The following is a 57,671-nucleotide window of genomic DNA, read 5'->3' as shown; positions in this document are numbered from 1 at the left end:
GGAAGATCTGGCCATTATCGGCGCTGCGCTGTTAGCGGCCAGCGGTAAGATGGCACCGGAAATGGCGTTTGTCGCTACCTGTGCCGGTATGTTTATCGGCGACAGCGCCTTGTATCTGTTTGGCCGGGCGGCCCATATTTCTCCCTGGCTGGCAAAACGCTTTGAACACGATCTGATTCAGCGTCAGGTCAGGCCGTTGCAACAGGCGCCCTGGCACCAGCTGGCGCTGATTCGTTGTATGCCGGGATTGCGTACCTTTGGTTATATCGCCTGTGGGCTGGCAAAAGTTCCGGGCTGGACCTTTACCGTGGCGAATGTGGTATCGATCTGGCTGTGGGCGGCGGCTATTTTTGGCGTGGCGTATGTGTTTGGCAAACAATACGCCGATTCTATGGCCGAATGGTTGTGGTGGTTGTTGCCGCTGGCGCTGATTATTTTTGTGCTGGGGCAGCGGCGCCTGCGTCAGAATATCGAACAGGAAGAACTGCAGGACTCCGGCCAGGTCAGCTGACCGGTGGCAGCAGCATACTTCAGAGACTGGCGATAGCGCCTTTGTTAACGCCTTCAAACGCCTGAACACTGACGTCGCTGTTAGGGTGGGAGGCTTTGATCTTCTGCGCCAGATGGCTGGCGATAAATTCGACTGTGGTGTCGCTGTTCATCAGGTAACAGTGGCTGGTGGGCAGCCATAATTCAAATTCCCCCTGTTGTGCCTGATAGCGATAATGAATCTGCTGCTCATCGCGGCCGATGATGTCTTCTTCACTGCCGAGGTAGATGTCCTGCCAGTCGGCGGCAATGTCCTGTTCCAGAGTGTTGTCGCGGTTGCCGTCGATAAAAATACGAATGCGCGAACGATGGCCATGGGCAATACGCTGGCAGTTGCCGGCGTGTTTTTTCAGGCCGTGGCTGTAATGATAAAACGCCCCTTTAATATTCTCGGCTTCGAAGCTCAGGCTGAGCTGCTCAACATTCACCGGGAAAAACGGCCGTAACTGTTCGATGCACCAGGCGGCGATGGAGTCGTTGTTAATGGTTTCAGCATCCACCAGAGCAACGGCCTGGCGGGGTGCTTTCATACGCAGACTCTGACCCTGGCCATAGTTCCAGAGAATGTCGACCTGATCGTCGCTGGTGCTGATCGTCAGGTTCGGGCTGTTCAGTGGCACCAGCAGGCGGTGGTCAACGTCGTCATCAAGCCAGTTGCGCAGCGTTTTTTTGACAATACCAAAGTCACAAATCATGCCCTGTTCGTCGAGGGCACCATCCAGCAGGGCAGAAGCCCACCAGGTTTCTCCCACCATGCCGCGCTCGGCATCGAGGTAACTGAAATCGACATTGGTTAACTGATCTACAAATAGCTGCATAAGGCCTCCGGAAAGCGGCGGGCATTCTAGCGAAAAAGCACCGCCAGCGCACCCGTAAACAACGCATTTTGGCGGGCTGGCAGGATTTACTTATCCTTACCAAACACCGGCCGGAAAACCCTGTTATGATAGCGCGCCACAGGCACCGTTGCGGCTTTTGGCAAGCAGAGTGTGTGCAGTTTACAGGGTACAGAGGTTTAGGTTCTGAGGTTTATGAACAAATTTGGTTTGGCTCCATTAGCCGCTGTTATCAGCGTGGCGCTGGTGGGCTGCAGTGATAACTCCGGCAGCTCATCGTCTTCTTCCAATATCAGCGTTTCCGTCAGTATCAATCAGCAGGATGTCAGCGCTGGTCTGGTACGCTCGCAGCTGATCGGTGAATCCGGCCTGCCAAGTACCAATTACGAACTGGAGCCCAATGTGGCGACCGTGCTGACCGGCGATGATGGGCTGGCGGATATGTCGATTCCACGTCAGGATGCTTACCTGTTTGAAAGCACCGGCCGGCAAGCTGATAGCGGTCGCGGAGTGGAACAAACACAACGTCGTTGCCAGTGGTTTGCCGGCTGTGGCGATAGCGCATTTGGCAGCAGCTATGCGACCAGTGCCGATTTGCAATGGCGCAGTGTGGTGTACAGCCCGGGCAATAACGATCGTTTTGTGGTAACGCCATTCACTGAGCTGGCGGCTGAGCTGGCGCTGCAGAAAATCTACCTTGAAACCTTTCAGCCATCCGATGGACAGGCGGCGCAGTCTGGTGTCTGGGATGACAGTGGTTATTACTCCAGTTATTCCATTCTGCAGTCGCTGTCTCAGGTGGGCCAGTTGTTCGGGTTGGAAAATATCCAGAGCTGTTTGCCGGCGGATCTGACCCGGTTAAACAGCCACACAGCACCGAGTAGCTGCAGTGCGCAGCAGTCGCTTCGTTACGGCGCTTTGCTGGCGGCCTGGCAACAGGCGAACCTGGACTATCTGGCCGCTGCCGATGCGGCAGAAATCAATCTGGCGCGTCAGGTAGGTAAAGAGCTGGTGACTAATGATGGCCAGTTATTACAGGCCGGTACCCTGGCCAATCACAGCGTTAACCTGCAGAGTCTGCTGGTCGCTGCGGCCGATAATCTGGAACAACTGAGCAATGCCGGTCATGTCACGAATGCTGACGTGAAGGCTCAGGTCAGTGCGGTGATCACCACATTGCGCAGTGATGCCGATCTGCTGGCGGCCAATCCGGATCAGCTTACCACAATCAGCCCGGCCAGTGTGGAAACCTTATTAGGCAAAGATGATAACAACGATGTATTGCTGGGCATTAAGCGCAGCAAAGCCTTTATTACCTTACTAAAAGATTATCAGAACACCTTTTTTGAAGAAGGTTATAAAGCCCGGCTGGAGAACTACGTTGAGCGCCTGAACGTCACCGGCAAAGTGCAGCAGCCCCACTTTAATCAGATCATTGATGCTTTTGTAAAAACCAAACAGCTGTATCTCGAATGCCTGATGGCGGATGGGAATTGTCCGGATCACCAGGGTGAAGCCGGCTGGCAGTGGCTGACTGATGTCAGTTTCAGTCAGCAGGTGATGACGCTGAACGGTGGTGCGATCCGTGTGTCGCAACGGGTGGCGGATATTAATCCTGCTGATGGCAATGACGATCCGGCCAGCTCCCAGGCAATCGATTTGCTGATTAAAGGCACCTACATCGCTGGAAGCGGTGATGATCAGCTGAAATTTGAGCTGAACCACCGCTATCGTACGGATGATGACAGCAGTGATGACAATATCAGCTCAGCTGCCGGTGTGCGGATTTATTACCCGCAGTCGGTGAGCCAGATCCAGACCAATGCCGATGAACTGGCTTATGAGATCCGCTGGCCGGATTTCCGGCTGTCGGCTTACGAGGGTGTTGCAGAAGCCGATGATGCTGTCAGCGCGGAACCTCTGCCGTCTGAAATTGAAGCCGAAGGGGATTTCCGCCAGTTTTATCTGGGCGTTAAAGACCCGGATAACGACGCGGCTGAGCGTCGTTATAACATCGAAAGTGTATCGCTGACCGGGCGTATCTCCGATGTCATTGGCGATGATGATGACGCCGATAAAAAAATCTCCGAAGTGATGGTCGCCGCGCGTTCAGATAATGCCGACAGTTTTTATCCGGAGCAGAAGTTCGCTTCGTTTAATGGCTTTTTATCGCAACGCAGCAATCCGCAGTATCCGCTTGGCCATGTACAGGACGGGTTGCTGCAATACCATTTTGGCGAAGAGCCGGTGGCCGGGCGCCAGGTGCAATTTATCGATCTGATTATCCCGCTCGGGGAGTCACAGCGTTACCGTTTTTATCCGGAACGGCTGGTCGAGGACCGCAGCGACCTGGATAACGACGGCGACTTTGATGAGCAGATTCTGAGTCACGATTTCGAACGCTGTGAGCTGGAGCAGGTGGCCGGCAGCACGGTGTGGACGGTAGCGCGCTGTGGTGGTAAAGAACGCTTGTTAGGTGAGCGTGATATTCAGAAATCGATCAATCAGTTATGGGAAATTGGCTATCTGTCGCGGATTACAGTGGATAATCGCGGTACCTATTTTATCGATTGGGATGATGTGGCCGGCAGTGAATTTTCACAGTGCCGTGAGTTAAATACCTTAAATCCGGCCGGTGCCAGCCTCAGTGGTACCTTATATGAACCTGCGGTTCTGGGGCTGAACAGCCTGCGCTTTAAGGCCGAGGTGGCACTCAATGATGGTGATCTGGCGACCAAGGACCCGGATACCCTGCTGGACGTGTCGCTGGTTATGAACTCCGCAGACAACTATCAGTTAAATGCGGCGTTATCCCACGATTATTCGTCGATCAGTAACAGTACCCTGAGTTATGGTGCCGGTGCCGATCTGGATCGTATCTTACTGAGTTACGATACCCGTGGTAGTGTGGCGACGTCGGGCAATCTGACGGTTTATAAAGACGGTGTTGTGCTGGGCATGAAAGAAAACAGCGACGGTGTTGAAGAGGACGATGTTGTCGACAGTGAGTTGATTGTGGCGATGCGCCAGATCAGTTCTGCTGAACCGTTGCCGTATACCTTTATCAGTAATAACGAGGGTAAATACCAGCGTTGTGTGTTGCGTGATGAGGCCGTCAGTGACGATGACAGTAGTCTGGCAGGCGCCATTATTCCGATTAATTTCCGTGGTGCTGTGTACGGCCAGATTCGCCAGGAAAACGGCGTCTGGGTGGCGCGCTTTATCAACGGTGAGTTTATGCCGCTGTTGTAACCGTGTGTGATGACTGACGCACGCTAAAGAAGCCCGGTACGCCGGGCTTCAGCTTGATGAAAACCCCTATTATTTAAATCCTGCTAATTCCCCCACCCGAAGGGTGGGAGAATAGCTCATAAACTTACATCTCCACCCCTCAGGGGTGGAGATACCAAAGTAAAGCTCTGCTTATTTTGAGTTATTAGTGGGGATTTTATCTGCAATGAAAGGGGCTGCTGGCCTTTGTAAGCAGTCCCAAGCCCGGTACGCCGGGCTTCTTTATGTCTGCTGTTTATTAAATTTCGCTTCAGGAGAACATCAGCCAGTGCATCAGAATACGGAAGCTGATGCCAATCAGGGCACCATAAATGGCCGGCCGAACCACGGCGGCTACCCGCTTACCGGCGGCAATCAGAATCGCCACGCCCGCAACATCCAGTGGAAATAACAACAGGCCCGCCAGCAGATTGATTTCCTGGCTGCTCAGCTGACCGGCATTAAATGCTTCTACTGCCAGTCCCATCATGGCGGTGCCACCGGCAACGTATTTGGTGATACCCAGCAACAGGGTTTCGCCGGGGTAGCCGAGGCCGGCTAACACGGGTGTTGTCAGTTGCTCGAGCCATTGAATGGCACCGCTGAGGGTGAATAATTTCACCGCCACCAATGCCACTACCAATAGCGGCAGTGCCCCCATGGCGATATCCCAGGCATCCTGGCCGGCTTTGCGGATCACCGCCAGCAGGTCGCCGCCGCGGTTCTGGTCGTCGGTGAGACTTTCACCAAGCTGTTCTTCGTTGTTCAGTTGCCGGCCAAAGCCGTAATAACAAGCGGCGGCGGCCAATAAACCTCCGCCCAGAGCAATCAGCATGGTGGCGGGAATATTCAGACCAACCGCCGCCATCGGAAACACCACGTTAGCCTGAGCCAGGGCCAATACCATGGCAAAGGTGGCGGCGATATGGCGGTCGGAGGCACCGCCACGGGCCATCATCGCCAGCGTGGCAATGGGTGCGGCAAAGCTCACCATCAATACCTGAATCATGGCGAAGACGCCCATGCCGGTCAGGCCAAAGGGGCGCAGTACCGGGGTCAGCAAGGTTACTATGCGTTGCAGCCAGCCCCGGGCCTCCAGCCAGCGCATCAGACTGAGCATGATGATCATGATGGGTAACAAAATAAACAGCGCCAGTTCAACGGCCGAGCGGCCGGACTGCAACACCAGAGTGGCGATCTGATCCATAAGCGGGTTCTTATTGAGTGGCCGATCACCATAGCGCCGGAAACACCGTGCTGCAATCCGACCTGAGTCGTTGTGAGCGGCTGGGTGAATATTGTTCGTATTTATGCGCCTTATCCCCGACATTAACAGCGCTTATAGGAGAAGGGCGCGGCTATAGGTATACTTCGGCAACTTTATATTGGGTAAGCAGCTGGTTTCGGCCGCCTGCGGACTCTGAGAACTCGAGTTGTTGTTCACACACTCACTAGCAAATTGAGGCTTAATCATGACTGCATACGTTCAGAAGGGTGGCATTCAGGTCGCTCAGGAACTGTACGATTTCATCACCGAAAAAGCGATTCCGGGTACCGGCGTAGACGCGGAAAAATTCTGGGCTGACTTCGATAAAATCGCGAACGAACTGGCTCCTAAGAATAAAGCGCTGCTGGCTAAGCGTGATGACCTGCAGGCTAAAATTGACGCTTATCACACTGAGCGTCAGGGCCAGCCTCTGAACTTTGCAGAATACAAAGCATTCCTGCAGGAAATTGGTTACCTGCTGCCGGAAGGTGAAGACTTCCAGGCGACCACCGCAAATGTTGAGCCGGAAATTGCTCAAATGGCGGGTCCTCAGCTGGTTGTACCGGTAATGAACGCTCGTTTTGCCCTGAACGCGGCGAACGCTCGCTGGGGTTCTCTGTACGATGCGCTGTACGGTACTAAAGCGATCTCTGAAGAAGGTGGCGCTGAGAAAGGTCCGGGTTACAACCAGGTACGTGGCGACAAAGTGATTGCCTACGCTCGTGGCTTCCTGAATGAAGCCGCTCCGCTGGCGGCTGGTGACCACGTTGACAGCACTCGATACGCGATCGAAGGCGGCAAACTGGTTGTGACGCTGAAAGACGGTTCTGTAACCGGTCTGAAAGACGAAGCTCAGCTGCAGGGTTTCACCGGTGATGCCGCTGCACCAACCGGCATTCTGCTGAAAAACAACGGCCTGCGTTTTGAACTTCAGATCGATGCTTCCAGCCCGATCGGTTCCACCGATGCCGCTGGCGTAAAAGACATCCTGATGGAATCCGCTCTGACCACCATTATGGACTGTGAAGACTCTGTTGCTGCGGTTGATGCGGCAGACAAAGTCGTTACTTATGGTAACTGGTTAGGCCTGATGAAAGGTGATCTGGCGGAAGAAGTCTCTAAAGGTGGCAAGACCTTCACCCGTACTATGAACGCTGATCGTGAATACACAGGTCTGAACGGTGAAACCTTCTCTGTGAAGGGCCGTTCTATGCTGTTCGTACGTAATGTTGGTCACCTGATGACTAACCCGGCAATCCTGCTGGCTGATGGTTCTGAAGTACCGGAAGGCATAATGGATGGCATGATGACCACTCTGATTGCGATGCATGACCTGAAGGGCAATGCGCCATTCCAGAACTCAACCACTGGCTCAGTCAACATCGTTAAACCTAAGATGCACGGTCCGGAAGAAGTGGCATTTGCTAACGAGCTGTTCGGTCGTATCGAAGACGCGCTGGAATTACCCCGTTTCACCATGAAAATGGGCATCATGGACGAAGAGCGTCGTACCACGGTTAACCTGAAAGAGTGTATCCGTGCGGCCAAAGATCGTGTTGTCTTCATCAATACCGGTTTCTTAGACCGTACCGGTGATGAGTTGCACACCTCTATGCTGGCGGGTCCGTTTGTTGCGAAAACCCTGATGAAGCAACAAACCTGGATCAATGCTTACGAAGATTGGAACGTCGACACCGGTCTGGAAACAGGCCTGTCAGGTCGTGCTCAGATCGGTAAAGGCATGTGGCCTATCCCGGACGAAATGGGCATGATGATGGAGCAGAAAATCGGCCATCCGAAAGCCGGTGCCAACACTGCCTGGGTTCCATCGCCAACCGCCGCGACGCTGCACGCTATGCACTACCACAAGGTAGACGTCTTCGCAGTACAGGAAGAACTGAAACAGCGTCAGCACGCCAACGTAGACGATATCCTGACTGTGCCGCTGATGAGCAAAGAAGAAGCGGATGCGTTAGCGCCTGAGTTTATCCAGAACGAAATCGACAACAACTGTCAGGGCATCCTGGGTTACGTTGTGCGCTGGGTTGATCAGGGTGTTGGTTGTTCCAAAGTACCGGACATCAATAACGTTGGTCTGATGGAAGACCGTGCAACACTGCGTATTTCTTCTCAGCACGTAGCGAACTGGTTAGAGCATGGTATTTGTACCAAAGAACAGGTTGAAGACAGCCTGAAGCGTATGGCAGCGATTGTTGATGGCCAGAACGCCAACGATCCGGCTTACATTCCGATGGCGCCAAACTTCGATGGTATCGCCTTCCAGGCCGCTTCTGACCTGATCTTCAAAGGTAAAGAGCAGCCAAGTGGTTACACTGAGCCACTGCTGCACGCTTACCGCCTGAAGTTTAAGGCAGCAAACTAATCTGAAGTAATTCAATTGGTTATGCTTCTCCGTTAAGAAGATAAAAAACCCGGTCATGTTTTTATGGCCGGGTTTTTTTTATTGATAACGCGTGTAAAGTGGCGGTAAAACGACAGGGAAGCGCTAGGCAGATAGATGGCTTCCCGTACAATCACCATCGTAGTCAGAATCAGAAGAATAATTATGTTTAAGTCTTGCCAGAGTATCCTTGCGCTCGCAATGGTTGCTTCCTTAACCGCCTGCAGCGGTAACTCCAGCAGTACCATCAATAATGCGCGTGCCGATAAAGTTCGTGGTTATTTGGGCGCCGCCAATATTGCTGCTGCCAACGTTCAGGCGGTGGCGGTATCGAATCAGGGGCAGCCGGAAACCACCGTTAACAACAATAATGAGCTGGTGCTGGCGGGTGCCAAAACGGTTTCGGCACCAACCGGTTTTTATCAGGTGAATATTGATAATGACCGTATTGGTTACCCGACGGTTGTGATCGTAACCTCTCCTGAAGAACAGGCGCGCATGCGTTGTGAGGTCACCAGCGGCTGTGGCGATGTGGCGTATCTGGGGGATATTAAACTTGGCAGCGACTTTGAATATCGTGCGCTGGTTACGGATGCCGCCGCCGATATGGCTATTAATGTGAACTGGCTGACGCATGTGGCCAACGCCTTTGCCTATACCATTTATATTGACGACAGCGATGATGATGTGAATAACCCGGATAAACCTCAGCCGGGGATTTACAGTCGGTATCGCATCGATCTGGCGAATAAAACCTTGTCGGCCATTTTTAAGGTGCCGGATATTTTGTCGGTACAGCCGATTGCGCCGTCTCAGATCGCTCAACAAACCAGCATGAAACTGGCACTGCAGGAGCAGGGTATTTACCTGGGGGCCGTGCTGGCATCCATTCAGCTGCTAAAACCGGATGACCTCAGTTACACCGCGTTTCTTAATCGGCTGATTACCGACTTTAATCTGCATCAGGGCGCCTGGCTACAGAACGACAACGATGTGAACAGCGTGTCACTGTTTGATATTTATCAGGCGGCTGAAGAGATTTTGCGCGGCAATATCGCGCATCTGCGCAATCAGGGTGTGGTGGTGCCGTCGATTGCCACGGTGGTCGCCGATCAGTTACAGGCGCAACAAACGGCTCTGGCCGGAAAAGAAGGGTATTACACCGTCGCTCCGGATATCAGTCTGTCGGCTTCGGCTCAGCGTGAATTCGATAAAATCGAAGACGCCAAAACCTTTATCGCCGACTTAAATACCCGCTTTTTAAATTTCACCGGATCGGATGCCAACAGCTGTACCGGTGCTGATGATGATCCGCAGGATTGTGTCCCCAGTTTTGTTGATCCTCAGTATATCAGCGATGTGAAAACCTATGTTCAGGATGGCCGGGTGGCGTTAAAAGCGACGGCGCCGGATTTGATGCTGGCGTTTTCTACGTTGCGGGATGGTCTGCAAAGCTATCTTGCGGTATTAAATGGTGATACTGCGCCTCTCCCTGCCGGTATGAGTGTTGAAACCCTGAAGTTGGCGGATAACGATGGTCTGGAAGATGAGACCGGTGAATCCGAAAAACTGGTGATTACCAGTGGCGCCAACGGCGAATACAAGTTGTATCTGAGTTTACTGGGAGATGAAAACACACCACGTAAGCCGGGTGTGGTGACGGATGAAGGTCCGGATAAAGGCAAGCAAAAATATTATCTGTTCCGCATCTTTATCGAAGGCGAGCTGGAGACCGGTGGCGGCGCCGAAAAAACCGTTTTCCATTTTGACGTTGGCAGCAACTCGGCTGGCGTAAAAAGCAAAGCGTATGTTGAAGTGGAATACGAAGACGACACGTTGGTGCCGCCGTTAATGGCAACGGCAGAACCGTTGACCTATCAGCTCAGCTGGCCACAAATCCGTAGCGAAAAAATGGGTGGCACCACCCAGCAGGACTTCACTCAGTTGTTTGAAGCCGATCTGGCCGGTATAGCTGATCCATTATTACCGGACAGCGAATATCGCTATAACCTGAAAGCATTACGTTATCGGTTGTTGGCGGAAGGTCCGTTACTGGAAACGCCGGAGGACGACGATGATGAAGGTAAGCGTGACCGAATGGAGGGTGTGATTAGTCTGAGTTCATCGGCCTGGAGCCTGTATTACCCGCAACATAAATGGCCCGATATGACGGACTTTCTGACCTTCCGGCCGGGGTTTGATGTGAATGCATCGGAGGATGATGTATTCCGTTATTTTGTCGCCACTGAAGATATCGATGGTGACAACGTTCAGTATCTGGACCTGCAGCTGTTGGATGATCAGCAGAGCGTACAGCAGGGCTGGCGTTACCGCTTTTTCCCGGATGCCGACGATACGCAATATTTCGCCATGCAAAGCTGCGAGCTGGATAACAGCGTGGCGGATGCGCCGGTTGTGGTTGCGTCTAGCTGTGGCGACAAGGTGAAACGTAAAGCGCCGGAAGCGCTGGCAGATTTAGAACACTTGGCAGAGAAACTGTTGCTGGAGATTTACCCGGATACGGTGACTGCCAATCGTGGGCCTTTCCGGCCGATGTTTCCGGTATCGGCCAGCAAGGCCGCTGCGGACTTAACCAGCGGCGCCTGGACCCTGTTGAAAGGCCGGGTTGTACGGCGTACCGATGGCCTGTTCGAATACCGGGTGGGCGAAGAAACGATCAAAACCGACGGTGTTGATGAGCTGGTGACCTATCTGGAAGTGGATGTGCGTGCAGAAGCGGAGGAGGGGAGTAACCTCAGAAAGCCAGCGATTATCCAGCGTTACCGCCTGTTCCCGTTAAGCGGCGAAACGGAAAAATTCAATCTGCAGCGTTGTTCGGTCGGCTTTGACGCTGAGAATAAACGTGAAGCGAAAAGCTGTGACGCTAAAACAGAAATTGCCGGTGAACCCAAAGTTGAGACCTTGTTGGCCGGCCTGAACGGCTTATCATTCCTGGTGCCGGGCCATGGCAGTTACCAGATGCAATTACCCACGGAAGTGATTATTGATGATGACGGCAACGAAGTAACGCGACCGGTGTTTGCCGCCGATCTGGGGGTTGGCGACAGTGATGTGGTGGCGGGTGTGCTGGTGGCGCCATTAAGTCTGGCGTATGACCTGATCACGTTACGTATCGGCGGTGAGCTGTACGATCGTAACCCGGCGGATGATGCCGATGGGCCGGTCGGTATTGGCCCGCTGATTATTGATGCCAAACTCAAAGTGCTGGCTAAAGATGTGTTCGATATCTCTCTGACGGTGGGTTACGACTACCGCTATCTGGTGGATGTGGTGCCTACCGGTGAGAACGCACAGAGTTTCTATCTGGCGTATCAGGCCGGTTTTGGCAACCTGAGCGCACCGGAAGAAATCGGCTCCTTCCTGGTATTCCGTGGCGGTGTTTCCATCGCGGGTGGTGACCCGGAAAGTATCGGCATCTTTGCCACCAGTGTGGCGGAATACGAGCTGACGGAAGCGCAAACCGGCACCTCGGCCTGTGGTGTGGTTAACCGCGACTACGATGTGGTGGGCAGTTGCAGTAACCTGGCGTATCTGGGTTACAAAGGCTCGTTGCTGGCCGTGGTGCGGGAAGAGCGTGACGGCGTGTATATTGCCCGCTTTGTAAATGGTGATTTTATACTGTTGGGGATGTGAACATAAGCATGTCTTTTCTTGGTGGGCGGTCCATTGTTCTGCTGTTGCTATTGACGATCATTTTACCGGTTTCAGCGCAACAGAATTCGATATTTTCTGGCCTTACGCTTCAGGCCAGTTCCGCACCGGTTCCGGTATCTGACATGATCAACGGCTGGGATGGGCCATTCCAGCCGGGTGACTATGCTTATGCAGATGGGAGGATTTCCTTTGGGTTCGGCTACCATGGCTGGACCCTCAAGCGTGAGCAGCGCTGGTATTATTATCTGGAGTTTTCAGAACAAACATCGCGTACATTTAGTGCCCTTGAGCGTGGTGATGATATCGATTCGGGCGTTATCGATTTAAAGGTGTGGGCGTTTGAGTCTTATGGCTTGTCAATATTGCGGAAGTTCTCGCTTACGGATGATCTGGCTATTGAGCCTGAAATTTCATTTTATCGTATTGGGCACCATCAATATGGCAAGCTAACCGCAGTCGTTGATAGTGGCTTGAGTCAAGGGGAAATAGAAGGTGCTGTTGGACTCGACTATACGTTCGACGAATATAAAATAGGCTGGCCCGATCATTTGAAATTTCTTGAAGCAAATGAGTTTAATACGTTGAGTTTTGACGATAGAGATAAAGGTGAAGGCCTCTCTTTCAATCTATCTATCCTTTACCAATATAGCAAGAACTGGAACTTGAACATCACCTTGTTGGATGCTTGGAATCGTCAGCGATTTTCTAGCACTGTTAATCAGAAGGTGTGTTCCCAGTCTGGCCAACCTTCCAATCCATTGTGCGGCAGTAATGGTCTATCTGGGGGAAATCAGGTCTACTCTTTTTCATCTACGATTCCAGTGACTCTGGATTCAGTCCTCAGTTATCAGCCTTGGGATGCTAAGGTGTCCTATTTCCAGCATGGCCGTTATCGCCGTCTGGGTATCTCCAAATTCTGGAAGTTTGGCGGTCATCGACTATCAGTTTCTGGGTATTCCGATAGGCAATTGGGTGTTGGGTGGCAAGGTCGCTGGCATTTACTCCAGCTCTCGGCCGATGAGTCGGAGGCGGCTCGTATACGTGACCTGGAGCTGACACTAACGTTTCAATTCCACTGGTGAGCGCTGAACTGCGGCGTAAAATCCGCTATTATGCCGCGACTTATTGAAGCCAGCAGACATCATGTATCTCGACCACTTTGGCCTGACCCGTTTCCCGTTCAGTATTGCTCCGGACCCTGACTTCCTGTACCCGACATCCGGCCATCAGGAGGCACTGGCGCATCTGCATTATGCCTTTACCGGTATGAGTGGCCTGGTGTGCCTGACCGGTGAGGTGGGAACCGGAAAGACCACGGTCTGCCGCGCGTTTATGGCAGCCGCGCCGGAGCATGTGCGGCTTGCATACCTGTTTAACCCTCAGTTGTCACCACTGGAGCTGCTGCAATCGGTGTGTGATGAACTGGCGGTTGATTATCCGGCGGATGCATCACTGAAAACTCTCTACCAGTGTCTGAATGAAGCCTTGCTGCAGATGTACAGTCAGGGCCAGAAGGTGATTTGTGTTATTGACGAAGCGCAGGCGATGCCAGCGCCGCTGTTAGAGCAGATCCGGCTGTTAACCAATCTGGAAACCAGCAAAGAAAAGCTGCTGACGGTGATCCTGGTCGGCCAGCCTGAGCTGAATGAACTGTTAGCCAGGCACGATTTACGTCAGCTGAGTCAGCGTATTACGGCACGTTTTCACTTGCGCCACCTTTCCGCTGCGGAAGCACTGAGTTATGTCCACCATCGCACCCGTCAGGCGGGCTGCGAGCAGGTGTTGTTCGACGACGCGGCGATTCAGGCCTTATGGCGTGCCAGTGCGGGAGTGCCGCGGTTATTAAATACCCTGGCTGACCGGGCGTTATTAGCCGCGTATGCAGCGGGCAGCCAAAAGGTCAGTAAGGCACAGGCCAAAATGGCCGCTGCCGAAGTGCTGGGGGCGGCTCAGCCGCCGTCTGCAGCGCAGCCCAATAAGCGTCCTGCCGGCCGCTGGCGCCTGGCAATGGTTCTGCTGGCGGTGCTGGCTCTGAGCAGCTGGCTGCTAACGGATACAGCGTTGCATCAGTCATGGCAACGGTTGTCGCTGGCTGAGCGCTGGTTCAGTGCTGCCGGCCCGGTGCAGCTGCTGACCCGGGATCTGGTGGAATCCCGGCAGCTGCCGTCAGAGCAACAACATTGTGACCAGCTGGCCGGCACCGGCTGGCAGTGTTTATGGGTCGAGTGGCCACTGGCCGAGTTACAGGCATCGGCCAGCCGGGTGGCGTTACAGATTCAGCCACACGATGCTGATGACAGCCGCTGGCAGCGGTTGCAGACATTTAATCCGGGCCAGGGACGTTATCTCAATCAGGCGTTGATTGTCTGGCAGCCGCCGGCCGGCTACCAGCAACTGATTCGCCCGGGCCAGCGTTCTCCGGTTATTGCCTGGGTGCGTGACAAGCTGGGTATGCGCTGGGGGGAGGACTGGCAGGTGATCGGCAATACCGGAAGCGGAGCGGATATGGCGAATTTTTATGACCCTCTGCTGGCTCGCGAGGTCGCTGATTTTCAGCGTCGTAATGGCTTGCAGGCGGATAAAATCCTCGGGCCGCGGACCTTGCTGAAGATGCAACGAATGACGGATGGCGGAGGTCAGGGCTGATGTCGACCATTCTGGATGCGTTAAAAAAGTCAGAGCAGCAGCGCCAGCAACAACAACGCCAGCAACAACAAGGCCAGCAACAGGACCAGCCTGCGGGCCAACAACCGCCATCATCGCCTGATTGGCTGATGTCGGACGCTCCGGCCAGTGGCCGTAGCCCGATGATGTTTGGTTTGTTGGCCGGTGCCCTGTTGGTGGTGCTGAGTCTGCTGATTTATCAGCAATTGCAGCCAGCGTCTGCTGTGCCTCAGAGTCACGGCCAGCCAACTGTCGATCACTCCACTCAGTCGCCACGGCCGGTGGTAGCAGAATCTGAAGTTGTTCAGGAAACGCAGATAGCGGTTGCGTCGCCACCGCTTGTGGCGGCAACAGAGGTCGTTGCCGCGGCTGACATCGGAATATCTTCGCCAGCAGCCGCAACAAAAACGACAGCACCCGTACCAGCAACAACAGCGCCCGCAAGCACACAGTCTCACGCTCAGCGGCCTGATGCTGTGGTACGTGCTGAGCGGGTGTTGCCGCCGTTGGATGAACTGCGCAAAGTCCCCGATCTGATTATAACCGGCCACATTTACAGTTCGGTCGCGGATAAACGCAGCGTCAGTATGAATGGCCGTGAATGGCAGGAAGGTGAATACATCACTGCCGAAGTGCGGCTGACCGATATCACTCAGGATGGCATCGTCATCGACATCAATGGCTGGCGCTTGCCGGTCAAACGTAACAAGGGATGGCAAGCCATCGCGGGCCATTAATCATGCTGCAGAAAGAAACCAAAGAGCGCATTCAGGCGTTGTACCGTGAATGTATTGCCGAACTGAAGCTGAAGCCACGTTATGGCCAGCGGGTGATGATTGCCGAAGTGGCAAAAACCCTGGCGGCGGTACAGGAAGATGACAAAGGTGTGCGCGACAACAATCAGGGCATTGCGGTGGTGGAAGCGGGTACAGGTACGGGTAAAACTCTGGCGTATTTGCTGGGAGCTTTACCGCTGGCGATCGAGCGGGAGAAGAAGCTGCTGATCAGTACCGCTACTGTGGCGTTGCAGGAGCAGATCCTCGATAAAGATCTGCCAAACTTGAAAAGAACCATTTCTCTGCCGTTTAACTTTGCTCTGGCTAAAGGCCGTGGCCGGTATTTGTGTCTGCTGAAGCTGGATAAAGCATTGCAGCAATTGTCCGGCTTGTTGTCGACCACTGTGGATCTGTTTGAACAAACACCCGAAGAGCAGGATAAAGAGCTGTATGAAGCCATGTTGCTGGCCTATGGCAAAGGCGACTGGGACGGTGACCGGGATCGCTGGCCGGATGAGGTGGAAAATAACCAGTGGAGCCATCTGACGGCGACCCACCGGGAGTGTTCAAACCGTCGTTGTCAGCACTTTGATAACTGCTCGTTTTTTAAAGCCCGCAAGGCGATGGAAGATGCCGATATTATCGTTGCCAACCATGATCTGGTGTTATCGGATTTGTCGCTGGGGGGTGGTGCGGTATTGCCGGCGCCGGATAAAACCATTTATGTGCTGGATGAAGGCCATCATCTGGCCGATAAAGCGCTCAATCATTTCCGTCTTGAGATGGCGGTCAGAAGCACACGAAAATGGCTGACTCAACTGGAAAAAGGCATCGAACAATTTGCCGCGGCGGCGGGTATTCCTCACGATATGATCGCCGCTTTTGGCCAGGCGCCGGGACAGATTCGCGACATTGTGCAAACCATCAGCCTGGTATGGCCTCTGGTGATGGAGATGCTGGGTGAACAGGACCGGCTGCGTTTTGAATTCGGCCAGATGCCCGACAACCTGCGCCAACTGCTGGTGAATATTAAAGAACCGTTGCAGCCATTAGTGTTGTGTCTTGACCGGCTCAGTGAGGCGTTACAGAAATCGCTTGATCCTAAAGCGGACGGTGATTTTTCACTGGATGTGGCGGAAAGCTGGCAGGCGCCGATGGGAATTATGCATGCCCGGCTGGAACAGTTGTCGGAGGCGGTTTCCTGGCTGGCGGCGGAAGATAAAGAAGGCGAGTTACCGGTGGCCCGTTGGCTTGCTAAGGTGCCGTATGGCGATGATTGGGATATCCGTATTTCAGCATCACCGATTTCGGTGGCTGAACAGTTGCGCAAAAACCTGTGGTGGCGCTGTTATGGTGCGGTATTAACGTCTGCCACACTGACCGCGCTGAACAGTTTTAATAACCTCAGTTTCGAAACCGGGTTGCCGGATTGGGCTAATTATCAGCGGGTACCGTCGCCGTTTAATTACCCGCAACTGGGTGAGTTGCAAACGGTTAATTTAAATTCCGATCCTAAAAGTGAGCAGTTCCAGCAGGATGTGGAGCAGTGGCTGAAGGACAATGTCGATTCGTCTCAGGGCACGCTGGTGTTGTTCAGCTCCCGGGCGCAGCTGGAGGCGACCCGCGATACATTTATCAGCGACTGGTACGAACATCTGTTGTGTCAGGGGTTTTTACCTAAGGCGGAAATTGTACGGCGGCATAAACAACGCATTGATGACGGCCAGGGGAATGTCATTTTTGGTCTGGCCAGTTTTGCCGAAGGCATCGATTTGCCCGGTGATTACGTCACCCATGTGGTGATTGTGAAAATTCCGTTCGCTGTGCCGGATGACCCGATTCAGGCTGCCACCAGCGAATGGCTGGAAAGCCGTGGCCGTAACCCGTTTATGGATCTGACCTTACCGGCAGCGTCGGTACGGCTGGTACAGGCCTGTGGCCGGCTGATTCGCAAAGAGGATGACCGTGGTCGGGTCAGTATTCTTGATAAGCGCCTGATCTCTCACCGTTACGGCAAGTTATTGCTCGACGCTTTGCCGCCATTGCGACGTATCTCCTGAGACACGGGCTTTGGCGGATACAAAAAAAGCCTCCGCTCTGGAGGCTTTGATCGTGGCTGAGGTGATCAGTAGTTCAGGCCAGCTGACCTTCGTTTGTCGCGGGTGCGTCGTCACGGATCATCAGCAGATGCTCATTCAGGTAACTCAGCAGCTGATCGGCGGCTTTTAAATCGCGCTGGATAATCAAGCAGCGTAATAGCCGTTTATCACGTTCCATGATACGTACGTGGTACTCATTACCGGTTTCCGGCAGCTTCAGGTACAGCCCGTGGCAGCTGTCGTTCAGGGCCAGGTCGGCGTTCACCAGCTCCAGTTCACAGCCGGCGAAATTAATGTTCTGAATGCGAACCGTATGACTTTTTCCGGACTGCTCATCGAACAGATCGTAGGGTTGTTCCAGTGGTCGCAGGCGGCTTTGCAGGCGCTGTTCGGCCGGGTCGAAGCTCAGTGGGTTATAGACGCTGACGCCATCGATGTCGGTGATCGTGTCGTTACACATATAGTTGTGGAACAAGGTGCTGGCGGCTTCTTTGCGTTCAAACTGAGCCAGGTGGTCGGCGTTATGAATCACGGCAAAGGTGGCTGCCCGGCATTGACGGGCAACGGCTGCATTTTCGGCCGGCAAGGTGAAATTATCGAATTCACCGGTGGCGATCAGGGTCGGGCATTGCGGAAAGGCATCGAAGCCGGGGAAGCGCAATAACCGTTCGGTATTCTGTGCGTAACGTGCCTGTTCATTGTCGTTCAGGCGGGCAATCTGACGGTACATAACCTTACGGTAGGTCGGGCTGACTTCGGTCTTAGCCAGGCGGTTATGGTTAATCAGATTACAGACGGCGGTGGTGGCAAAGGCCTGCATATTGCCATCCGCTAATAATGCCAGGCTGTCTTCCAGTAAGGTGATCAGACTTTCGCGGCGGAAGCAGGTAATGCCGGATAACAATAACCGTTCAATACGCTGTGGGTATTTGGCAGCAAATAAGGTGGCCATCGCCGAGCCGTAGCTGATGCCCAGCAGCATTATTTTGTCCAGCGCCATGACATCCAGAAACTGATTTATCAGATCGCCATAGTCTTCCATATCCAGTTCCGGGGCCAGCTGGTCGTTGCTACCCTGAGACGGAAAGTCAGCCAGAATGACCGGGTGAGTGGTGTACACCAGCTCGACTTCGCTGCGGAAGGAATTAAAACTCTGGAAGGCGCCGCCTAAAAAAACGACCGGTGTTTTATGTTGATTCTCCGGCAGGCTAAAGGCCTGGTACTCAACCTTATAACGGCCAAGCATCTGAATTTTCGGAGATGCGCGTAACTCGGAAGCGGAAAAACTTGAGAACTGCATAACACGTAGGCTCTCTGGTAAGTGGCGGTTATTGTTATTGTGCCTCCGAAGATACTGGATTTATAGACAAATTGCCATAGTTGTATGTTTTCTCTGAAAGCCGGGTGGGAGATTGCAAGTGTCTGAATTTAAAAGGAAAAAACAGATTCAGACGGGTTTTTAAGACTAAATGGGCCAATCGGAACAGAAAATTTCACGAAATTGACATACAAAATGAGACGGGCGCCTCATTTTGTATTCGTCCGCCTCAGCGTTGCGGAATATTGAGCCGGAAATCGATGCGGTCGGAGGTGATGTCGATCTGGTATTCGCCATTCGGGGTGGTGTAGCTGCGGTTCGCGTAGTTGTTATTGTTCGGGATCGAAATAACAAACTGACCGGGTGTGCTGCTCAGGTCGGTTCCCATGGGCGGATTGATGCTGCTGGGGATGGAGGACGGAAACTGCGGGTTGTTGAGATCGATGGTTTCATCGTTCAGCGCCTGCAGTTCACCCGATGCCGAACGTAATGCCTGCTCGCGACTGAGTTGCAGCGGGTCTAACCCCGGAGCGGTAAACTGATAGTCGGATTGTTGTAATAACACGGTTTCGTGGTGTTCGCTGAGGTAATCGTCAGGTGTATCCGCCGGCCCGTTGGCGGGTGTTTGCTGCGACAGCGATTCACCCTCAGAGAAGCCTTGTTCCAGTGGCGTGACACGGATGGTTGTTTTGTCGTTCCCCGTGCTTTTTGCCTGCTCCTGTTTACGCACAATAACCGTGGTGTCTTTGATATAAGCTTCGGTCATTTCTTCCGGCGGGATTTCCTGAATGTCGGCAAGAACAAACGCAGGGCTTAACAATAACAGAGCAAAAAGGGCAGTTCGTTTCATAGTGGTGTATCCATTCGTGGTCGCTCTCTTATGCTAGTTAAGCACTGCTAAAGTACAAGGGCCTTTACGCCATATTTTCCTGGCTCCGGCCCTTGTTGGCTCTGGCGTCGTTCAGCGTTTGCGGTAGCGCTGCTGCAGATCCTGATAGGCGTCGATGCGGCGGTCGCGGAAATAAGGCCATATACGGCGCAGCTGCTCGGTGCGGCTGAGGTCGATATCGGCGATTAATACAGCCTCCTGCTGGTGGTTGGCGTGGGCCAGAAACTCGCCCTGACCACCACAGATAAAGCTGTTGCCCCAGAAATCAATGCCACTGGTGACGCCACTGGGATCGGCTTCATGAGCGACCCGGTTAATAGCCACCACCGGCAGGTTGTTGGCGACTGCGTGGCCACGCTGAACGGTGATCCATGCCTCTTTCTGGCGGTCGTTTTCCGCCGGCTGTTCTTCCGGCTCCCAGCCAATGGCGGTGGGGTAGATCAGGATATCGGCATCGGCCAGTGCCATCAGGCGGGCAGCTTCCGGGTACCACTGATCCCAGCACACCAGTACCCCGAGTTTGCCGACGGAGGTCTCAATCGGGGCAAAACCCGGATCAGCGTCGCCAGGAATAAAATAATATTTTTCGTAAAAACCCGGATCATCGGGAATGTGCATTTTACGGTAAAAGCCGGCCAGCTCGCGGCTGCGGTCGAAGACGATCGCGGTATTATGATAAATGCCTTTCGCACGGCGTTCGAACACTGAGCCGACAATCACAATATTCAGTTCGTAGGCCAGTTGCCCCAGCCGCTGTGCGGTTTCGCCATCCAGTGGTTCTGCTAAATCGAATAACCCGGCATCCTGATGCTGGCAAAAATACGGCCCGGCATGCAGCTCCTGCAGGCACACCAGTTCAGCCTGTTGTTCGGCGGCCTGACGAATCAGTTGTTCTGTGTGTGCCAGGGTGGCGGACTTATTGCCCTGATAGGCTTGCTGAATCGCCGCTACTTTTAAGGGTGCCGCAGCCGCTGGTGCCTGGGTTGCAGGTGAAGATAAAACATCGGTCATTGCGGGTGTCCTTCGGTCTGAGTCGGGTCAAGCGGGCAGTGGATCTGCATGGTTAAACAATGCAGTGAGCCGTATTGCTCAATCACCGGGCGGCAGTTGATCGGATAAATCCGGCGGGTGGGGAAGGTTTGCATTAACCGCTCGGTGGCGATGATGTCTTCATCGACGCCATATACCGGCAATAACAGCGCGTCGTTAATGATCAGAAAGTTGGCATAGGTTGCCGGCAGGCGCTGGCCTTCAGCGCTGTATTGTGGCGCCGGTAACGGCAGCGGTACCAGTTTATAGGGCTGGCCATTAAGTTGTTTCAGTTGTTGCAGCTGTTGCTCCATCGCCTGTAACGCCGGGAAATGAGTGTCGTTCTGGCGAGCCTGACAATAAGCGATGGTGGTTGGGTTGCAGAAGCGCGCCAGGGTGTCGATATGAGCGTCGGTATCATCGCCGTCGAGGTCGCCGTCGTCGAGCCATAATACCCGCGAAATCCCCAAATCCTGCTGCAATCGTTGTTCAATTTGTTGCTGATTTAGACCCGGGTTACGATTTGGATTCAGCAGGCATTGGCGGGTGGTTAATAAGGTACCCGAACCATCGCTTTCGAGGCTGCCTCCTTCCAATACCCAACTGCGGCTTTGCAGTGGCACGTTGTCAAATGCCTGTTGTTGCTGCAGTTGCTGACTGATGTGATTGTCGAGCTGGTGCGGGTACTTGTTACCCCAGCCGTTAAACAGAAAATCCTGCAATTCAAGCTGGCCATCCCGATAACAGCTGATCGGGCCATGGTCCCGGGCCCAGGTGTCGTTACTGTCGACCCGGTAACAGCGCACTCTGGGGTGTTGCTGATACAGGTGTTGCAGTTTTTGCAGGTCAGCATCGGTGCCGCAGGCAATAACCACGTCCTGATGATTGGCAATGGCCGCGGTAATCGCGTGAAAAACCGGCTCAACTCTGGCCAGTATCCAGCCCCAGTCGCTGTCTTTTTGGGGCCAGGTGAGCTGAACGGCCGTTTGTGGTTCCCATTCAGCGGGCATTCTTAAGGTCACTGTGGTATTCCGTGATGGTGTGTTGTTGTGGAGTGCTGTGGGCGGATTTTAGTGCTGAATCCGCTAACCGAGTAGCGCTTTGTGCAAATTTTTGTGTGATTTCAGGTGCAGGTGTCGCCAACAGCGCGGATGTCGGGCAAACTTGCGGCCTTTATTAATTGGCGAATGCAGTCATCATGAAGTTGTTTCAGTCTCTGCCCTTATGGATCGGGCTCCGCTACCTCGCCGCCAAACGGCGCAATCACTTTATCTCGTTTATCTCAGCCTCCTCGATGGTCGGTATGACACTGGGAGTGGCGGTGCTGATTCTGGTGTTATCGGTCATGAATGGCTTTGACCGTGAGTTGCGTGAGCGCATTCTGGGCATGGTGCCGCATGGGGTGTTGTATGAACGCGGTGGTATTCAGGACTGGCAGGCGCTGGCACAACAGGTAGAAGCTGAGCCCGGCGTGGTGGCGGCAGCACCGCTGACCCGGTTGCAGGGTATGTTGGGCTACGGCGGTCGGGTGCAGGGCGTGATGGTGACCGGCATTGACCCGGTGGCTGAAAGTAAGGTTTCTATTTTGCCCGACCATATTATTGATGGTGAGCTGGAAGCGCTGCAGCCGCGCAGCTATGGCGTGTTGTTGGGCGATTTACTGGCAAAACGACTGAACGTAGTGGTGGGCGACAAAGTGACTCTGATGTTGCCGGAAGCGACCTTATCGCCGGCGGGTGTGATTCCACGTATTAAGCGCCTTAACGTGGTGGGCGTGTTTTCCGTCGGTGCTGAGCTGGATGCCAATCTTGCGGTCATTCATCTGGCGGATGCCGGGCGGCTGGCGCGCTTTAAAGGCGAAGCACAGGCCCTGCGGGTGAAATTTGATAACCTGTTTGATGCGCCGGGAGGCATCTGGCGGTTAGCCGGTAAGCTGGATGGTAATTTTTCCGGCAGTGACTGGACCCGTACACACGGGAATCTGTTTCAGGCGATCAAACTGGAAAAAACCATGATTGGTTTATTGCTGCTGATTATTGTTGCGGTGGCGGCATTTAATATTATTTCCACGCTGGTGATGGTAGTCACTGATAAACAGGCGGATATCGCTATTTTACGGACCATGGGTGCCAAGCCCGGTACCGTGATGGCGATTTTTATGGTACAGGGCATATCCATTGGTCTGGTTGGAGTTGTATTGGGAACCTTGCTGGGGATTCTCGGGGCGTTAACCATTTCTGATCTGATCGGCTGGATCGAACAGGTATTCGGCTTTCAGATTCTCAGCGCCGATGTTTATTTTATTTCTTATCTGCCGTCGCAGTTGTTGTGGAGTGATGTCGCTATTGTGACTTCGGCATCCTTGTTACTGAGTTTCCTGGCAACCTTATATCCATCTTACCGGGCTTCCCGGGTGCAGCCGGCGGAGGCGTTACGTTATGAATAATCTGGTATTAGATGCCCGGCAACTGAAAAAAACCTACACCAGTGGTCCGCAGGAAGTGACGGTCTGGCAGGGGGTCGACCTGCAGGTTAAGGCCGGGGAAAGCATTGCTATCGTTGGTGCTTCCGGTTCAGGGAAAACCACGCTGCTGAATGTGTTGGGTGGTCTGGATGTGATGGATCAGGGGGACGTGTTGATCAACGGACAGTCGTTGCCCGCTCTGAGTGAAAAAGAACGCACCCGGCTGCGTAACCAGCAGGTGGGGTTTGTGTATCAGTTTCATCATTTATTGCCGGAGTTTTCGGCACTGGAAAATGTCATGATGCCGCAGTTGTTAGCCGGTATTCAGCGCAAACAGGCGCAGCAGCGGGCGAGCGAATGCCTGACCCAGATGGGGCTGGCACATCGCCTGGGACATAAACCGGCAGAGTTGTCAGGCGGTGAGCGTCAGCGCACGGCCATAGCCCGGGCGCTGGTGAATAAACCACGCCTGGTGCTGATGGATGAGCCGACCGGTAATCTGGATCAGCAAACGGCTCAGCAGGTGGAAAATGCGATGGTGGAGTTGGCCGAAACGTCAGACACGGCGTTTGTGATGGTGACCCACGATCGTGACCTGGCGCGGCGTATGCATCACCAGTATCTGCTGGCCGATCAGACTTTGCAGCCGTTGCTGGCGGATTAAGACGGTTGTTATTGCCGGCGCTGGCGGTTGATGCGACGTTTATTCCAGTTGCTGATCACGTGCATGCGCCAAGCGATATGAATGCTGCAATACCCCAGCAGGCCTAAGCCACAACCGACGGTAAGAGAACCGATAAACAGGGGTTTCCAGATGGCATTCAGTTCGGTCATGACCCAGTCGAGGGATAATTCAATACTGAATTCCCGCACCGGGCTGTCGAGCATCCAGGTGCCAAACACATAGGTGGCATAAAACAACGGCGGAATAGTCAGCGGGTTGCTGATCCATACCAGGCCAACGGATATCGGCACATTGGCATTCATATAAAAGGCTATAAAGGCCGCAATTGCCATTTGAAACGGCAAGGGTAAAAAAGCCGCAAACAGACCAACAAGGAATGCGCGGGCCACCGAACGGCGGTTGAGATGCCATAAGTTGGGTTTGCTGAACAGCGGACGCAGAAATGACAGCGATGGGTTCGCCTGAACCTGTTCCGGAGTCGGAAAAAACTTTTTCAGCAATTTCTTGGGCATAACGCGCAGCGGCCTGAATACTCAACCAGAGACACCGGCGAGGCCGGACAAGGTGCGCGGATTATGCCGAGTAAATCGCAAAAATACCAGTCAGCGACTTAAATACCAAAAGGCGTTATTAAACACGATAACGGCCTGATTAAAATCACGTACCTTATGGATGAGGCGCGCATGACTATTCCTTTGTTACCTCTGTGCTGGCTACTGACTCTGGCCATTGTGCTGGGCACTTTATTCTCTCCGCTTTCTCTGGCGCTGTCTGGGCTGCTGCTGTTCGCTGTTCTGGCCGGTTTTGGCTGGTACCGTCATCGGCACGGAGCTCCCGGGCGCCGTCGTCACAGGCTTATTGGTTTACTGTTGTTGGCCGGGCTGTTGGTTGTTGCTGGTGGACGTGGCTACTTCTGGTTGCAACAGGGGCTCAGCAGCCGTCTGCCACTGGCACAGGACCGCAGCCGGGTGGAATTGACGTTAATACTGGAAAAAGTGGAGCGTTTTCCTAATGTTGTGCGCCTGTATGGCCGTGTGACCGAGCTGGATGAGGCCGCTTCATTGCCGCTAAAACGGGTGCGCCTTAACTGGTATCTGCGCCGCCAGCAGGTGCCGGCGGAAGGTGAATTGCAATGGGCGGCCGGAGATCGTCTCAGGGCTGACGTCGTGTTACGGGCCGGGCGGCGGTTTGCCAATCCGTTGTGGTTTGATTACGAAGCTTTCCAGCTATTGCAGGGTATTGATGCTATCGGTTATATCCGCCAGGTGCATCACTGGCAGGCGGCTGATCAATGGCAGCTGGCCACGCTGCTACAGCGCAGTCGTCAGCAATGGCTGGCGGCACTGCAGCGACAATTGCCCGAAGAAGTGTTCAGTTGGGTGGCCGGGCTGGTGTTTGCAGAGGGGCGCTATTTCAGTCCGCAGCAATGGCAGCTGGCACGTAATACCGGTACCTTGCACTTGTTGGTGGTCAGTGGCTTACATCTGGCCATAGTGGCCTTGATGGGTGTGTTGCTGGTGGGGCTGTTACGCCGTCTGGTGCAGCTCTTCTGGCGCCGTAATTTGCCGGCTGGCCGGGGCATGGCGCTGGCCGGCGTGCTGGGTAGTTGTGGTGTGTATCTGCTGCTGTCTGGCGGAGGCGTTGCGGTTCAGCGCGCGTTTCTGATGTTGTCCGTGGCCTGGCTGTTATGGCTGTGTTTACGGCGTTTTGATCCTTTGCTGGTGTTCTCGCTGGTGCTGCTTGCCGTTGTTGCTGGCCGGCCTTTAATTTATACCCAGATGGGGTTCCAGTTGTCGTTTACCGCGGTTGCGCTGTTGCTGTTGGTGTTTAATGGTCGCAAAACCGCCTGGCCAATGGCGGCGTTATTACCCCAGCTGTTGCTGTTTATCGCGCTTATCCCCTGGCTGGTAAGCTGGCAGGCGCCGGTTAACGGTGGGCATCTGATCGCCAATCTGGTTGCCATTCCGCTGATGACACTGGTGTTGTTACCACTGATATTCCTGACGGCGCTGGTACCACAAACTCCGCTTATTGAACTGACTGCAAAAATGGGCGGCTGGTACTGGCAATGGCTGGAATGGGCGCAGTCGCTTCAGGCCCCGGCTGTACAACCGGCAGCCAGCTGGCTACTGGTGCTGCTGGTGTGTCTGATTGCCTGGTTATGGCGCCAGGGGATTCGCTTCCCGCTTAACCTGCTGTGTTTGCTCGCGCCCCTGGTTACCCTGTTACAACCACTGGCAGGCCCACAACTGATGATGGTCGATGTCGGGCAGGGACTGGCGTTGATCGCCAGCGATCGTAACCGGGCACTGGTGTATGACACCGGGGCAGCCTATTCCGCAAGTTTTGATGCCGGTTCTGCGTTTGTTGTGCCGTTATTGCGCCGTGCCCGGAGCAGGGCCGATTACCTGATTGTCAGTCACAGTGATAACGACCATGCCGGTGGCGCTGCGGCTTTGCTGGCTTTTACGCCGGATGGCCAGCGTTATGCCGGACAGCCACAATCGTTTATCGGTGAGGCCCAGAGCTGTCATAACGACAGCTGGTGGCGGGTGATCAGTCCGCAGTTGCGGTTCCGGTTTTTGCCGGTGTCAGTGCGTGGTGATGGCGATAACAATCAGTCCTGCATTGTGTTGCTCGACTGGTGGGGGACGCGGTTGTTAATACCCGGTGATATTGAAGCCGGAGTGGAACAACAGCTGGTGAGCCGTTATGGCCATGAGTTAAAAGCGGATATTCTGATCGCCCCTCATCACGGCAGTCTGAGCAGTTCGTCTGTGGCCCTGCTGGAGGCGGTCGCGCCGCAGGAGGTGTGGGTCTCGAGTGGTTATAACAACCGCTTCGGCCATCCGGCCGGGCCGGTGATGGCGCGTTATCAGCAGCAGCGGCTGGTGATTCGGAATACGGCGCAGCACGGTGCCCTGACGTTAAATGTAGCGGGTCAGGTCACATTCACGCGTCAGGGTTGGCAAAGACCCTGGCTTTACCCTTGATTTTATTGCGTTTTTTAACGATTCTTGGCCTCCGTTAAGATTCAAGGTGCGCTGTGGTAAAGTAGCGTGCAAAACCGACTGGCAGGAGTAGCCTGATATGCTGGAAATCATCCAGAGTGGTGGTTGGATGATGGTGCCTATCATCATCGCGTCAATTTTAGCCTTGGCCATTACCGTAGAACGTTTCTGGACGTTGCGTCCGCAACAGATCGCCCCCAGTGATTTGCTGGCCCGGGTGTGGGGTTGGATGAAAAACAATCAGCTCGACAGCAGCCGCATTAAAGAACTGCGGTCGTCATCACCGCTCGGGCGCGTACTGGCGGCCGGACTGATGAACTCCCGCCATGGCCGTACCATCATGAAGGAGAGCATTGAAGAAGTTGCCTCACATGAAATTCATGATATGGAGCGTTACCTGAATGCGCTCGGTACCATTGCCGCGGTTGCTCCTTTGCTGGGTCTGCTGGGGACCGTGATTGGCATGATCAAGGTGTTTTCTGAAATTGTGGTTGCCGGTACCGGCCAGGCAAACTTATTAGCCGGCGGTATTTCCGAAGCTCTGATTACTACCGCAGCGGGTATGGTTGTGGCGATTCCGGCGCTGATTGCGCATCGTATGTTACAGCGCCGCGTTGACGAAGTGGTGGTATTTATGGAACAGGAAGCCATTAAGCTGGTTGATGTGTTGCATGGTGAGCGTGAAGTTGCCGACAAGAATGAGGCCGCCTAAGTGAATTTCAAACGTCAGAATCGCGAAGAAGTGGCGGTTAACCTGACGCCACTGATCGATATTGTGTTTCTGTTGCTGATTTTTTTTATGGTGTCGACAACCTTCACCAAGGAAAATCATCTCAGTATTGATTTGCCTCAGGCCAGTACGGAGGCATCGGACGCTCCGCTGCAGGCGCTGGAAATCCTGATTTCTGCTGCCGGAGAATTTACCGTTAACGACCAGGCTTTGGTTAACTCCCAGCTGAATACCCTGAAGCGGGCATTACAGAAAACACTGGGCGAGCGTGACAGCGCGCCGGTTATCATAACCGCAGATGCCAAAACACCACACGAAGCTGTCGTCAGGGCGATGGATGCCGCTGGTCAGCTCGGTCTGGTTAATCTCAGTATTACTACCCGTCAGCCCGTCGAGTCCGATTAATTTATGTCTGATCAATCTGCTGAACAATACAGCACCGGGCGCCTTTACAGGCGCCTGCTTTCGTATGTATGGCCGTATAAACTGGCATTTTTTATTAGTATCGTTGGCTTTATTATTTTTGCCACGGCCGCTCCGGCTATGGCACACCTGATGGGGGTGGTTGAGCAAACGCTGAAAGATCCGCAGCCGGAAAAAATTCAATGGCTGGTGGCGGCGTTATTTGGCACCTTCTTTTACCGCGGTATTGCCACGTTTCTGGGTAAATATTTTACTCAGGTGGTGGGCCGTGGTGTGGTGCATGAATTACGTCAGCAGTTGTTTAATAAAATGACCCGCCTGCCCACCAGTTATTACGACAACGAATCCCGTGGCCGGCTGATTTCCCGGGTTACGTTTGATGTTGAGCAGGTGACCGGTGCATCAACCCGGGCGTTAACCACTCTGGTGCAGGAAGGGGTGACGGTTATTTTCCTGATGGCCTATCTGGTGTATCTGGATTATACCCTGACCTTTATTTTTCTCGGCCTGATTCCGGCAATCGGCATTATGGTTGGGCTGGCCAGTCGTTTTTTCCGTAAATACAGTCGTCGTATTCAGAAATCGATGGGGGATGTGACTCAGGTAACGAATGAAACCATCAACGGTTTCCGCGAAGTCCGTACCTTTGGCGGTCGCGATTATGAGCAGCAGCGTTTTGCTGTCGCCAGTGAATATAACCGCAAACAAGCGCTGAAATTTGCGTTAACCAATGCGGTGAATGTACCGATTAACCAGCAGATTGTGGCCGCCGGACTGGGGGTGATGATTTATCTGATGTTCGACCGGGTAGCGGCCGGCAGCATGAGTTCTGCGGAGTTTCTGCAGTTTATTACGGCGGCATCGTTAATTGCCAAACCGATCCGGGCATTAACCGATATTAATTCCATTGTTCAGAAAGGCGTTGCGGCGGCTGAATCGGTGTTTGCTGTGCTGGATGCCGGGGAAGAAAATGATCAGGGTGAACAGCAGCTGCAGCAGGTAACAGGGGATGTTCATTTTAAAAATGTTGCGTTTCGCTATCAGGGTGCTGAGCGTGATGCGTTACAGCATATCAACCTCGATGTCCGGGCCGGTACGTCAGTGGCATTTGTCGGTAAATCCGGCAGTGGTAAATCGACCCTGGTGAACCTGATTCCGCGTTTTTATGATGTCAGCTACGGTGAAATTACACTCGACGGCGAAAATATTCAGCAGCTGACACTGGATAATCTGCGCAGCCATGTTGCTATCGTCAGTCAGAATGTCACCTTATTTAATGGCACGATTAAAGAAAATATCGCCTACGGTGCGCTGCGTGATAAAAGCGATGACGAAATTTTCGCTGCCGCTAAAGCCGCTCATGCCGATGAGTTTATTCTCAAACTGGATCATGGCTACGATACCCAGGTCGGTGAAAGTGGTGTGTTATTGTCCGGCGGTCAGCGTCAGCGGATTGCCATCGCCCGGGCGTTATTAAAAGATGCACCGGTACTGATTCTGGATGAGGCTACTTCGGCGCTGGACACCGAATCCGAACGTCATATTCAGGCCGCAATGGAGGAGGTGATGAAGGGCCGTACCACCTTTGTTATTGCTCACCGGTTAAGCACCATCGAAAGTGTCGATCGTATTGTGGTGATCGATAAGGGTGAAGTGCGGGAAGATGGCAGTCATCAGCAGTTGCTGCAGCAGCAGGGGATTTATGCCCAGCTGCATAATCTGCAGTTTTCTGAGGGTGCAGGCTGATTTATGTGGCAACGATTGACTCAGGGAATTGAGCAAAACTGGTACAGCCGCCGTCCGGGGCTGAACTTATTGTTATTGCCATTGTGGTTGCTGGCGGCTCCGGTAATTTACTGGAAGCGTTATCAGGCACTGGAAAATCCGGCAGAAAAATTGCGCACTCCGGTGGTGGTGGTGGGCAATATTACCGTAGGTGGTACCGGAAAAACGCCATTGATTACCTATCTGGTAAATCGCGTGCAGGCGCTGGGTTATCGCGCCGGCATTATTAGCCGTGGTTACGGTGGTGAAGCTCCGGGCTATCCGTTGCTGGTGACCAACGGCACGGCAGTGGATTATTGTGGTGATGAACCCAAGCTGTTGCAGCAACGGCTGCAGTGTCCGGTTGTGGTTGACCCTCAGCGCCACCGGGCTGCCTCGCTTCTGGATGGTGAGGTCGATATTATTTTCAGCGATGATGGCCTGCAGCACTATGGTTTGGGACGTGATGGCGAAATTCTGGTTGTCGACGGTGAGCGTGGTTTTGGCAATGGCTGGTTGTTGCCGGTGGGACCATTGCGGGAGCCGGTCAGCCGTGCCGACAGTGTGGATGTTGTGTTAACCAACGGCAGCGACTTCAGCGTCCATGCCGCACGTTTGATTAACGCCAGCAGTGGCCGGCAGCAGCCATTATCCTGGCTCGAAGGACGCGACGTTCAGGCGGTTGCCGGCATTGGCAATCCGCAACGTTTTTACCGTACGCTGGAGGATCTGGGAGCTCGTGTGGAACCACACAGTTTTGCTGATCATCACGAATTTAAAGCGCGCGATTTTAATTTTCCGGCCACCAGTGACATTGTCATGACGGAAAAAGACTGGGTGAAATGCCGGGCATTTGCGACGGAAAACATGTGGTACCTGGCAGTTGATGCCCAACTGACATCGGCCGCTGAGCAACAGCTGGATGTTTTGTTAAAACAATTATTGTCTGTAAGTTAACTGATTCTGAGAGAACACCATGGATAAACAATTATTAGCCATGCTGGTATGTCCGGTATGCCAGGGGAAATTAAAACTGGATAAAGATGCCAGTGAGTTATTGTGCACGTTTGACGGGCTGGCTTACCCGATTCAGGATGGTGTCCCCGTTATGCTTGATAGCGAGGCACGCAAAATGAGTGAGGAAGAAAAACTGGAAAAAGCACAGCAAACCGCACAAAAAACGGAAGCGGAGTAACATGATACGGGTGTTGTTTGTTTGCCTGGGTAATATCTGTCGCTCTCCTACGGCACATGGTGTGTTCCGGCAGATGATTGAGAATGCCGGTCTGGCTGATCAGGTGTTGGTTGACTCGGCGGGTACCGCTGCCTGGCATATTGGCAAATCACCCGATCAGCGTTCTGCCCGTCATGCCGCATTACGCGGTTACGATTTATCGTCATTACGTGCTCGTCAGGCGGTTGCCGATGATTTTTATCAGTTCGATTATGTGTTGGCGATGGATAAAGAAAACCTGCTGAATTTACAGCAGATCTGTCCCGCAGACGCGCCCGTTGAACCGCGCTTGCTGCTGGCAGATTTTGCTCAGAGTTTTAATCAGCTTGAGGTCCCCGATCCGTATTATGGTGGCGATGCCGGCTTCGAACAGGTATTGGACCTGGTTGAAGATGCCTGCCAGGGCTTGCTGGCTGATATCAGAAAGCGATTGTAACTCATGAGCCTGACCGCTGTGTGCCGGATAGAGAACAATAAAGATTTAACATCATTCAATACCCTGAAGCTGCCCGCCCGGGCACAGCAATTTGCCCGCTTTTTTTCGATCTCCGAGCTGCTCACATTATTAGATCAGGCCAGGCAGAAGCAGCTGCCGGTGAAAGTGCTGGGTGGTGGCAGTAACGTATTGTTGGGGCCACGGCTGGATGGCTTGATTATTCAGTCTGCGATGCAGTCGGTGACATTTTTACGCGAAAATAGCCAGTTCGTCTGGCTGAAAGTGGATGCCGGTAAACACTGGCATTCCTGGGTGCTGGAGGCACAAGGTTATGGTCACGGGATTGAAAACCTGGCGCTGATTCCCGGAACTGTTGGTGCTTCGCCGATTCAGAATATCGGCGCTTACGGCGTTGACGTAGCGGATGTGCTGGAAAGTGTACAGGGGGTCTGCCTCAGTTCCCGGCAACTGATGAACCTCAGCCGTCAGGATTGCCGGTTTGGCTACCGTGACTCGGTTTTTAAACGCGAATTAAAAAACGACTTCGTGGTGACTTCGGTGGTGTTTCGCCTGGCAAAGAGTTTTACCCCAAGGGTGAGTTACGGACCACTGGCGAACTGGGCGGCACAGCATCCGGGCTTTACTCCACAGCAGCTGATCGCGCAGGTGTGTGATATTCGCGCGGCAAAACTGCCGGATCCGGCTCTGGTTGCCAATGCCGGTTCTTTTTTCAAAAACCCGGTTGTTGGCCACCACCAGGCTGAACGACTGGCGGCTGACTATCCGGCGATGCCGGCCTACCCGCAGGCGGATGGCCGGGTGAAGCTGGCTGCTGGCTGGCTGATCGAGCAGGTTGGCTGGAAAGGTAAAACATTGGGCCACGCCGCGATGCATCACCAGCAGGCGCTGGTGTTAACGACGGATGGTGAGGCCCGATTACAGGACGTATTCGCCCTGCGTGACGCGGTTGCTGCGGATGTGTGGGCGAAATTTGCGGTTGAACTTGAGCCTGAGCCGCAGCTGTTTTAACGCTGAAGGGGGGCAGCGAAAGTCGGCGGTACTGCGTTTACAGCGAAAATTCCTGCAGTTGCAGGCCACTCGTTTCGTCCCAGCGTATTTCCCAGCCGCTTTCGTCAGACCAATCCCCTAACACATAACGGCATTTGCCGTTGTCCAGCTGGTGTACCGCCGGGCGGTGGGTGTGGCCATGAATCAGGGTGGCAACCTGGTGTTCGGTCAGTTCGCGATCCACTTCTGCCGGGGTGACGTCCATAATATCGGCGGACTTCATCTGTTGATCGCTCTGGCTTTCGGAGCGTACCTGGCGGGCAAAGGCGATGCGTTCATCAATCGATTTGCTTAATAATGCCTGTTGCCACTGCGGATCGCGGAACATCTGGCGCACCTTCATATATTCCACATCGCGGGTGCAAAGGCTGTCGCCATGCATCAGCAACACCTCCTGGTTGCCCAGTTGAATCACCGACGGGTCGGACAGTAGCGTGCATCCGGCGGCGCGACAAAATGCTTCGCCAATCAGAAAGTCACGGTTGCCGTGCATTAAAAACACCTCGGTGCCGCTGTCGGCTACGGCGCGCAGTGCAGCTTTGACCTGATCAACAAAGGGGTTGGAAAAATCGTCACCGATCCAGACCTCAAAAAAATCACCGAGAATATACAGTTGTTGTGCGTCACCCTGGTCAATCAGTCGTTGCAGGTAATTAACAAAGCCCTGGGCCAGTGCCGGACGGCCAGGTTCAAGGTGCAAATCGGAGATAAAATAGATGGCCATTATTATTTTTTCTTTGCTTGAAGGGAATCATGGAATGGTTATTTACAGTTGGCCGCGATCCTGGCGGCTGATGCCGCTTCTGCTCAGCAGGTATTTTCAGAAGTAAGCAACAGGATGTTGCTGCCGGATCAGTTTTACAGGGACGTTGCCTTGATCCGGCGGATGAAAATACCTACTGAGTAGAAATTCGGCAGCTAAGACGCGTTGCTTTACAGGACCTCAGCGCTCTCGATGATCACATCTTCAGCCGGTACGTCCTGATGGCCCATTGCCATGGTGGTACGAACCGCCTTGATGCGGTTAACCACGTCCATGCCTTCTACCACTTCGCCAAAGACACAGTAACCCCAGCCGTCCTGGTTTTTGCCGGTGTGGTTCAGGAATGCGTTGTCCGCGACGTTAATAAAGAACTGAGCAGAAGCGGAGTGAGGGTCCATGGTGCGTGCCATGGCCAGTGTACCGGTTTTGTTTTCCAGACCGTTATCGGCTTCATTTTCGATCGGCGCATTGGTGGACTTTTGTTTCATGCCCGGCTCAAAACCGCCGCCCTGAACCATAAAGCCGTCAATCACGCGGTGAAAAATGACACCGTTGTAGAAGCCTTCTTTTACGTAGTTTTCAAAGTTGGCAGCAGTTTTTGGCGCTTTGTCAAAGTTCAGTTCGATTTTGATATCGCCAAAGTTGGTTTTCAACAGGATCATATTGAGCCTCAGGTTGTGAATTCGTGTATCCCTAAACGGGAAGGAGGGCGTATAATAACGCCTTTTTTCCGGCCTTTCAGCCAGATGGCGGGCCGATATTGAGTATCAGGCAACGATTTTTCGCCAATGCCTGCAGAGTTTGTACAAAAAACGGACAGTTATGACTGACAACAACGCCACCATGAACAATGTGCCAGAGAACGACGCGGAAGCAACCGCCAGCAAAAGCAATAATTTTGTCGCTAAAATTGTTCAGGAAGATCTCGACAGCGGTAAGGTAACCAAGGTGGTTACTCGCTTTCCGCCAGAGCCTAACGGTTATTTACACGTGGGCCATGCCAAATCGATCTGTCTGAACTTTGGTCTGGCGGAGCAGTTTCAGGGTGAATGTAACCTGCGGTTTGACGATACCAACCCGGAGAAGGAAAGCCAGGAGTTTATCAATGCCATCAAAGAGGATGTGCAATGGCTTGGCTTTCAGTGGGCCGGTGATATCCGTTACTCCTCCGATTATTTTGATACGCTCTACGACTACGCTGTTGCTCTGATTAAGGATGGCAAAGCGTACGTTTGTAATCTGACCCCGGAGCAGGCCGACGAGTACAAAGGCGACTTCAATCGTCCGGGCAAAAACAGCCCTTACCGCGACCGCTCGGTGGAAGAGAATCTGACCGAATTTGAACGTATGCGTGCTGGCGAATATGAAGACGGTAAAGCCGTGTTGCGCGCCAAAATCGATATGCAGTCGCCGAATATGAACCTGCGTGACCCGATTATGTACCGTGTTCGTCATGTGGAGCATCATCAGACCGGTGATAAATGGTGTATTTACCCGATGTACGACTTTACTCACGGGCAGTCGGATGCGATTGAACAGGTTACGCACTCTGTATGTACGCTGGAGTTTGAAGACCACAAACCGTTATACGACTGGTACATCAACAACCTGCCGGTACCGGCAAAACCGACGCAATATGAGTTTGGTCGTCTGAATCTGAATTACACCGTGACGTCCAAGCGTAAGCTGAAACGTCTGGTCGATGAGCAGGTTGTGGCCGGTTGGGATGACCCGCGCATGACAACTATCTCCGGGATGCGCCGTCGCGGCTTTACGCCGGCTTCCATCCGCAACTTCTGCGACATGATTGGCGTCAGCCGTTCTGACGGTATGGTCGATGTGGCTATGCTGGAGCACGCACTGCGTACCGATCTGAACAATAATGCACCGCGTGGTATGGCAGTGATCAAGCCGTTAAAAGTGGTGATTGAGAATCTGGCGGAAGATCATCTGGAGATGTTGTCGGCGGAATATCACCACGAGCTGGATTTGGGCACGCGCGAAATGCCGTTCACCCGGGAGCTGTATATCGATCAGGAAGATTTTAAAGAAGAGTACAGCAAGAAGTTTAAGAAAAAATTTACCCCGGGCAAGCGTATCCGGCTGCGTCATTCTTATGTGCTGGAAGCTACCAGCTATGAAAAAGATGAGCAGGATAACGTGGTATTGGTAAGAGCTAAGCTGATCGAAAATACTCTGGGTCTCGATCCGGAAGACGGTGATAAGCCAAAAGGTGTGGTTCACTGGGTATCCGCGACTCACAGTAAAGAAGCGGAACTGCGTGTGTATTCACGCCTGTTCACCAGCGCCACTCCGGAAAAAGAAGAGGGTGATTTTATGGATCACGTCAATAAAGACTCTCTGCAGATTACCACGGCATTTATTGAGCCGGCGCTGGCCGATGTTGCACCGGAATCGAACTTCCAGTTCGAACGGGAAGGTTATTACGTGGCTGACCGTTACGATCACTCTGCCGAGAAGCCGGTATTTAACCTGACCATTGGTTTGCGGGAAGATAAGTCCTTAACGCAATAACAGAAGATTATTTAACGTTAAAACAACCTTCTTCCGCTGTTTTTAACCGTCGTGCCGAAGGGCCATCCCTGGCCCTGCCGCACGATAGCAGCATCCATGCTGCAGCTCATAAAAACAGCGGAAGAAGATTGCTGAATCACACACATACACACAGTTAAACGAGCAAGTAAAAGACTATGGCTTTAACCATTTACAACACCCTGACGCGTCAGAAAGAAGCATTTAAACCACTGGTTGATGGCAAGGTGGGCATGTATGTGTGTGGCATGACCGTCTATGACTACTGTCATATGGGTCATGGTCGTGTGATGGTGGCGTTTGATGTGATTGTTCGGTATCTGCGTCACAAAGGTTATGACGTAAACTACATCCGTAACATCACCGATATCGACGACAAAATTATTAACCGGGCGAATGAAAACAACGAGCCGTTTAATGTATTGGTTGATCGTATGGTCGAAGCCATGAACGAAGACTTTGGTTTGCTGGGCGTATTGCCACCGAATGCTGAGCCAAAAGCCACTGATCATATCGACGGTATCATCCGGATGGTACAAACCCTGATCGATAAAGGGTTTGCTTACGCTGCCAGCAATGGCGATGTGTATTACCGGGTGCGTAAATTCGACGGTTATGGAAAATTGTCGGGCAAGATTCTGGAACAGCTGGAAAGTGGTGCCCGGGTTGATGTGACCGATGAAAAAGAAGATCCGCTGGACTTCGTGTTATGGAAATCAGCTAAGCCGGGGGAGCCTTCCTGGAGCAGTCCGTGGGGTGAAGGGCGTCCCGGCTGGCATATCGAATGCTCGGTAATGTCGACCTGCTGCCTGGGAAATAATTTCGATATTCATGGTGGTGGACCGGACCTGAAATTCCCACACCATGAAAACGAAATTGCTCAGAGCGAAGCAGCGACCGGAGAAGAGTACGCGAATACCTGGATGCATGCGGGTGCGCTGCGTATCGATGGCGAAAAAATGTCCAAGTCGTTAAATAATTTTTTCACCATTCGTGACGTTATTAAAGAATATGACCCGGAAGTGTTGCGTTTCTTCCTGTTGTCCAGCCAATACCGCAGCGAAATTAATTATTCGCAGGAAGGGCTGAAGGAAGCACAACAAAAGCTGGAGCGCTTTTATACCGCATTGCAATCGGCTGACACTTCGATTGTGGCGCCAGAATCTTTAGCGTCTTTGCAAGCAGAGAGTGATTTTGCTCAGCGTTTTGAAGCGGCGATGGATGATGACTTTAATACACCACAAGCGATTTCAGTGTTGTTTGAACTGGTCACCGCGATCAATAAAGCCAGCGGCGAAGAAAAAAATCAGTTGGCCGCATTGCTGAAGCTGCTGGGCGGAGTGTTAGGCACGCTGCAAACTGATCCGGATGCCTTTTTTAAGGCAGGTGTGGATAACAGTGAAGAAGACTGGATTCAGCAGATGATCGAAAAACGTGCCTCAGCTAAAGCGGCTAAAGACTGGGCCGCTGCCGATCAGGTGCGTGATGAATTAGCTGCCAAAGGCATTGTACTGAAAGACGGCCCTGAAGGCACCAGCTGGTCAAAATCCTGATTGGCCGCTAATGAATAAAAACCCCGGCTGTGTAACTGTCCAGCTTATGGGGTGCAGTTCGCTCAGCCGGGGTTTTGTTTGATTCGCCGGAGATGCCTTTATTGTGGATTGCCAAGGCGCCAGCCAAGGCGATCCCGGTATATTCTTGGACTCCCTTTGTCTGAACGGTTTTCAACGTCCGGTTCTGAATACCATTCCGGGCTATAAACCTGCATGTCTTTATCTATCGGAGTTGCTATATAAGTCGGTGTATTAATCTGACTAACAGCATCGGCAGTTGCCAGGCTGGTTAATAAGCTAATATCGGTACTACTGTCGTTCAGGTTTGTGGCGGAATTATTTATGTTGGCAATATGGATATTGCCATCAGCACTGACATTAATGTTACCTTTCGCGCCGGCGGCGACAACAACCGGTGATGCAACGCTGGTGCCGATACCGGATGTCGCCTTCAGGATAACCTGAGGTGCGTTAATGTTAATGGAAGTGTTATTGTTGGATTCAAAATCATTTATGGCATTGGTAATTTTTCCGCTACTGGCTGATACCGTTACCTGTTGATTGCTGGTTATTGAGCTCAGAGTTATATCACCCGTTACTGAATAGAGAGAGACTTCTCCCAGGTTTGCCAGGATCATGCTATCCGCTGCCATGCTGATGCCGGTTTGTGTGCTCAGCTCGACATTGCCGCCGCTGCTGATGATATCGGCCTGTTGATCCAGTAGGGTAGTGTTAATGCGGATGTCTCCGGCAGCTCGTATATCATGAGTAATTGTATGGCTTTCTCCGGTCAGATTGAGCGAAATGTCCTGCAGTGCAGTGTTTTGCCCAATATTGCCGGATTTAAAAGCAGTACTGTAGACGGTCAGGTTGTAGGTGCCGTCAATGCTGGCGTTACCGAAATCAAGCTGATCCAGAATCAGCTCTTCACTGCCGAAGATTAAATCGTTGTGCAGGATAATGGCGGATGCCTGTTGAAATAGCAGTTCTTTTGCATCAACCCGGATGTTGTCGTACAGATTGATGGCGCCGCTGGTATTCAGACTGATATTGGTTAATCCCGTTGTGGCGCCGATGTTTCCCAGGCTGATGTCGCCACTGCCACTGGTTAATATCAGGTCTGCTTCGCCGTCGATTGTCAGGCCTGATAAATCAATTTTTCCATTAACAGCGCTGGTATCTAATGCGAATGTGTCGGTCAGGGTCGTGGACATAGCACCTAATATCGAGAACCCTGCGCTGCCAGATACCAGTGGACTATGCGTAAGGAACAACTCGCCATGACCGGTTAATGAGAAGCCGGAAAAGCCGGTCGTCCTGCCGATATTATCGAGATTGAAATCCATGTGACCGAGTTTGATGTCGAGTGAGTAATCACTGGAAGCACTGTCTATCTGGTTGTACAACAAGTTACCACTGAGACGAGTATCCGTTTGGAGGAGCACTGTCTGCACGCTTTCCAGGTTGAGGCTGTTTTCGCGGTCGAAATCTGCACTCAGGTTGCCGTAAAGATTCAGAGTCTCAGCTTTTATATTGATGCTGCCGGCGGTGAGGTTACCGCTGTTGATGGTTCCACTCGCTGCGTTCAATGTGACATTGCCACTGCTGGTGAAATCACTGTCGCGTAAGTTGATGCTGCTTGCGGTTAAAGAGACATCGCCACTGGCGTTGATATCCGGGATGCCGACCATTTGCAGGTGATCGCTGGCGTTGATATCGCCTCTCAGGTTGACTGTGCCATTGAGGCTTTCAATATCCAGATTACGCACGTCGGCAACTGTCTTTAGTCGGATATCTCCGTCCAGAGTATCCAGGCTCAGGTCATAACCGGCCCCTTGAATATCACTGTCAATGCGAATTTCCCCGCTGCTGCTGTCTTGCAGTTTAACGTTGCCAGCCAGTTCGATAACGCCTGTGTCGCTCAGGCTGATCTTAATGCCTTCACCAAACGTCTGAATGCTGCTGTTCAGCTTCAGGGTGCTGATATCGGTAACGTTATAATAACTGAGGCTGGAAGTTGCCCCCATGTCTACGGTGCTCGTCAATGAGCTAGGCTGAGCGTAAAGAGCCAGACCGGAAGACCCCTGTCCGCGTACCAGTGCTTGTGATAGGTCCAGATGATCGGCAATATGAATGTCCAGGTTGTCTACCAGAGTCACGCGCAATTTGTTTGAGTTGCCGGGGTCGTCGACAAAATTTAAAGAGCTGGCGGTCAGAGCAATATGATCGTCAGTCAGAGAGTTTACCGATAACGTATCACTGGTGATGTTAAGGTTTGCGGAAGCTCCCAGATCGATGTCGCTGTGTAATACAACAGTGGCAGCGTTAAGGTTGTAACTCCCTGACAGGCTGCCGTCATAACTCAACGTGTCGCTGACCGTAATAGTATTTGCACCTACATTGAGGCTGCTGTTACCTGCATTAACATTACCCGATAAATCAACTGAGCCATTACTGGCGCTGATCGTGATGGTGCCTGAGTTGCCGTCGATTGCCATTGTACTGGTATCGATGATTCCGCTGCTGTTGATCGCTGATAACAGGGTGCCATCGAGTGCTTTGCTGGAGATGAGTACCTGGCCTCCTTCGGTGTTTATCATGCCGCTGTGATTGATAGCGACGGCTTTGGTCGACGACAAACCATCTACAGCAAAGCCGACATTGCCGTATCCGGGCAGGTATAGGGTTCCTCGTGTTTCGCTTGATAAGGCGATGCCTTGATCTCCGCTGCTGAGGTTGCCTGAGTTGGTTATTTCTGGCGCAAAAAAACCGATGTAGCCCTCTGCTTGTAAGGAGCCGTGATTATTGATTTGACCGCCTTCTGAACCCGAAAAGGTAACAGCACCCGTGTTGAGATCAAAAGAATCAATGGTGGCTGTCGTCGCCAGCAGGGATCCGACATTTACGCTACTGTTATTACCGAAAATAAATCCATTCGGGTTACTTAAAAAAACCTGACCATTAGACTGCAGGTTGCCGAGTATAGAGGATGGGTCGCTATCAAATATGGTATTCAGCGTAACGGAATCACTCCCGGGTTGAGCAAATATAACGGTTTCACCTTCAGCAATGTCGAAACTATCCCAGTGGATCTCACCGTAGCCGCTGTTCTGAGTTATTGTCGTTGTGTTTGCGGATCCGGATATCACAGCAGATCCGGATTGAACCTGTCCATTGACGGGCAGTGCCATCAGAGGCTGGGAACCGGTGATACCCACGATAGCAATAATAGCGATACTTTTTTTGCAGGTGACGTTTTCCATAGTCAGAGTTTCCTTTGAAAGCTGAGGTAAAACTGGTAGCTGGAGTTGTCGGAGGTTTTCAGATCCGATAGAGGAATCCCCATCATCAGCCGGGTATTGAACTTTTTCTCTTTAACAAAGTCGGCAAACCAGCCTACAGCAGATAAATGGGCAACGTCATTTTCATTGGCCAGGGCATCATTGCGCCAGCCAGCACCGTAATCATAAAAGACACCGGCTTTCAGTTGATCAATCGGAAGCGACAGGCGGGCACTCGAGTAGCCGGAGTATTCGGCACTCAGCAGAAGTGCGCTGTCGGCCAGGAAATCCCCGGACTGATAGCCGCGAACGGCATAAGGGCCACCCAGTGCCGTTTGTTCAATGGCTGTCAGCATGTCGGGAGAGTTCAGGTATTTCAGTGCCAGCAACAGCTCATTCGTGTTAATAGTCTGTTGGCGGCGGAGGCTGAGGATGTATTTACTGAAACTGGCCGGAGCATATTCGCCTTTAGCATTGACCCGGCTATTTGCATCGCCATTTTCCATAGATCCAAGCACTTTGTTCAGACCATGGTGATATTCGAATAATAACTGAGAGCGACCAGGCTGGCCGGTGATGATCTCATCACGAATCTGCCAGCGGCTCTGCGCCACCAGGCTGGTAATTTTATCACTTGCCTGCGTCTGACCATTTTGAACGGTGTTGGCTGTTTTGCTGTTAAGTCGCAGACCCGCTGTGAGGTGCTGGCGGCTGCTAAAAATCAGGTTGCTGCTTAACCCGGCAAAATAGGTACCTGCTTCACCGCTGATGTCCAGTTGCTCCAGTTCCTGACCAACAGAATAACTGCTCTGGGTGTAACCAAGTTCCGCGATCATTCCATAGCGGGTAATGGGAGATAGAAAATTGAGCCAGCTTTTATCAGTTAGGCCGGCGCTAATTGGTACGCGATAGAGAATATTGCCATAAGCCGAGTTGGATGGATCAAGCGTGATTGCTGCACCGAGGACCAGCTGGTCAGCATTGCCAGTGGGGTTGTTAATATATCCGGTGAGCGAGGGGCGATAGCGACCTGTGTAACGGCTGCCATAGTTATCAAACCCCAGTTGAGCGATGAAACTTTCTTCCTTTTGGGTGCTGATGTTGATCTGGGTTGAGCCGGGTTGCTCTCCGGCAGAAAATGCAGTTGTAGCATTGTAACCCGGATAGTGCATTAATTGCTGACTGGCAGCCTCAAGCGTTGAGGCCTGCACTGGTTTAGTAATGAGTGTTTTAAATGGCCGTGAGATAACCTCGTTACTGTAGTGCTCGTTGCCATGAATATTGATGGCTTCAAGAGTTCCCGGAGCAAAACCCAATACCAGAGTCTGTTTATAGATACGTTGTTGTGGTACATAAACCCGGGCTAACAATAACCCTTTTCTTCGATAGTAGCTGGTTAAATCTGCAACCAGGTCGTCCAGGTCAGCAATTGTAAATAAACTTTTTTTGTTTTTTCTGGCCGTTTCGATAATGTCGTTCAGTTCACCCGCGTCGAGATTGTATGCTGCCGAAGTTTCAAGAGACCCTATATCAAAGTGAGTAATCTTCAGTCTGGGTTCACGGTCAAAGCGGTTATCCCGCTGTTCATTACTTACTTCTTCAGGTTGGCGATAGCGGACCGACTCCTCATCGCTGAAATAGCGGCTGGCTTTTTCTGCATAGCTGTAGGGACTCGTCAATACAACAGTAAATAATAACGAGCAACATAAGGTTTTCATGGTTTTATCTCTGAATCAGTCGCCGGTTTCCGCTTGACAGAATTAACAGGATCAGAGGATAGCTGGAATGAGGTTTGGGGGGATTAACTCCTGAATACTCAGTTTTACTACCATCCCTGGCCGTATTCGTAAGGCAGATATATTATCCGTCTCAACTACCTTGGTGCTTGCTGGCAATCCGTGCTTCTGCTATTTATGGCGCAACAAAAAATCGCGGCCCACACTATAGCGGCAGTGATTAACTGGTGCAATCGCTACTCAAGGAATGATAATGATTAATTTAACCCTCCAGAATGTAATAAATAAGCTGAATCCGTTATTACGTAATTCGCTGGAAGAGGCGGCTGCTTTGGCGATGTCACACGGGAATTATAGTGTGGAGTGTGAGCACTGGTTTCAGAAAATACTTGAATTACCACATACTGACATGCTGAATCTGGTACGCAGTTGTTCTGTAAACCCTGATCGGCTGGTCGCTCAGGCCTGCGAGACTGTTCAGAAGCTGCGCAGTGGCAATACCCGGGCTCCTTCACTTTCTCCGGAACTGGTGCGAATGGCATCACAGGCCTGGATGCTCGCCTCGGTTGAATTTGATCATAAGCAGACGACCTCTGGCCATTTGCTGGCTGCTGCCTTGTCGGAAGATACGCTGCGAATTCAATTGACTGAATCAATGCCGGAATTATCGTCGCTTCGTAGCGAAAGCGTCATAAACTTTCTACCGGATATTGTTGGTAAAACCACCGAGTCAGCTTTGGTTGATAATGGTGACTCCGCGCCAGCGACGGGCTCTGCGCAGGTAACGGCTAGCCCTCAGTCTGCGTTAAAAAAATACACCATTAACCTTACTGAGCGTGCCAGTAAGGGAGATATTGACCCGGTACTGGGCCGTGATAATGAAGTTCGCCAGTTGATTGATATTTTGTTACGTCGGCGCCAGAACAACCCAATTCTGACCGGTGAACCTGGCGTTGGAAAAACCGCAGTGGTCGAGGGGTTTGCGATTCGTCTGGCAGCTCGGGAAGTGCCGGAGGCGCTTGAGGGCATTCAGCTTTTGTCTCTTGACCTTGGATTACTGCAAGCTGGCGCCAGCGTGAAAGGTGAATTTGAGAAACGCCTGAAAGCTGTTATTCAGGAGGTCAAAGAATCTCCAAAACCTATTATTATATTTATCGACGAGGCACACACTTTAATTGGCGCTGGCGGTGCGGAAGGTAAGGGGGATGCTGCCAACTTATTAAAACCGGCGTTGGCGCGTGGTGAATTCCGTACTATTGCGGCTACGACCTGGAGCGAATACAAAAAGTACTTTGAAAAGGATCCTGCCTTAACGCGGCGCTTTCAGGTAGTTAATGTCGCTGAACCGGATATTGAAACAGCAATCGATATGATGCGCGGTATTGCAACGACATTGGCTGATCATCATCAGGTTCAGATTCTGGATGAGGCAATCGAGGCTTGTGTGACGTTGTCAGCCCGGTACATACCCGCACGCCAATTGCCAGACAAGGCGGTGAGTTTATTAGACACAGCTTGCGCCAGGGTAGCGCTGAGTCAGGGAGCGATTCCTGCCCAGCTGGAAAAAGCCCGGCGCGAGGTTGAACAGTGTGCAACGAATATTGAGTTATTAAAGGCCGAGCATGATGTGGCCGGTGGCTGTGAAGACAAACTGGTGTTTTACGCCGAGAAGAAAGCCTGTGCGGAAGAACAGAGCATCCGGCTTGAGGCCAAATGGCAGGAGGAGCGGGTATTGATTGCAGAAATCTTTGCTGCCCGTTCGGCCGGCAAGGATCGCAGCCTGATCAATGACCAGCTGGTACAGCTTGCGGAGCTTCAGGGGCAACAGGGATTGATGATGTTGGATGTAGATGGTCAGGCTGTCGCTGAAGTAGTGGAAAACTGGACTGGTGTTCCTGTGGGGCGCATGGTAACTGACGAAATTCAGACGGTGATTGAACTTGACCAGCACCTGGCACAACGTGTGGTTGGCCAGGATCATGCGATGGCAGAAATAGCACAGTCGATCAAAACCTCGCGCGCAGGTCTGATGGATCCACGTAAGCCGGTTGGTGTGTTTCTATTAGTAGGAACATCGGGTACGGGGAAAACAGAAACGGCCCTGTCTCTGGCCGAAAAACTGTATGGTGGTGAACAAAACCTGATTACGATTAATATGTCGGAGTTTAAAGAGGAGCATAAAATTTCTATGTTGCTTGGCGCCTCGGCTGGTTATGTTGGCTATGGTGAAGGTGGAATCCTCACCGAAGCTGTACGCCGTAATCCGTATAGCGTGGTGCTACTGGATGAAATGGAAAAAGCCCATCCGGGGATTCAGGATGTGTTTTATAACTTGTTTGATAAAGGTACGATTAAAGATGGAGAAGGGCGTGATATTGATTTTCGTAATACCGTTATCATTATGACGTCGAACGCCTGTTCCGGTCAGATTGCTGATATTTGTATGTCGGGCGAGCTTCCTCCGGCAAAAGAACTATTGGATAGAATTCGTCCTGAGTTACTGCAATATTTTCGACCGGCCTTTCTCGGGAGAACCACCATCGTTCCTTATTTTCCATTGCAGCGTTCTGTGTTGACAGAAATTGTAAAAATAAACCTGGCGAAGATAGAGCGACGTATCAAGGATTGCTATGGTGCCGATTTCAGTTATCCGCCAGAGTTGGTGGATGATCTGGTAATGCGCTGCAAAGATCCGGATACCGGGGCCCGTAACGTTGAAAATATCATCTCTCGCTCAATCCTGCCAGCACTGGCGGGTCATTGCCTGGAGGCCTTAGCACAGGAACAGGAAATTAACTCGGTCCAGGTGAAGCCAGATGATCAGGGTGACTTCTCTTTTACTATCGGCTAATGCGGAGCAGGCCAGGTGTTCATTGCACCTGGCCAATACCCAGCTGTTTTTTATTTCATGACCATGACTTTTACCTGAGACGGTGCGATTGTTGCACCAACAGTGTTCATGCTACTGCCGTTATGGCCTGTCATGCTGCTCAGGCGGGCAGCGGGTTTTCCACCTATCATGGTGGCCGTGGCGCCCATCAGGTATTTGGTTGGTCCCATGATCATATGGGATACCACGCCACCACCGACGCCCGGCTGATCTCCATTACTCATGGCAATTTTGGTTCCCAGGTTGTGAGCCGGTCCTCCGGATATCAGCACTTTCATTGCGGTGGTGGGTGGGATCGCCATCATACACATAGATATGTTCGGGTAGGGGATAGGCACCATCGCGGGACCGATCGGGGTGATGCAGACATCGGGCATAGCCATGTTATTGCCGCCGACGGAACAGTTTGCAAACATCAGTTCTACTCCATTAAATTCCGTTTTATCCCATGTGGATTCGTTCGCCATTGATCTTGACGTCTTTTTCAGCAGAAATATCCGCTTGTCTTGAGCGCTGCATAAACAGGTTACGGACATTCTGAATCAGATCATTGGCTTTAATTTGTTCGAGGCGTTCAATAATTCGCACGCTATCCTGAAATCGGCTGAGCATTTTCCCAACCACTGTTGTCGCTTTGCTGGCATTAAAGCTGGCCTGGCCGGTGTGAATATCCAGTCTTTGTCCCTGTAATCGGGTATCAAGCGCGGTAATTCGGGTGCTGGCATTAACCAGTTCGAGTGACTCAGAGTGAATGCTGACCGCCTGATTGGTTTCTATACGTAATCCATGGTCATTGCTGAGGGTTGCCACCTGATCGGAAGTTCGACGTAAAATTGCCAGGATGAAGATATGATTATCTGGCGCTTGGATCATGCTGACCCAATCACCGATAGCCGGGTTATAGGGGCAAGAAAAGGCTCGTTCTGCGAGCAGCGTTCCGGCATTGTGCTGGCGCACAATAAAACCGTGGGGAGTTACGGCCTGTACTTCGCCAAACAGTAAGGCTTGTTGTGGGGGATTTGGTAGTAAAGGGGAAACATCGGGTGTATTCATTGCAAACTCCTTGTCGTTAGACTCTGGCTGGTTTCCAGAGGTCTGCTTTTTCGCGTTTTTCATCCGTCGCTAAAGCCCGGTATTTCGAACTACCGGACCAGATGGCACCGTTATCGATAACCGCATGTAAATTCGTTCGATAAAGTTCGGCGTTCGTCAGGTCAGTGTAACTTAAAACAGCTTTAGATAAATCTGCATAACTAAGATCGCAGTGTGTTAATTGAGTGTTTTGCATCATGGTCTCGCTTGCCAGCAGTTGTACCAGTGTACTACCGGAAAAGTCGCAGGCGGATAAGTCGGCTAACTGGAAGCTGGCCTGACTAAAATCGGACTGCCGTAAACTGCTGCCTGTCAGGTTGGCCTGGTAAAACTGACAGCCAATGCCGCTAACCTGATCAAATCGCGCCTGATGTAGCTCGGCTTCAACAAAGAATGCCTGAGTCAGGTTCGATCTCGAAAAATTACAGTGATTCAACTTTGCGTAACGGAACTGCACCATAGCCAGGTGCATATCAGAAAAGTCCTGACCACTCAAATCTGGTTTTTCGAATAAAGTTTGTTGCAGATAGGCCTGGCGTAACTGTATCTGATCCAGTCCACATTCCAGAAATGCTGTTCTTTCCAGCTGTGTCTGTGAAAAATCAGCAGCCGTGAGTTGACACTGATTGAATACTGCAAATGGCAGTTCAGCGTGATAAAAAGAGCTGTTATTCAGCTGGCACTGAAGAAAGTTAATGTCGGGCAGTTGTGCGTAATCAAATCGCGTCCGGGATAAATCACATTCGATAAAATGAGCGGCAGTTAACGAGCTGCGGCTGAAGTCTGTTGCTGGCAAGGTTGCACGGTTAAAAGCACAATCCTGTAACTGAACTCCAATAAACGAACATTGAACAAACTGGCAATTGATAAAGTTTGATTGTTCTATATGACTGCTGTCAAAGTAGCAATTCTGGAAAATACAATCGGAGAACAGACCGCCAGCTATGTGCATATTACGGAAGTCAGCCTGATGAAAGCTATCGTGATCGAACATTTCACCATTAGCGATACGTTCTGCCAGCTGCGCCGCGGTTAATGTCAGGACTGCCATTTAGATGGCCTCCAGTCCTGCAGTTTGGAGGCGTCCATATTGGATCCGGAAAAGTCGGTATGACTTACAATTGCCCCCATAAATTCTACGCCGTAACAATTACTGCGGCGTATGCTGGCACGTTGCAAATTAGCTTGCATCAGGCTGGCTTCCATCAGGTTACAATTACTCAGATTTGCACTAACAAACTGCGTGTGCAGGCACTGACTGTGACGCAGATCGGCAGCGTTAAATATAGCAGCCTCCGCGTTGGCGCCAGATAAATCGGCATAGAGCATCGATGCTTCACTGAAATTCACCTGTCTGATGCAGGCCTGGCGTAAATTACTGTGGTCCAGTCGTGCACGTAGGAAGTCGCTGCCTTCCAGGTCTGTAGCCATCATAAAACGTGCGTTTGTCAGCTGGGTGGCCGTAAAGCGACTGCGCTTCATCTGGCATTCGATGAAATTAACGGCATTGCAATCCGCTTCATTAAAGAGAGCTTCGTTCAGTTGGCAGTTTATAAAGGTTGCAGACTTCATGTTGCTATGGCTGAAGTTGGCTCTGCTGAAATCCGTGTTGATAAAGGTTGGTTCACTAAACTCGCAGTGGCTCAGATTGCAGCCCTTAAACGTCACTTCCAGGGAGTTTATAACCGTTAGCCGGGTATGACTGAGATTAGCGCTGCTGAAGTCGGCAGCGCTGTACTCACAGTTATCAAGGTTGGCTTTTATTAAGCTGGCCTGAGTAAAGTCACAGGCGCCTATGCTGGCGTCCGAAAAATCTGCATCATTAAGGTTTGCGGCAATAAAACTGCTGCGTACGGCGATGCTGCCAGATAAGTTAGCACCGGCCAGGTTACACTGATCAAAACGACACTGCTCCAGGTAACAATAGCGGAAATCGATACCGGATAAGTCCAGACCCGAGAAATCCACTCCAGCGTAGTCCTGTCCTAAGTGTGATTCCCCGGCAGCCTGACGTCGCTCAAACTCCAATCGCTGTTGCTCGCTATCGAGTGGCGGTCGGCCAAAGCCCATGCTGTGCGCTCCTAAACGATAAGCGTCTCGTAAACCATCGTTACCCTGCTGTAACGCGGCTTCAATGGCTTCGGTATCCAGTGTTTTAATGTTTGCCTGTACCTGGCTGTGGCCGCGGTTTTGTTGGTTTTGCATGATTAGTTGTGCCTGACGGATTTGTTGTATCAATCCTTCCGGGTCCTCCGGCCTGGGTAGCAGAGGTGGCAGATCAATGTCTGTCAGTGCTTGTTTTAATGCCCGTTGGGTATCTGGTGAATGGGGAAGCGCCTGAATCTGGTCTGACAGATGTTGTTTCGCCTGTTCCTTCTGGAAGTGCGCATACTCTTCACTTAGCCGGGATAATTCATCGAAGGCACGGAAATCGATTTTTTGCAGATCAATGATGCCATCCGGATTATTTGCGCCGGGAATCAGTTTTTCTAACACTGCATCAAAACGTTGTTGCCATTCGTCTTTTCCTGTACCACCACTGAGGGTCGCTGCCAGTTGTTTTTCCAGTGATGATGTTTCCATTCCTTGATCTTTCAACGCCTGGATCATTGACGTCGTTTGCTGTTCGACATCCGCCCGGGCTTCAGCCTCTTCACGCAGTGCCCGGTTTTTCATGTTGTCAGCAATCAGCTGTGCTGGTTGCTCTTTGGTCTGAGTCATACGGGCCAGAGAGCAGGGCATATTATCCGGGATCAGATCTCGCGTAGTAAGCGCATATTGCATGGCAAACTCGGGGTGGGTACGGCCAACCAAAGACTGTTGGTAATGGTCTTTGGGGCGTGGGGAGGCTGCTCTGGCTTCATAACCACTCAGCAGATATTTCAGGTGTTCACCATCAAGGGTCTCTGATGGTACTGAGCCGCGGTAAATTAACATGCCGAGTTTATGATTGGGGTAAAACACCACGGTATCCAGCCGCATCGGAACTTCCAGCAGGTCGTCTGGTTTAATTTCCTGTGGCTGTAGCTGGCGTGTGAGGAAGTTCCTTACACGGAACTCCGGAAGGGTACCAAGCAATTGTGGGTTATCGGCATTAAGGTGGGTCAGTGTAAAGGGTTCACCACCGTTCAGGTATTGATCGAATCGCTGATCGTCGCTGGCGCAATAAAAAGCCCTGAAATCGAAGTCTGCCGGAAAGCCCGGAAACGCATCGCGCTGCCAGATTTCGTCATAGGTTCCGAGATACCGGGCACGCTGCGGCCAATCCGGGGGGATGGCTGAAAATGACGCGGGGGTTACCTGTTGTCCCTTGCGGCCTGTTGGGTTATCAGGGTATTCGATGTTGGGCAAACAAATCAGGTCTTGTCCTAACGGAGTTGATTGTTCTGCCCGACCTTTGCCGAGCGGGTTATGGTCGACACCGTCGCCACCAAAGGCGCACTCCCATGAGATTGGCATTGTTGTGAATGGCACAGGCTCAGTCGCTCCCGTCAATCCACCAACCCAGTAGCGGTCGCCGATAACCTTTAATGATTTGTTCAGGCCTGCCAGCGAAACTTCTGCCTGCAGTGCAGTGACCGCTTGTCCGGCTGGCGCCTGAATATTCCCAACAACCAGAAACTCGGTACTGAGTTTAGGGTGCAACTCGTCATTGTAGGCAACAGCCTGCTCCTGCAGTGTTCCGTAGGCTTGACTGCCTGTTAACGGATCTCCACCCTCCAAAGGGAAAAACAGTTTGCTACTGACGACCATAAAATGGTCGCCATTTACGGACAAGGTCCGATAGCTGGTTTCGATGTCAAGCGGTTGAATAACTTCCACGTTCGGTTCCTGATGGCTATATGTCACTGATGGACAGGCGACGGCTAAGCCAAATTAAATTCAATGTGTTACGACCCACTGTATTTAGCGGTATATTCATGCCAGTGCGTGCACTATGGTCCGGGTGGGCTGAGCCTGGGTTGTATCGTAAAGATAAGAATCGACCCCCAGTTGGTGCCATTGTTTACCAACCGTCAGTGGCACTGATGCTGAGTCCACCTGAAAAACAATATCGAATGTTAATGGCAAGCGGATATACGAACTGAGCAGCCTGGAGAGTGTTGATAACGTTGACGGCTTATCCGTAATGTCGCGGTACTTCTCTTCGGAGAGCGGTCCGGTATGAATACGGAAACAACCATTTTGGTCCTGAATCTGGTTTCCTAAATGGGCGTCATCACCTAGACAGTGGTTACAGCTACCGAGTTGTAGCTGCAATGATTCTGGAATTCTGACACTGCGCATCACAAACTCTTCAATGCTGATATTCCGGATTCCCAGGAAGTCCTCGGCGATGACTTTAATGCCCCCGGATGAGCGCTCTGTCTTGGAAAACAGGCCAAAGTAACGCAGTTTAAGCTTGGCCAGTAGCGGGTCGTTTTCACTGTCAACAAGCCCCAGGAGGCTGTACAGCATGTGCCAGTAGCTGTCACGATCATGTTCAAAAGTATTAAAGTTAAGTTTGAACAACGACCAGGCGTGGTACAGCTTTGGTAATAACTGGCTATGAACGATATCAAGAAACTCACGCGGAGCATGGATTTCTTCCCACTCATTATCCAGCAGTTCTTCGTTATAAAAATCCGGCAGCGGTGATGACAGGCCGTATAAGCCAGATATCTGGGTGACAATTTCGTAACCGTTGTCTTTTTCCAATGGAAAGACGCTACTGACATCGGTTTCACTGTAACCAAGCCCAAGCTCCGGACGTACCGAGATAATACGCGGAGGTCTGCGGGCAGATACCGGGTACTTTTCATTGATTTTGCTTAGAATACGATAGGCTTGGAAAAACTCGTACTCCTGAGGCTGGCGGAGTATGTCATTTTCCAGCTCTGCTAGCTCGCTACTGAGTTCGACTGCCATTGCAGGGATTCTCCGTTATTGATATTGGTGAGCGACAGCAATACAAAACTGTTGATATCAGTAAACTGGCTGATCAGGTGGAAAAGTAATTCGCCAAACAGATATAAATCACCATTGCTCGCAAAACCCGCACCATCAATATCGATTTCAATATGGCGACCACGGACCAGATATCCACGCAACAATTTTTCGATTGCAGAGACGTTAAGGCTCTGTAAGGACTCAATGCGCTTGCGATTCGCAGCATGTTCTCTTGTATCACTTTGTTCCGTCGGGTTATAAAGACTGAGCAGGGTTTTCAGATTATCCAGGTCTGCGACGGGTAAATAATTAACCGTCAGGTGAGAAATCAGTTTCCATAGTGTTCGTCCGTCGGTAACCGGGGCAATGTATTCGCTGATGGCGGAAACATTGGAGAAACTAACGAGGTCAGGGATGTCGGGTGTGTTGACGTTAACATCACCGACCTTTAACAAGCCGGCGTTCTTACCATTAGAACATTTAAGGCGAGCAGTGAGAATCTCCCGTGATGGCATGTCCAGAGACTCCGGGTAATTAACCCTGAGAATATTTTCCTGATCCGATTGGTCGCTGTAATGTTGAATTAACTCATATACCGGATTCAGGCCGGACTCTTTTGCTGCTAATGAGAAACTCTGATACTGCACCTTATCGGCCGAGCGTCGGCTTTGTCCCTGTAAACTGGTAATGGAGTGAATAGTCAGTGAGCGATCGGTGTTTCTGACCGGATTAATTCGCAAATCTGACACTTTCTGATCCAGTGACATCGGCTCCGCATCGGTATCAAATAAGTTGATCGCCGGGGTACAGAATAGCCGGAAATTGTTTTTCTCGAGATTAAGGTTGTGGACGCTGTGATCCAGACTAAATCGTAGCTTAAAGGCTTTAGGAAGATTGCCGATCACATCAAGGTTACGGATGTTCAGGAACAAAAAATGAAATTTGTTTATGAAATATTCCTGGATCCGCCTGAAGGCATTCAGGTTGGTCTGCGAATTTTCTAGCAGATAGGTCTCGTCTTTCCAACTTTGGGTTTCAATGCTGCCCGGAGGAAGGGTGTATTCCTGCGATCCTGCGATCAGCGTAACCTGGTTTACACGTCTGCTTAGCAGATAATAAAGCTGGCTGGCACTAAGGTAATCTCCCGATAAATGCAGAGGCAGCTCGCTCAATTGCAATTCGGCGTTAGCGAGACTGGTATTGTACATCGAAATTTCAATGCTGGAATGGTTTTGTTTCTGAATCAGTTCACAGTTGTTAATCGTTAACGGATGAACCACTACATCCCGGCAGGTATGAAAACGACAGCTTCGGCCGGCCACTTTTTTAGAGTCAATTTTACTTCCTGATGAAAGAGTTACCGGGTTGTTGAGAATGTTACGCGGTTTAAACTCGATGATTGTCGTGGCGGGGATTTCTTTCAGATAATCTGGCGCAACGACCCGAAGAATTGATTGCGCAAAATCGGGGAAATCGCTGTCCAGCCGTTCCTGAATGCCCGCACTTAAGAACGCAGTGCCTTGCAAAATCCGTTCAACATCCGGGTCGGTACTACTACCGGACAAGTGAGGGGCCAATGCTGGATATTTGCGGGAAAACTCCCTGGCATTATCTCGCAGTGTTCGTAATTCGTTTTGGTAGAGATCAATTTTCATATTTTAAACCACAGGCTCAACGCGAACCTTACCATCCATCGAGATATGAATGTGTGCATTTATTTCCAGGTTTCTGACTTGCTTGACTTGTGCAACGAATTGCCAGGTAAGTCGTGTCGTATCACTTCTCTGTTCGTCATAAAACAGACTGCGAATAGCAACACGCTTCTCATACCGGATAATCTGCCGACTGAGGTCATCGGTTAGTTGCTCTGTATTCACTGAGGAATGTGATTGAAACAAACTGCGTAGATCCGGTAATCCCATGGTTGCGTCAATCAGAACGTTTCCGCGCTGACTGTTTAATAACAGCTCAATGTCGCTGGCAATGGCATCGGCCAGATCATAGCTCTCTCCACCAGCATTTTTCCCCTGTTGCCATTCAGCAATTCGCTGAAGCAGTCGCTTTCCCGACATCAGGAGTCTGCTCCAAAGCTGTCTTCATATTCGATGCCGTCCATATGTGTCCAGCTTATGCTGTCATAGATCAGTGAGACTTTTTCCATATGGCCGACCCGAGAGTTGGCTGCTTCTGGTTTGAATTCGACATCAAAATCAATGGCAACAATCTGAGCATTTTTCAGGGTCTGAGTGAAGTAACATTCTTCCATGCCGGCACTGTCTATGCGATACCAGTCGAGAGTCACAGATGTCAGCAACTCACCATCACTTAATGCCTGATAAAGCATGGGGGAGGTACGATCAATGTCTTTCAGAATCGTAATGGGCATATGCATGCGCCGACCGCTGACCAAGCCGTTTTTATCGGTTGGCAATTTAACGGTGTGGTTACAAGCATGTACTACAATGGCACCTTCTCGTTCTTCCAGTACACACTCACCATCAATTTTACCCTGCGCTTCTGCGGTTACTTTCATATATCCTGGTAAGGCCATTGTTATCTCCTTCGGCATTACAGTTGTCTGCTAAACATAAGCAGTGCAGTTCAGATCCTTGGTACAAACGTTTATCAGGCAATATCCAGTCTCCCACGTTCTTTCAGGGTAAACAGGTTGCCCATATATTTAAAATGTGGTGTCAGACTGATACGAACCAGATACCAACCACTTTTCCCTTCCATCTCCCGAACACTGACTGTGGCAGAACGTAGCGGCCTTTTAGCGCGAACACCTGGCGATGGGCTGTCCATGTCAGAGATGTATTGACGTAACCAGTTATTCATTGCTTGTTCGATCTGTGAGCGGTTTTGCCAGGAGCCGATATTTTCGCGTTGCATGATCTTCAGGTAATGGGAAAATCGGCAACTGATCATGATAAACGGCAATTGCGTATCAAGGCGCTGGCTTAAGGCTTCGTCAAAGGCATTGTTTGTTGACAACTGATTGCAGCAAGCCGGGACTGCCGAAAAGCCAGCAGTACGAGCATGCCGATAAATGCTCAGTGGAGTCAGCCCATGATCTAGTAACTCACTCAACGTTCTGTCAGAAATCATTACTTCGGTTGGGATGACATTGCGAATCCGGCTACCGGACTCAGAAACTGAAATTTCATCAATTAACCCGTGCTCCTCTCCGGTTACATTTACAAACCACCGATAACGGGAAAAACTACGGATAAATACGCTGGCCAGTGCAAACGATGAGCTACCCCATACGCCAGATGACTGAGAATTGCCGGCTTCGCTAAAGCGAACGCCGGCACCTGTATTCTCATAGCGTTGACGCAATAAAAAACGTGGCAACGTCAGGCTGATGTAACGGCTATCTGCACTGTCACGGAAAGACTGCCACCTGGCATATGAGGGCTGATCGAAGTGAGACCTCAGGTCACGTACCGATGGAAGGTCTGAGAATTGCTGAATACCAAATAAGGATGGAGCAGCATTACTGATAACCGGGCAGTGGGCCATTGCGGCTAATGACGCCAGGTTTCGGATCAGTGCTATGTCCTGTGCTTTTTCTCCGATATCAAAATCAGTAATTAACAGAGAGTAGGGCTTACCTCCTAGTTGGCCGAACTCCTGCTGGTAAACCTTCTCGTACAGTGAGCTTTGAGTGATATCAGGTGAATCCTCAAAGTCCTCCATAATCGCCAGTTTGCTGCTGTTTAACAGAACTACTTCGATATTCTCATTATCGGGTATGTGGCGGCCGAGAAAATCTATCGAGCGCCAGCTACGCTCCAGTAATTGGAACCGTGGATGGCGAATGATTTCATTCAATTGTGCCTGGATACGTTGTTCCAGGTCGGCCTGAATCAGTAACCGGTCGAGATCGGTATCGAATTTTTCATCCTGCTGGTAGCCAAACAGCTCCAGCAAGGGTTGAATATCCCGGCTTTTAACTTTCTCCTCGGTCAGCATTACATACAGCGTTGTTGCCTTTCTCAACAACAAGATGCCTCGTGATAGATGATCCGGATGAAAATCCTCAACATCCAGTAGCGGATAGCTGATTGTGATGGAGCCATCCTGATGCGGCTGTAAGTGATTGGGAAGCGTAGCATCAAAACAAACCTCCCAGCTGCTCATTATTTCACCAGTATCATCCGATAGTACCCTGGTATCCGTCAGGTTAATGCTGTCAGAACGATCATCTGCAGTCAGGTCTGCAATCACCAATAAGCGCATCGGTAATTCAGATTCCGTTTGCTGGTGATCGACATAAGTCAGGTTGATCCGGTCAATGATCGTATCCATCTTTCACCTCACCAGCAATATGCGATGGTTGCCGGCAAATCCAGCGGAACTGTATCCAGTGTTTGCACAACCGGACGCTGGCCGCGGATCTCATAATTCAGGTCTATGTAGCGGACGTTCAGGTTGTCCAGCTGCACCTGATGATTTGGAAAGTCTGCCGGAGTAAATACGCGTCGGCCGTCATGGAAGTCCGTTAGAAACTTACCAAACCCTTTCACACCATTATAATTTTTCGTCAACATGAGCTGGCCAATATCAATGCGTAGCGTAACGTCACCGCATTTCTCCAGGGACCAGTTAAAGTCGTGTTGAGTGGGGTAGTTGTAATTAGCCATCGTTTGCGTTCCTTCGCTGCAGTGCAAGTCGATAAAGGTTGCGTAAGGCGATGCTTCAGCATCTGGATTGGTGCCGGAAGGCAGGGCATTCATTGAGACAATAAACTCATTACCCACGACAAAGGCGCCATTGCTGGCTTTGTTGATAACATCAAGAAAAGTTTCTTCCAGTTGCAGACTACGGTTATTAATATCGGATTTAATGTACCCTCGCTTATATTGTTTGGATACAAAAGGAGATACCTCATTATTAACGAAATTCCACAGTAGGCCGCCTTCGCCTACTAGGGTATTGCCGAGTTCATTGCGTGGAACACCATCCAGTGCTGCGAGGACATTGTTCTCCCAGCGGTTTTGAATTTCGCAGCTGCTCTCTCTTTGCATATAGTCGTAGGCTGTATTGATTGGTCCGGTAAACAACTGCCAGAATAAACGGGTTGTTGATACCGGACGGCCAACTAATGCCTGTAGTTGTTTAACCGAGGACCAGGCTGAGGCTACCGGACCATTGCCTTTTTCTGGTGCATCCGGAGAGGTAAATAACGTTGTAATCGAATCCAGAGATTGCGATCGGGAAGATGCTTTAAAAGCAACTTCAGCGAGTGCTTGTTTATACGCATCGACCGACTTTACAGCATCATCAAGTACTGAGTCGGTATCGTCTCCACCCCCTGAACCTTTGGTTGCTTTCTTATGAATTTTAAGGCCCTTCTTCGCCAGCTTTCCAACCTTGCCGAATTTACCCAAAGCTTTTTTAAGGAGCTTGGTATTGGCTCTGCCTTTGCGCCCATCACTGATTGAATACGACTGAATTTCAGTGAACAAAGCCAATTTGTCTTTAGATGGGTAGTCGCTGTTTTCAAAAGGAGACAATTGAGTATGCATATCCTCCATCAGGCGGAAATAAGGATTGTCAGAGGTTGCCATTCGGTCAAGCAGATTTGCCCATTCGTCCCGATCTCGCTGTTTCAGCTTTCCTTCATCAAAGTTCTGGGCGAAAGTTATCCAGGCTTTGATGTATTCACGCTGATAATACTGGTCAAAATCCTGCTTAACCTCAGTCAATTGTTTATCATCGCTATTGGCTTTCTGAAACTCATCCAGGAAACTCTGAATGAATTCATATCCTTCAAGCGTATAGGCAGGTTCAATTACCGGTGGTTCAACAAGGCTGATGCTGCCTCCCCAATAATCCTTAATGCGTACCGCATCAAAGCCCTGTGCATCAGCCCACTGGATAATCCAGCTGTAGTCACCATGATTGTTTTTGATCAGATAAAGTAATCCGGATTGCAGGTTTATCTTTTCGTCAGTCAGCGATATCAGTGATGGGTTCCAGTCGACATAGCTAATGTAAATATCACTAAACAGGGATGATGAATCGGCCGTAACACCAGCATCCTGAGCGGTGATGTAATCCTTTCCTATTGGTAGGTTACCTTCTGCTTCCTCGTCTTCTGGTGGGTTAATGCGATCCTGAAGAATGTTAATACGGCGAACCAGTCCTCCGGCCAGCGAACTTATATTGTTCCGATCAATACCATCAATGATTGGTTTCAGGTTTCGGTCGTAAGGCAGTAATAATGATTGCTGAACAGAACGCACATATTCTTCTTTCATATTCTCAACCGGATTGA

At 51.4% G+C, this 57,671-nt stretch carries 42 protein-coding genes and 1 pseudogene (2 of these 43 only partly in view); 21 read left to right on the top strand and 22 right to left on the bottom strand.

The features are described from left to right. Positions 1 to 511, top strand: partial view of a DedA family protein gene (locus ACFOMG_RS08515; RefSeq protein WP_376866005.1) — the 3' portion only. Its footprint begins 77 nt before the window's first position; the window shows 511 of its 588 coding nt (coding positions 78-588); its start codon lies off the left edge, out of view; it ends in the stop codon at positions 509 to 511. 19 nt (positions 512 to 530) lie between these two features. Here ACFOMG_RS08515 and ACFOMG_RS08510 read toward each other — a convergent pair whose 3' ends face one another. Beyond that, a complete protein-coding gene (locus ACFOMG_RS08510) occupies positions 531 to 1,367 on the bottom strand; it encodes a 6-carboxytetrahydropterin synthase (RefSeq protein WP_376866004.1) in 837 nt (278 codons plus the stop codon). 213 nt (positions 1,368 to 1,580) lie between these two features. On the opposite strand from ACFOMG_RS08510, the gene ACFOMG_RS08505 reads away from it, so the two are divergent. Then, positions 1,581 to 4,637 (top strand): hypothetical protein, encoded by a 3,057-nt coding sequence (locus ACFOMG_RS08505; RefSeq protein WP_376866003.1) that lies wholly within the window; start codon positions 1,581 to 1,583, stop codon positions 4,635 to 4,637. 289 nt (positions 4,638 to 4,926) lie between these two features. Here the strand turns inward: ACFOMG_RS08505 and ACFOMG_RS08500 are convergent, their stop codons facing one another. Continuing rightward, a complete protein-coding gene (locus tag ACFOMG_RS08500; RefSeq protein WP_376866002.1) occupies positions 4,927 to 5,862 on the bottom strand; it encodes a nucleoside recognition domain-containing protein in 936 nt (311 codons plus the stop codon). A 265-nt stretch (positions 5,863 to 6,127) separates the two neighbouring features. Between ACFOMG_RS08500 and ACFOMG_RS08495 the strand changes: the two genes are divergently transcribed. The 6 genes from ACFOMG_RS08495 to dinG all read left to right on the top strand — a co-directional run bounded on the left by ACFOMG_RS08495 (position 6,128) and on the right by dinG (position 17,498). Further along, complete coding sequence (locus ACFOMG_RS08495; protein WP_376866000.1) at positions 6,128 to 8,305, top strand: malate synthase G; 2,178 nt, start codon at positions 6,128 to 6,130, stop codon at positions 8,303 to 8,305. A gap of 183 nt (positions 8,306 to 8,488) precedes the next feature. Continuing rightward, a complete protein-coding gene (locus tag ACFOMG_RS08490; protein WP_376865999.1) occupies positions 8,489 to 11,977 on the top strand; it encodes a hypothetical protein in 3,489 nt (1,162 codons plus the stop codon). 8 nt (positions 11,978 to 11,985) lie between these two features. Continuing rightward, on the top strand, positions 11,986 to 13,080 hold the full coding sequence (locus ACFOMG_RS08485) for a hypothetical protein (RefSeq protein WP_376865998.1): 1,095 nt from the start codon (positions 11,986 to 11,988) through the stop codon (positions 13,078 to 13,080). A 61-nt stretch (positions 13,081 to 13,141) separates the two neighbouring features. Beyond that, positions 13,142 to 14,644, top strand: a complete 1,503-nt coding sequence (locus tag ACFOMG_RS08480) for an ExeA family protein (RefSeq protein WP_376865997.1) — start codon at positions 13,142 to 13,144, stop codon at positions 14,642 to 14,644. Next, on the top strand, positions 14,644 to 15,399 hold the full coding sequence (locus tag ACFOMG_RS08475; protein ID WP_376865996.1) for a general secretion pathway protein GspB: 756 nt from the start codon (positions 14,644 to 14,646) through the stop codon (positions 15,397 to 15,399). The genes ACFOMG_RS08480 and ACFOMG_RS08475 overlap by 1 nt, the downstream gene beginning before the upstream one ends. After that, positions 15,375 to 17,498, top strand: a complete 2,124-nt coding sequence (dinG, locus tag ACFOMG_RS08470; RefSeq protein ID WP_376865994.1) for an ATP-dependent DNA helicase DinG — start codon at positions 15,375 to 15,377, stop codon at positions 17,496 to 17,498. Before ACFOMG_RS08475 ends, dinG begins: the two co-directional genes overlap by 25 nt. Before the next feature lie 73 nt (positions 17,499 to 17,571). On the opposite strand, the gene ACFOMG_RS08465 is transcribed toward dinG, so the two are convergent. The 4 genes from ACFOMG_RS08465 to ACFOMG_RS08450 form a co-directional block, all read right to left on the bottom strand. Next, on the bottom strand, positions 17,572 to 18,837 hold the full coding sequence (locus tag ACFOMG_RS08465; RefSeq protein ID WP_376865993.1) for an alpha/beta fold hydrolase: 1,266 nt from the start codon (positions 18,835 to 18,837) through the stop codon (positions 17,572 to 17,574). 247 nt (positions 18,838 to 19,084) lie between these two features. Further along, a complete protein-coding gene (locus ACFOMG_RS08460; RefSeq protein WP_376865992.1) occupies positions 19,085 to 19,705 on the bottom strand; it encodes a hypothetical protein in 621 nt (206 codons plus the stop codon). A 111-nt stretch (positions 19,706 to 19,816) separates the two neighbouring features. Beyond that, positions 19,817 to 20,755, bottom strand: coding sequence for a carbon-nitrogen hydrolase (locus tag ACFOMG_RS08455; RefSeq protein ID WP_376865991.1), 939 nt, complete (start codon positions 20,753 to 20,755; stop codon positions 19,817 to 19,819). Beyond that, positions 20,752 to 21,795 (bottom strand): agmatine deiminase family protein, encoded by a 1,044-nt coding sequence (locus tag ACFOMG_RS08450; RefSeq protein ID WP_376865989.1) that lies wholly within the window; start codon positions 21,793 to 21,795, stop codon positions 20,752 to 20,754. The genes ACFOMG_RS08455 and ACFOMG_RS08450 overlap by 4 nt, the downstream gene beginning before the upstream one ends. Before the next feature lie 182 nt (positions 21,796 to 21,977). Between ACFOMG_RS08450 and ACFOMG_RS08445 the strand changes: the two genes are divergently transcribed. Together ACFOMG_RS08445 and ACFOMG_RS08440 are read left to right on the top strand one after the other, a co-directional pair. Further along, the gene (locus ACFOMG_RS08445) at positions 21,978 to 23,219 is read left to right on the top strand and encodes a lipoprotein-releasing ABC transporter permease subunit (protein WP_376866210.1); all 1,242 of its coding nucleotides are present in this window, start codon (positions 21,978 to 21,980) and stop codon (positions 23,217 to 23,219) included. Beyond that, positions 23,212 to 23,901, top strand: a complete 690-nt coding sequence (locus ACFOMG_RS08440; RefSeq protein WP_376865988.1) for an ABC transporter ATP-binding protein — start codon at positions 23,212 to 23,214, stop codon at positions 23,899 to 23,901. The genes ACFOMG_RS08445 and ACFOMG_RS08440 overlap by 8 nt, the downstream gene beginning before the upstream one ends. An 8-nt stretch (positions 23,902 to 23,909) precedes the next feature. Here ACFOMG_RS08440 and ACFOMG_RS08435 read toward each other — a convergent pair whose 3' ends face one another. Continuing rightward, positions 23,910 to 24,434, bottom strand: a complete 525-nt coding sequence (locus tag ACFOMG_RS08435; protein WP_376865987.1) for a DUF2062 domain-containing protein — start codon at positions 24,432 to 24,434, stop codon at positions 23,910 to 23,912. Positions 24,435 to 24,605: 171 nt separating this feature from the next. Here ACFOMG_RS08435 and ACFOMG_RS08430 point away from each other — a divergent pair, with 171 nt between their 5' ends. The 8 genes from ACFOMG_RS08430 (at position 24,606) to murB (ending at position 32,549) form a co-directional block, all read left to right on the top strand. Beyond that, positions 24,606 to 26,915: a DNA internalization-related competence protein ComEC/Rec2 gene (locus ACFOMG_RS08430; RefSeq protein ID WP_376865986.1), complete on the top strand. Its 2,310-nt coding sequence runs from the start codon at positions 24,606 to 24,608 to the stop codon at positions 26,913 to 26,915. Between the two features lie 97 nt (positions 26,916 to 27,012). Beyond that, positions 27,013 to 27,645 (top strand): MotA/TolQ/ExbB proton channel family protein, encoded by a 633-nt coding sequence (locus tag ACFOMG_RS08425; RefSeq protein WP_376865985.1) that lies wholly within the window; start codon positions 27,013 to 27,015, stop codon positions 27,643 to 27,645. Further along, on the top strand, positions 27,646 to 28,068 hold the full coding sequence (locus ACFOMG_RS08420; protein WP_376865984.1) for an ExbD/TolR family protein: 423 nt from the start codon (positions 27,646 to 27,648) through the stop codon (positions 28,066 to 28,068). 3 nt (positions 28,069 to 28,071) lie between these two features. Continuing rightward, positions 28,072 to 29,832 carry a lipid A export permease/ATP-binding protein MsbA gene (msbA, locus tag ACFOMG_RS08415; protein WP_376865982.1) on the top strand — a complete coding sequence of 587 codons (1,761 nt, stop codon included), beginning with the start codon at positions 28,072 to 28,074 and terminating at the stop codon, positions 29,830 to 29,832. A 3-nt stretch (positions 29,833 to 29,835) separates the two neighbouring features. After that, on the top strand, positions 29,836 to 30,807 hold the full coding sequence (gene lpxK, locus ACFOMG_RS08410) for a tetraacyldisaccharide 4'-kinase (protein WP_376865981.1): 972 nt from the start codon (positions 29,836 to 29,838) through the stop codon (positions 30,805 to 30,807). A gap of 19 nt (positions 30,808 to 30,826) precedes the next feature. Beyond that, a complete protein-coding gene (locus ACFOMG_RS08405; protein WP_376865979.1) occupies positions 30,827 to 31,045 on the top strand; it encodes a Trm112 family protein in 219 nt (72 codons plus the stop codon). Between the two features lies 1 nt (position 31,046). Next, positions 31,047 to 31,520 carry a low molecular weight protein-tyrosine-phosphatase gene (locus ACFOMG_RS08400; protein WP_376865977.1) on the top strand — a complete coding sequence of 158 codons (474 nt, stop codon included), beginning with the start codon at positions 31,047 to 31,049 and terminating at the stop codon, positions 31,518 to 31,520. A gap of 3 nt (positions 31,521 to 31,523) precedes the next feature. Continuing rightward, positions 31,524 to 32,549 carry a UDP-N-acetylmuramate dehydrogenase gene (gene murB, locus ACFOMG_RS08395; RefSeq protein ID WP_376865976.1) on the top strand — a complete coding sequence of 342 codons (1,026 nt, stop codon included), beginning with the start codon at positions 31,524 to 31,526 and terminating at the stop codon, positions 32,547 to 32,549. A 37-nt stretch (positions 32,550 to 32,586) separates the two neighbouring features. On the opposite strand, the gene ACFOMG_RS08390 is transcribed toward murB, so the two are convergent. Both ACFOMG_RS08390 and ACFOMG_RS08385 read right to left on the bottom strand, forming a co-directional pair. Then, a complete protein-coding gene (locus ACFOMG_RS08390; RefSeq protein WP_376865975.1) occupies positions 32,587 to 33,312 on the bottom strand; it encodes a UDP-2,3-diacylglucosamine diphosphatase in 726 nt (241 codons plus the stop codon). 209 nt (positions 33,313 to 33,521) lie between these two features. Further along, positions 33,522 to 34,013 carry a peptidylprolyl isomerase gene (locus ACFOMG_RS08385; RefSeq protein WP_376865974.1) on the bottom strand — a complete coding sequence of 164 codons (492 nt, stop codon included), beginning with the start codon at positions 34,011 to 34,013 and terminating at the stop codon, positions 33,522 to 33,524. Positions 34,014 to 34,194: 181 nt separating this feature from the next. On the opposite strand from ACFOMG_RS08385, the gene ACFOMG_RS08380 reads away from it, so the two are divergent. Together ACFOMG_RS08380 and cysS are read left to right on the top strand one after the other, a co-directional pair. Continuing rightward, positions 34,195 to 35,886 (top strand): glutamine--tRNA ligase/YqeY domain fusion protein, encoded by a 1,692-nt coding sequence (locus ACFOMG_RS08380; protein WP_376866209.1) that lies wholly within the window; start codon positions 34,195 to 34,197, stop codon positions 35,884 to 35,886. 176 nt (positions 35,887 to 36,062) lie between these two features. Beyond that, positions 36,063 to 37,457 (top strand): cysteine--tRNA ligase, encoded by a 1,395-nt coding sequence (gene cysS, locus ACFOMG_RS08375; protein ID WP_376865973.1) that lies wholly within the window; start codon positions 36,063 to 36,065, stop codon positions 37,455 to 37,457. A gap of 98 nt (positions 37,458 to 37,555) precedes the next feature. Here cysS and ACFOMG_RS08370 read toward each other — a convergent pair whose 3' ends face one another. The 3 genes and pseudogenes from ACFOMG_RS08370 to ACFOMG_RS08360 form a co-directional block, all read right to left on the bottom strand. After that, the gene (locus tag ACFOMG_RS08370) at positions 37,556 to 40,720 is read right to left on the bottom strand and encodes a two-partner secretion domain-containing protein (protein WP_376865971.1); all 3,165 of its coding nucleotides are present in this window, start codon (positions 40,718 to 40,720) and stop codon (positions 37,556 to 37,558) included. A gap of 2 nt (positions 40,721 to 40,722) precedes the next feature. Then, positions 40,723 to 42,054: a ShlB/FhaC/HecB family hemolysin secretion/activation protein gene (locus ACFOMG_RS08365; protein WP_376866208.1), complete on the bottom strand. Its 1,332-nt coding sequence runs from the start codon at positions 42,052 to 42,054 to the stop codon at positions 40,723 to 40,725. 9 nt (positions 42,055 to 42,063) lie between these two features. Beyond that, positions 42,064 to 42,456: pseudogene (locus ACFOMG_RS08360) on the bottom strand (POTRA domain-containing protein); the annotation flags it as partial. Positions 42,457 to 42,721: 265 nt separating this feature from the next. Between ACFOMG_RS08360 and tssH the strand changes: the two are divergent. Further along, on the top strand, positions 42,722 to 45,325 hold the full coding sequence (tssH, locus tag ACFOMG_RS08355; protein WP_376865970.1) for a type VI secretion system ATPase TssH: 2,604 nt from the start codon (positions 42,722 to 42,724) through the stop codon (positions 45,323 to 45,325). 50 nt (positions 45,326 to 45,375) lie between these two features. On the opposite strand, the gene ACFOMG_RS08350 is transcribed toward tssH, so the two are convergent. From ACFOMG_RS08350 to ACFOMG_RS08305, 10 genes are all read right to left on the bottom strand, one after another. Beyond that, a complete protein-coding gene (locus tag ACFOMG_RS08350) occupies positions 45,376 to 45,780 on the bottom strand; it encodes a DUF4150 domain-containing protein (RefSeq protein ID WP_376865968.1) in 405 nt (134 codons plus the stop codon). 25 nt (positions 45,781 to 45,805) lie between these two features. After that, complete coding sequence (locus ACFOMG_RS08345; RefSeq protein WP_376865966.1) at positions 45,806 to 46,480, bottom strand: DUF3540 domain-containing protein; 675 nt, start codon at positions 46,478 to 46,480, stop codon at positions 45,806 to 45,808. Beyond that, complete coding sequence (locus tag ACFOMG_RS08340) at positions 46,434 to 47,507, bottom strand: pentapeptide repeat-containing protein (protein WP_376865963.1); 1,074 nt, start codon at positions 47,505 to 47,507, stop codon at positions 46,434 to 46,436. The genes ACFOMG_RS08345 and ACFOMG_RS08340 overlap by 47 nt, the downstream gene beginning before the upstream one ends. Next, positions 47,495 to 50,278, bottom strand: a complete 2,784-nt coding sequence (locus ACFOMG_RS08335; RefSeq protein ID WP_376865961.1) for a DUF2169 family type VI secretion system accessory protein — start codon at positions 50,276 to 50,278, stop codon at positions 47,495 to 47,497. The genes ACFOMG_RS08340 and ACFOMG_RS08335 overlap by 13 nt, the downstream gene beginning before the upstream one ends. A 96-nt stretch (positions 50,279 to 50,374) precedes the next feature. After that, positions 50,375 to 51,364: a type VI secretion system baseplate subunit TssG gene (gene tssG, locus ACFOMG_RS08330; protein ID WP_376865959.1), complete on the bottom strand. Its 990-nt coding sequence runs from the start codon at positions 51,362 to 51,364 to the stop codon at positions 50,375 to 50,377. Continuing rightward, complete coding sequence (gene tssF, locus ACFOMG_RS08325; protein ID WP_376865958.1) at positions 51,337 to 53,040, bottom strand: type VI secretion system baseplate subunit TssF; 1,704 nt, start codon at positions 53,038 to 53,040, stop codon at positions 51,337 to 51,339. Before tssF ends, tssG begins: the two co-directional genes overlap by 28 nt. 3 nt (positions 53,041 to 53,043) lie before the next feature. Then, positions 53,044 to 53,457, bottom strand: a complete 414-nt coding sequence (locus ACFOMG_RS08320) for a GPW/gp25 family protein (protein ID WP_376865956.1) — start codon at positions 53,455 to 53,457, stop codon at positions 53,044 to 53,046. After that, the gene (gene tssD, locus ACFOMG_RS08315) at positions 53,457 to 53,936 is read right to left on the bottom strand and encodes a type VI secretion system tube protein TssD (RefSeq protein WP_376865955.1); all 480 of its coding nucleotides are present in this window, start codon (positions 53,934 to 53,936) and stop codon (positions 53,457 to 53,459) included. The genes ACFOMG_RS08320 and tssD overlap by 1 nt, the downstream gene beginning before the upstream one ends. A gap of 74 nt (positions 53,937 to 54,010) precedes the next feature. Then, the gene (tssC, locus tag ACFOMG_RS08310) at positions 54,011 to 55,699 is read right to left on the bottom strand and encodes a type VI secretion system contractile sheath large subunit (protein WP_376865954.1); all 1,689 of its coding nucleotides are present in this window, start codon (positions 55,697 to 55,699) and stop codon (positions 54,011 to 54,013) included. A gap of 8 nt (positions 55,700 to 55,707) precedes the next feature. After that, a protein-coding gene (locus tag ACFOMG_RS08305; protein ID WP_376865953.1) for a type VI secretion protein IcmF/TssM N-terminal domain-containing protein crosses the window boundary here: on the bottom strand, positions 55,708 to 57,671 show its 3' portion. It continues 1,471 nt past the right edge of the window; 1,964 of the gene's 3,435 nt are visible here — the last part of the coding sequence; its start codon lies off the right edge, out of view; it ends in the stop codon at positions 55,708 to 55,710.

It is taken from the genome of Bacterioplanoides pacificum (genome assembly GCF_042648445.1).
Taxonomy (GTDB): Bacteria; Pseudomonadota; Gammaproteobacteria; order Pseudomonadales; family Oceanobacteraceae; genus Bacterioplanoides; species Bacterioplanoides pacificum.
Note: the sequence above shows the minus strand (reverse complement) of the source record. Positions and strands in the feature narration are given on the sequence as shown.

What these genes read in the sequence shown, in the direction of transcription:
- ACFOMG_RS08510 (WP_376866004.1), bottom strand. Translation starts at nt 1,367, where the DNA reads ATGCAGCTATTTGTAGATCAGTTAACCAATGTCGATTTCAGTTACCTC.
- ACFOMG_RS08505 (WP_376866003.1), top strand. Translation starts at nt 1,581, where the DNA reads ATGAACAAATTTGGTTTGGCTCCATTAGCCGCTGTTATCAGCGTGGCG.
- ACFOMG_RS08500 (WP_376866002.1), bottom strand. Translation starts at nt 5,862, where the DNA reads ATGGATCAGATCGCCACTCTGGTGTTGCAGTCCGGCCGCTCGGCCGTT.
- ACFOMG_RS08495 (WP_376866000.1), top strand. Translation starts at nt 6,128, where the DNA reads ATGACTGCATACGTTCAGAAGGGTGGCATTCAGGTCGCTCAGGAACTG.
- ACFOMG_RS08490 (WP_376865999.1), top strand. Translation starts at nt 8,489, where the DNA reads ATGTTTAAGTCTTGCCAGAGTATCCTTGCGCTCGCAATGGTTGCTTCC.
- ACFOMG_RS08485 (WP_376865998.1), top strand. Translation starts at nt 11,986, where the DNA reads ATGTCTTTTCTTGGTGGGCGGTCCATTGTTCTGCTGTTGCTATTGACG.
- ACFOMG_RS08480 (WP_376865997.1), top strand. Translation starts at nt 13,142, where the DNA reads ATGTATCTCGACCACTTTGGCCTGACCCGTTTCCCGTTCAGTATTGCT.
- ACFOMG_RS08475 (WP_376865996.1), top strand. Translation starts at nt 14,644, where the DNA reads ATGTCGACCATTCTGGATGCGTTAAAAAAGTCAGAGCAGCAGCGCCAG.
- dinG (WP_376865994.1), top strand. Translation starts at nt 15,375, where the DNA reads ATGGCAAGCCATCGCGGGCCATTAATCATGCTGCAGAAAGAAACCAAA.
- ACFOMG_RS08465 (WP_376865993.1), bottom strand. Translation starts at nt 18,837, where the DNA reads ATGCAGTTCTCAAGTTTTTCCGCTTCCGAGTTACGCGCATCTCCGAAA.
- ACFOMG_RS08460 (WP_376865992.1), bottom strand. Translation starts at nt 19,705, where the DNA reads ATGAAACGAACTGCCCTTTTTGCTCTGTTATTGTTAAGCCCTGCGTTT.
- ACFOMG_RS08455 (WP_376865991.1), bottom strand. Translation starts at nt 20,755, where the DNA reads ATGACCGATGTTTTATCTTCACCTGCAACCCAGGCACCAGCGGCTGCG.
- ACFOMG_RS08440 (WP_376865988.1), top strand. Translation starts at nt 23,212, where the DNA reads ATGAATAATCTGGTATTAGATGCCCGGCAACTGAAAAAAACCTACACC.
- ACFOMG_RS08435 (WP_376865987.1), bottom strand. Translation starts at nt 24,434, where the DNA reads ATGCCCAAGAAATTGCTGAAAAAGTTTTTTCCGACTCCGGAACAGGTT.
- ACFOMG_RS08430 (WP_376865986.1), top strand. Translation starts at nt 24,606, where the DNA reads ATGACTATTCCTTTGTTACCTCTGTGCTGGCTACTGACTCTGGCCATT.
- ACFOMG_RS08425 (WP_376865985.1), top strand. Translation starts at nt 27,013, where the DNA reads ATGCTGGAAATCATCCAGAGTGGTGGTTGGATGATGGTGCCTATCATC.
- msbA (WP_376865982.1), top strand. Translation starts at nt 28,072, where the DNA reads ATGTCTGATCAATCTGCTGAACAATACAGCACCGGGCGCCTTTACAGG.
- lpxK (WP_376865981.1), top strand. Translation starts at nt 29,836, where the DNA reads ATGTGGCAACGATTGACTCAGGGAATTGAGCAAAACTGGTACAGCCGC.
- ACFOMG_RS08405 (WP_376865979.1), top strand. Translation starts at nt 30,827, where the DNA reads ATGGATAAACAATTATTAGCCATGCTGGTATGTCCGGTATGCCAGGGG.
- ACFOMG_RS08400 (WP_376865977.1), top strand. Translation starts at nt 31,047, where the DNA reads ATGATACGGGTGTTGTTTGTTTGCCTGGGTAATATCTGTCGCTCTCCT.
- murB (WP_376865976.1), top strand. Translation starts at nt 31,524, where the DNA reads ATGAGCCTGACCGCTGTGTGCCGGATAGAGAACAATAAAGATTTAACA.
- ACFOMG_RS08390 (WP_376865975.1), bottom strand. Translation starts at nt 33,312, where the DNA reads ATGGCCATCTATTTTATCTCCGATTTGCACCTTGAACCTGGCCGTCCG.
- ACFOMG_RS08385 (WP_376865974.1), bottom strand. Translation starts at nt 34,013, where the DNA reads ATGATCCTGTTGAAAACCAACTTTGGCGATATCAAAATCGAACTGAAC.
- ACFOMG_RS08380 (WP_376866209.1), top strand. Translation starts at nt 34,195, where the DNA reads ATGAACAATGTGCCAGAGAACGACGCGGAAGCAACCGCCAGCAAAAGC.
- cysS (WP_376865973.1), top strand. Translation starts at nt 36,063, where the DNA reads ATGGCTTTAACCATTTACAACACCCTGACGCGTCAGAAAGAAGCATTT.
- ACFOMG_RS08370 (WP_376865971.1), bottom strand. Translation starts at nt 40,720, where the DNA reads ATGGAAAACGTCACCTGCAAAAAAAGTATCGCTATTATTGCTATCGTG.
- tssH (WP_376865970.1), top strand. Translation starts at nt 42,722, where the DNA reads ATGATAATGATTAATTTAACCCTCCAGAATGTAATAAATAAGCTGAAT.
- ACFOMG_RS08350 (WP_376865968.1), bottom strand. Translation starts at nt 45,780, where the DNA reads ATGTTTGCAAACTGTTCCGTCGGCGGCAATAACATGGCTATGCCCGAT.
- ACFOMG_RS08345 (WP_376865966.1), bottom strand. Translation starts at nt 46,480, where the DNA reads ATGAAAAACGCGAAAAAGCAGACCTCTGGAAACCAGCCAGAGTCTAAC.
- ACFOMG_RS08340 (WP_376865963.1), bottom strand. Translation starts at nt 47,507, where the DNA reads ATGGCAGTCCTGACATTAACCGCGGCGCAGCTGGCAGAACGTATCGCT.
- tssG (WP_376865959.1), bottom strand. Translation starts at nt 51,364, where the DNA reads ATGGCAGTCGAACTCAGTAGCGAGCTAGCAGAGCTGGAAAATGACATA.
- tssF (WP_376865958.1), bottom strand. Translation starts at nt 53,040, where the DNA reads ATGAAAATTGATCTCTACCAAAACGAATTACGAACACTGCGAGATAAT.
- ACFOMG_RS08320 (WP_376865956.1), bottom strand. Translation starts at nt 53,457, where the DNA reads ATGTCGGGAAAGCGACTGCTTCAGCGAATTGCTGAATGGCAACAGGGG.
- tssD (WP_376865955.1), bottom strand. Translation starts at nt 53,936, where the DNA reads ATGGCCTTACCAGGATATATGAAAGTAACCGCAGAAGCGCAGGGTAAA.
- tssC (WP_376865954.1), bottom strand. Translation starts at nt 55,699, where the DNA reads ATGGATACGATCATTGACCGGATCAACCTGACTTATGTCGATCACCAG.